Origin of the sequence: Bacteroides sp. (assembly GCF_030151085.1) — a bacterium.
GTDB lineage: Bacteria > Bacteroidota > Bacteroidia > Bacteroidales > Bacteroidaceae > Bacteroides.
On the sequence record NZ_JASLER010000085.1, the window covers coordinates 1 to 57,307 of the forward strand.

Below are 57,307 nucleotides of genomic sequence, written 5' to 3' on the forward strand. Positions count from 1 at the left end.
CCGAGACGCTTTAAGGTTACCATCTACAACGATGATTTCACCACGATGGAATTTGTAGTAAATATACTTACCACCATCTTTTATAAATCACCGGCGGAAGCCGAAGCATTGATGCTGAAAGTACACCAAAGCCAATCGGCCGTAGTGGGCATTTATTCGTTTGACATTGCCCGCTCTAAAGTTCAAAAAGCCACACGTATGGCACGAAACGAAGGTTTCCCGCTTCGACTTACCGTTACACCGGAAGAAGAATAAAATTCAAGAAAAAAAATGGATATACAAAATACAATAGCCGTAAACCAGGCTCTCGCTTCTGCACAACATAAGGCCATTCAGTATCGGCACGAGTTCATCACTCCCGAACATCTTCTAAGCGCGTTTATGGAACAAATTCCCTTTGTAAACGCTTTGGAAGAATTTTGCTTTGACGTTCACCAATTCTCTCTCGCCATAGAAAATTATCTTATAGAAGACATGGAAAGAGTCCCCAAAGAACTAGAATACGAATTGGAAATTTCATCCCAACTTAGCGACCTACTGCAACATGCCTATCTAGTGACCGACTTTTCGAGTGCTGAAAAATTGGATGTACCCCATCTCGTACAAGGCATGTACCAATTGGAAGACTCTCAAGCATGCTTCTTATTGAAAGACGTTATCAGCGAAGAAATACCAGAGTTTATAAGCTCGCTTATCTCCAATTATGAAGATACCGAACAAGACGAGACCGCTGAATCATCCATACAGGAAAAAAGCGAACCTTGGCGTAGCTATGTAACCTGCCTCAACGACCGTCTTCAAGACCATAACCCACTTATCGGACGCAAAGCCGAACTGGAACGAACCATACAAGTACTCTGCCGTAAAGAGAAAAACAACCCGCTCCATGTCGGAGAGCCAGGTGTGGGAAAGACCTCTCTAGCTTACGGACTGGCAGCCCGCATCGAAGCAGGCGACGTTCCTGAGCGACTTCTTGGTTGCCACATCTACGAACTGGATTTAGGCAATCTGATTGCCGGTACACAGTATCGGGGAGACTTTGAGAAACGCCTGAAAACCATTATGGAAGGTGTGTGCGGCGAAGGAAATGCCATTATCTATATCGACGAAATACACAACCTGATAGGTGCCGGACGTACCGGAGACGGTTCCATGGATGCCTCCAATATGCTCAAACCTTATCTGGAAGGAGGAGATATCCGTTTTATCGGTTCTACTACTTACGAAGAATTCAACCGTTACTTCTCCCGCAGTAAAGGTCTGGTACGCCGTTTTCAACAGATTGACATCCAAGAACCGAGCATCGAAGAAACCATAAACATTGTAGAAGGTCTGAAAGAGAAATACGAAGCCTTCCACGGAGTAACTTACGATCCCGACGTCATTTCATACGCCGTAAAAGCAAGCGCACGTTACATCAACGACCGCTTTCTGCCCGATAAAGCCATTGATCTGATAGATGAAGCAGGAGCCTATCGCGTTTTACATCCTTCTTCTACCCAGACACAGATCGTTGACAAAGCTCTGATTACCGATGTGCTTGCCCGGGTCTGCAAAGTAGATGCACTAGCCATGAAGGAAGAAGACACTGCTACATTGGAAACATTGTACGAACGTATCGGCTCTAAGATTTACGGACAAGAGGAAGCCGTTCGTCAAGTAGTGGAAGCCGTGCAAATGTCCAAAGCCGGACTGCTGGATGAAAACAAACCGTTGGCAAGCCTGCTCTTTGTAGGTCCCACCGGAGTTGGAAAGACCGAAGTAGCCAAAGTTTTGGCAACCGAACTAGGCATCGCCCTGCAACGTTTCGACATGAGCGAATATACCGAAAAGCATACGGTTGCCAAACTGATCGGTTCCCCCGCAGGCTATGTAGGCTATGAAGACGGTGGATTACTGACCGACGCCCTCCGTAAAACTCCCCACTGTGTACTATTATTGGATGAAATAGAGAAAGCGCATCCCGACGTCTTCAACATCTTGCTGCAAGTAATGGATTACGCCGTACTCACCGACAACAAAGGAAGAAAAGCCGATTGCCGTCACGTAGTGCTTATCATGACCTCCAATGCCGGAGCACAATTTGCCCGTCAAGCTTCTATCGGCTTCAGCAGCCAGATAACAGCGGGTGAAGCCATGCTGAAACAGGTAAAGAAAACCTTCAAACCGGAATTCATTAACCGCCTGTCCGCTACAGTAGTCTTCCATGATATGAATCGGGAAATGGCGACACTCATCCTCGACAAGAAGCTAGGTGAACTAAACAGTAAACTGGCAGCCCGCCAAGTAGAAATGCTACTGAGCAGTGAGGCACGTGACTGGTTATTACAAAAAGGATTCTTGCCCGAATATGGTGCCCGCGAAATGGATCGAGTAATAGCTTCGCACCTGAAACCATTGCTGATGCGTGAAATCTTATTCGGTACGCTCAAAGTCGGTGGAAAAGTTTGCGTAGAAGTTGAAAAGAATAATTTAATTCTGAGAAAAGAACGGTAACCGCATGGTTTATCAATTAACTAATAAACTCTCCTTCCCCGATCCCCACTACGGAGATCCTGATGGAATGCTTGCTGTAGGTGGTGACCTTTCGATAGACCGCCTCCTCCTGGCATATTCCAATGGGATATTTCCATGGTATGCTTTCAAGGAAGGTATGATACAGTGGTGGTGCCCCATGGAACGCTTTGTAATCTTTCCGAATGAAATTCATATCTCCCACTCCATGCGCACACTCATTAACAAAGGAATATATCAACTTACTGTCAACAAAGCCTTCCCAGAAGTAATACATGCCTGTGGCGAATCACGAATGGATATGGAAGGCGCCTGGCTGGGTCGCGAAATGATGGATGCCTACATCCGTTTGCACGAACAAGGTTTTGCAGCCAGTATAGAAGTGTGGGAAGAAGAACGACTGGTTGGTGGCCTTTACGGAGTGACCATAGGCAACTGTTTCTTCGGTGAAAGTATGTTTTCACTGGTACCCAGCGCATCAAAATTGGCTCTTATTCATTTGGCGCAGTTCTTACAAAAGCATGGCGGTACATTGATAGATTGCCAGTTCGAAACACCGCACTTGAAGTCAATGGGCGGTAGATTCATTAGTTACGAAGAATATATGGAGCTTTTACAAAAGTAATCACCTTAAGAAATATTTATCCCTAAAAACAAATAATATCTCACGAATATGAAAAATAGAATATTTTACACCCTCATCACCTTCCTATGTTTGTTCCCTGCTCTCCTCCAAGCGCAGTCTAGCAGCCTCACGATGCAATTAGAAAATGCCATCAAAGGCAAAAAAGCAGAAATTGGAATTGCGGTTATTCTGGATGGAAAAGATACCATAACTGTGAATAACAATGCCAGGTATCCACTAATGAGCGTATTCAAGTTTCATCAAGCGCTGGCACTGGCCGATTATATGAGTCAACGGAATATACCTTTGGATACCCGTTTACACATTAAGGCTTCCGATTTGAAGCCAAATACTTACAGTCCGCTACGAGATAAATATCCACAAGGAGGTATCGACCTAAGTATTGCCGAATTGTTGGAGTACACCCTGCAACAAAGTGACAATAATGCTTGCGACATTCTATTCCATTACCAAGGTAGTCCTGAATCAGCCAACAATTACATCCATTCTTTAGGAGTTGATTCCTGTTCCATCGCTTTCACCGAAAATGATATGCACGAAGATATAAACCGCTGCTACCAGAACTGGAGTACACCTCTAGCTGCTGCTCAAGTGCTGGAAATATTTCTTAATCAACCTCTTTTTGGTAAAACCTATAAAGACTTTATCTATCAAACCATGACAGAATGCAAAACCGGTGAAGACCGTTTGTTCGCCCCCCTATCCGGCAAGAATGTAATTATCGGTCACAAAACAGGTACCGGAGATAAAAATGCTAAAGGTCAACTGATTGCTATCAATGATATCGGTTTTGTTATTTTGCCTAATAAACACATGTATAGTATAGCTGTTTTCGTGAAGAACTCAGAAGAAAATCCCAAAGTAAGCACCGAGATCATTGCAAATATTTCACAGATAGTCTATGAATATGTCGACGGACTTCAGTAACTTTGTCTTCTATAATATAGAATAATCATGGCCGATAATTATCTTGAAAATCAATACGAGCAATACCAGGCACGCAAGGCGGCTTGGGAGAAAGCAAAGAAATCAGGTAAGATACAAACGCAGCAAAAGCCTACACCTCTCCAAAAACAATCGGGAAAGAAAGTTTTCATAACCGGAGGTGCCGAGGGTATTGGTAAAGCTATTGTAGAAGCTTTTTGTAATCTTAATTATCAGGTAGCTTTCTGTGACAAAAATGAGACTAAAGGACAACAAACAGCCCAAGCAACCGGAGCACAATTCTATCCCGTCGATATAAGTGACAAAGATGCATTAGAGCTTTGCCTGCAAACCTTATTCAAAGAATGGGGAGATATTGATATAATTATCAACAATGCCGGCATCAGTGAATTTTCTCCCATCACGGAAACGAGCGTAGAGACTTTCGATAAAATATTGTCCGTGAATCTACGCCCTGTATTCATTACTTCACACGCTCTGGCAGTACACCGGAAAAGCCAAAATAGCACGAATACCTACGGAAGAATCATTAATCTCTGTTCCACGCGCTATCTGATGAGTGAGCCGGGCAGTGAAGGATATGCAGCATCCAAAGGTGGGATTTATTCATTGACACATGCGTTGGCTTTATCGCTTGCAGAGCTACGTATCACAGTAAACTCCATCTCGCCGGGCTGGATTGAGACACACGATTATGAACAATTACGAGCTGAAGATCATTCACAACATCCTTCCGGTCGAGTTGGCAAACCGGAAGATGTTGCACGTATATGCATATTCCTTTGTCAAGACGAAAATGATTTCATCAATGGCGAAAATATTACTATTGACGGAGGCATGACAAAAAAGATGATCTATACAGAGTAACGAAAGGGCTCAAAAACAATTAGCATTATGAATACTGAAACCAATCGCATAGAATACAAACAGCACCTCACCGAAGATTTAGAAAAAGAGGCAGTTGCCTTTCTGAACAATCAAGAAGGAGGAGTTATTTATATAGGAGTCTATAAAACAGGAGACCCCATTGGAGTGGCCGATATAGACACCGATATGCTAAAAATAAAAGACCGCCTTAGAAATAACATCATGCCATCTTGTATGGGACTATTCGATGTTGCCGTTGAAAATATCAATTCGGTCGATGTCATCAAAGTCACATTTGCCAGTGGCACCGAAAAACCTTACTACATTAAGAAGTTAGGAATGTCCGAAAAGGGTACATTCATCCGTGTTGGTACGGCAGCAGAACCGATGCCTGTAAGAATGATTGAGTCTTTGTTTGCCAAACGTACCCGGAACTCAATAGGCAAGATAAAATCTCCCAAACAAAACCTAACTTTCGAACAACTCAAAATTTACTATGAAGGAGCAAACAAAACATTAAACCGCCAATTTGCCCCCAATCTCGAATTGCTGACCGAAGAAGGTGTTTACAATTACGTGGGTTACTTATTGTCCGACGTAAACAGCATGTCCATGAAAGTAGCAAAATACAATGGTCTCGACCGCGTAGACTTAACCGAGAACAATGAATATGGTTACTGCTCGCTAATAAAAGCTACAAAACAGATATTGGACAAGATTAATGTAGAAAACAAGACATTGGCCAAAATCACCCACAAAGAACGAGAGGAAAAGAAACTTTGGAATCCGGTTGCCTTACGTGAAGCCATCATCAACGCAATAGTTCATAACGACTACACTTCCGAAATACCTCCCAAGTTTGAATTCTTTAACAATAGAATTGAGATTACATCGTTCGGCAGTTTGCCTCAAGGAATCACCGAAAAGGAATTTTTTGAAGGATACTCCGTTCCTCGTAATAAAGAGTTGATGCGCGTATTCAGAGATTTAGATTTAGTAGAACACTTAGGTTCGGGAATTCCCCGCATATTGAGAAGCTATGGAAAAGAGTGTTTTGTCTTCACAGAGAACTTCTTGAGAATGATTTTTCCGTCTTCCGAGGAGGTTACCCCGCAAGTTACCCCGCAAGTCACCCCGCAAGTCACCCCGCAAGTCAATGAACTGACCAAGGTATTGAATTGTGATATGAATAGACAAGAAATACAAGCAAAACTCAACCTTTCCGACAGAGAATATTTCCGTCTAAACTACTTAAAGCCAGCATTAGAAATGGGAATAATAGAAATGACAATACCCAACAAGCCCAATAGCCGGATGCAAAAATATCGTCTGACTGAGAAAGGTAAACAAATGAAGTCATTCAAATAATTATAGAATTGATTGAATGAGCTTCTTCATCTTATATTCATCTTTGCAACATTATGCTACACCGTTTCACAACTTCCATTGCTGATATTCCATTGCCGGAAAGATTTACCTATCCTTTCTGCTATACCCCTCATCCGCTATGTATACTGGCGGCGGAAGAAGTTCAGAGTTATCTCAGCAGGCAAAAAGATTGGGAAGAAGAATTGAAACAAGGTAAAATGTTCGGAGTATTGGTAGTACAAACGGAAGAAGGAGAAATTGGTTATTTAGCTGCATTCTCCGGCATTCTGGCAGGCAAAAATAGACACTCGTTCTTTGTCCCACCAATATATGATTTGTTACAACCGCAAGGATTCTTCAAAATAGAAGAAGAGCAGATATCCCAAATCAATGTACGAATCATGCAGTTAGAGGAAGACGAAACTTATCAAAGTCTGATTACCCAATTATCAGCACTGCAGCAAGCCGCACAAGAAGCTTTAGATGAAGCAAAACAACAACTAAAAACAGCCAAAAAGTATCGGGAAGAATGTAGACAATCCAAAACTCTCACTCCCGAAGAAGAAGCTAAACTGATACGCGAAAGTCAATTCCAAAAAGCTGAGTACAAACGTATGGAACGTATCTGGAAAGAAGAAATATCTCCCCTACAAAATCTTATAGCCGCCCACGAAGACAAAATACAACAGTTAAAGTCTGAGCGGAAAACACGCTCCGCTAATCTGCAACAACAATTGTTTGAACAATTCAGAATGCTGAATCGTCGGGGAGAAATCAAAACACTCTGTGAAATTTTCGAGCAGACTGTTCAGAAGACCCCACCTGCCGGAGCAGGCGAATGCGCAGCTCCTAAGTTACTGCAAGAGGCTTATCTGAATGGCTGGAAACCAATTGCTATGGCAGAATTCTGGTGGGGCACCTCTCCAAAAACAGAAATACGCCGACATGGGCAGTACTATCCTGCATGCAAAGGAAAGTGTGAGCCCATCTTGAACCACATGCTGCAAGGGCTTGATATAGAAGAAAACCCAATGCTTAAGAGCATGCAGAATGCTTCCTTGGAACTTGATATTGTTTACGAAGACCCATGGCTGGTAGTTATCAATAAACCGACAGGTATGTTATCTGTTCCTGGGAAAGAAGATACAGTATCTGTGTATAGCTTGATGCATAAAAAATACCCCGATGCAGATGGACCAATGATAGTACATCGCCTCGATATGGCAACATCCGGTCTGCTGATTATAGCCAAGTCCAAGCGTGTACACCAGCATTTACAAGCACAATTCAAGAGCCGAACAGTGAAGAAGCGTTACATCGCCCTACTCGATGGGCTTGTTCCGCAAGACAAAGGAACCATTGAGTTACCTATCTGCCTGAATCCGCTCGACCGCCCCCGTCAAATGGTGCATGCAGAATATGGTAAACCTGCCATTACTGATTTCCAAGTTTTAGATCGTAAAGACAACTGTACCCGCATTGCCTTCTATCCATGTACTGGGCGTACTCATCAACTCCGTGTACATGCTGCCCATCTGCTTGGGTTGCATTGCCCCATTGTAGGTGACGAACTGTATGGAAAGAAAGCGGATCGTCTGTATCTGCATGCCGAAGCACTGGAGTTTGTACATCCTCTGACAGGAGAAATAATAAAGATTAGTAAAGAATCAGAATTCTAAAAACAACCGCATTGAATGTGTATTCAAGAGTGACCATGTGCAACCTTAACATCCGGCAAATTCAACAACTTCTCAACCGTCGACACAGAAAAGGTAAAACCGGCTTCAAGTAATCGTGAAGGACGTACATTCTGCCCTTCCAGCAACATGTTGCTTCGTTCGCCAAAAAGACAACTAAATACTATACCTGGTACGGGTAAAGTAACCCATGCCCTATATGCCTTAGCTAATGCATGAGCCAAATGCTTTTGAGTAATTTGCTGCGGTGAAACCAAATTATAAACGCCTTTCGCTTTTTCTTTCTCCATCAAGAAATGAATCGCTTTGCAGACATCCTGCAAAGCTATCCACGGAAAGGCTTGTTTGCCTGTACCTATTACAGCAGAAACCTTTGTCCGTATCAAAGGAGTTACCATCTCTTGCATAGCTCCACCATCAAGAGCCAAGACGACTCCGAAACGCGTGATAACTACCCGCATATCTGAAGGGCATTTCTTCGCTTCCGCTTCCCATTCTCTACAAAGTGATGCCAAGAAACCTTCGGCAACCACATCATCATGTTCGTCAAACTCTCCTTCTGAAGGATAATACCCCACGGCAGAGGCAGAAATCATAAGTCCCGGTTTTCGATTAGCAGACTTCAATGCACACACCAGGCGAGATGTCGTACCAATACGACTATTACATATAGCATCCTTATACTGAGGAGTCCAACGTCGGTTGATAGTAGCACCTGCCAAATTAATTAGTACATCACAATCTTCTAATATTTCAACCAATTGTTGAAAATATTCTTCACACAAAAGTCCTCTTCCTAAAGGAACGATTTGATAATCAAATGCTGCCAGATAATCCGACAGATGCTTCCCAATGAAACCGGACGCCCCGGTAATTGCTACCCTCATGATAATTATTTTCTCATAATAACAAAGAAGCAGAATTATTAGTTCGCACCCTTAATCACTTAGATTACTCCAAACTACGTAGCAATTGTATCTCTTCAGCCCAAAGTGATTCATCCGGTGTCTCCAGAATAATGGGCATATCGTCAAAACGAGAATCCTTCATAAAGCGTTTAAAAAAATCCATTCCAAGCAAGCCTTTTCCTATGCTGTCATGTCTATCCACATGGCTACCTAAAGCTTTCTTTGTATCATTTAAGTGGATGCCACGCAAATAGTTAAATCCCACTGTTGCATCGAATTCTTTGAATACATTATCATAATCAGCTACAATATCATAACCTGCAGAATAAGTATGGCAGGTATCCAAGCAAACTCCAACGCGGGTCTTATCTTCTACACGGTCAATGATATATCTCAACTGCCAGAACTCATTTCCTACATTACTACCTTGTCCGGCAGTGTTTTCAATAACAGCCGTAACTCCACGGGTCTTACTCAAAGTGATATTAATAGACTCAGCTACTTTATCCAAACAAGCTTCCACAGAAATCTTATTCAAATGGCTGCCCGGATGAAAGTTCAGTAACTTCAAACCGAGTTGTTCACAACGTTGCATCTCATCCAGAAAGGCAGCACGGCTTTTTTCCAACCCCTCAATCTCAGGATGCCCCAGATTTATCAAATAACTGTCATGGGGTAAAATGTAACGAGAATCAAAAGCATACTTTTCACAGTTCTCCTTAAAAAGTTCAATACTCTCCTCAGCCAAAGGTTTCGCCACCCACTGACGCTGATTCTTTGTAAACAAGGCAAAAGCATTTGCCCCTATTTCATGAGCATTGACGGGAGCTGCTTCTACTCCGCCACTAGCTGATACGTGTGCACCTATAAATTTCATAAATCTATAATGTTTAGTTATTAATGAAACTATTCTCTCATGAATTCCCACTGAGATGCTTTCATATCCACACATCCATTCCGCCTGAATTTCACACCCTCTTCCTCCAGCAAGACTCTCTGTTCAAGCCAGAAAGGTGCCAGTCTTCCCTGGCTGTTCACTACCCGATGGCAAGGTAAATGTAACTCCGGAGGAACGTTATGCATAGCCTGTCCTACCATACGCGAACATAAAGGTTTACCTATAAGATAGGCAATCTGCCCATACGTTACCACTCGTCCCGGAGGAATAGCAGAAACTACATTATACACTTCCTGCTGAAAAGTATCTTTATCCATGTGATATTGTTTTCAGGACAAAGATAAAACAAATTATTGCTATTCTCCAATCTTCACTTCATTCATATCCGTAATAATCCGGGCACGAATTGAACTTCTAAGAACAGTACCACCTAGGTTGATAGGGCTAAGAGGAGTTCCGATACCGTAGAATCGGTTGGCTACAATTGGGAAGCGGTAGATACCTTGCGGATCTATAACTCCCGTACCATTACCAGGCGACGAATTAGAATCATCCGTTCCGGCAAGAGTAACACGGTTTGAGCGTATAATTGTACCTGTAGGACTTATCAATTCCACTCTCAGCGTGTAGTCATTGGCGTTCACTGGGGCAGGAGCAGGAACAGGTAGTACATACGAGCCTTTCGACAACATCATCACTGGAAGTGTGCCGACCGGAACTGGTATTTCTGCTAAAACCTGCCCTCCGCTTGTAACCACCGGATTTAGTATATAATCTGCGAATACAGGCGTTTGACTGCGTTGGATAAGTGGTACACTCTTGTTCTGCGACGTATACAGACTGATGCGTATACTGCTAACAGTAGTACCGCTGATACTGGTCGGAACATTAGTGAACCATCCCATCACACCGGCTACCCGGCGCCATAGGTTAACATTACCTTGCGTACCGTAAGAACTGGCTGTCAGGGTAGTGGCACCGGCAAACAACTCGGCCTGACGCATATTCGTCCATGTGGCAGATTCGGTACCTGCCAACGTTGCGAAAGCGTTTCCCAGTTGAGTCATCCCGACTACAATAGCTCCCGGATATCCGTAAGTAACAGGTGACATATCATCCATCCCTACTGCCAGGAAAGTATATGAATTTCCGTTAACCAGCCCCTCATACTTCACGTGATAGTTCATTGACGAAGTAACTGTAGGCGGAATATTGCCGAAATGAGCCGACCAACCTACATTCTCGGATGCCACACAAATAGCAGTGGGACTCGTACCGTTGAAGATATAAAGCTGGATTGCCGTTACGTGTTGCACATTACCCGACCCCGGCAAGGTGGTGCGAGTACTTGGGCCCTGACTACGGGTAGCATCGGGAGTACTGCCCGTATTATCCGCATCGGCAACAGACAAGTCACCCGTCACGGTAAAGTTAAGCACTACATCCCCTGCCTTTCCGCCCGGAGTATCGGGAACAACCTCGTCCAATGCATCATCACCTTGGCAAGCTGTCATCAACAGTGCCGATAGGAACAATGCACCAAGTACATATCTTTTGAATCTAAAGCGTCTCATAAGAATTAAGAATTATCAGTTTCTAACTAAATAAAAGCGGCCTACATGCGAAGACATCGTACCTGCGTCCACTATAACTTCTGAACCCGAAAGCGGAGTACGTTTGTTCGTTTCCGTATCTAGCAACGACCAGTTTTTCCAAGTATCTCCATTGGCATGAGACAATTTCAGCTTTACCTGTCCGGGCGTACGCAGATTGAAACCTATAGGAATGCGTTCGGCATCGTTGAGTTGCTGTATATCCAGAGCTTTCTCATTTGCAATACTGTACACAGCGATAGTCGGAACTACCTCATTGTCAAGCAATATTTCCGAATCCTCCTTCGGATTGAAAGCAACACGTGCAGACGGATGGAGACGGATGATGCAACTGGAAGAAGTATTACCTACACTAGCTGTCAGAACCAGCGTCGGGCGTCCCGTACTGATAGCACGTGTCTGAGTTGCAGCAGTTGCACTACGCAATAGCCCACCGGAACCCGGAGCCTGTGTCAAAGCAGCAGTAGTAAAACGTATAGGGAGCGTCAGTGAAGGAGTCGCCACAGTAACAAAGACCGATTGCATCGGTGCAATATACTGGAAATTTGTTCCGTTGCTCACTAATTGTCCGTCGGCTTTGATAACAGAATTATTTGTATTACCGTCATACACCTTGACCGAAGTTATCAACGGATTGTCCGTCATAAACTGACTGATGCTGAGATGCGACATAAACGGATTGCCTACGATGAAAGTTGTACCTGCCACCTTGTTTGTAGCACCCACTGTTAGAGGGAAGGTGACAGAACCACTGCTATTCTCGTAGATAAAGCGTCCTGGAAGGGTACGTGTCAGCGTTTCACTATATGAAGAGCTGGAGCCCGACAGATTGAAATAGGTAAACTGTGTGTGCACCTTCGGAAAGCGGAACGTAAGCGTGCTAGCCGATGCAGATTCTTTGTCAGCAAGCATCGAGAATCCCATACCAAGGCCGTACGCCTGGCTCAAAGCATTGAACGGAGGTGTCCAGTTCGTATTGTCCGGAGTCACGGAGACTGGGGTCAGTGTACCACCGGTGAACTTCTGTCCGGGTGCGTCGTGGCTCCACAAACGTTGGTAGACGCGTGGACTGAAACGGTTTTCAGGTGAAGTCGAAGCATTCAGTACTGTGAAAGTTGGATTGTTCTGGGTACCGTTCATAGCACCAGGTATAAACATATCCCCCGTGAACATAGCCTTCAATGGGGCAGACAACATATAGTAACGTCCTGCTTGTAATGCCATCTCTACCCATGCCTGTGCATAATTAAGGTAGTGAGTATTCACAATCTCGGCATTCGGGGCGAAGTGAAGGTTATTACAATAGTTAGCTGCACTCTGCAATAGCACAGGATATTGCGAAGCATTGGATGGGATAACAACATCCGTACATTGCCACGGGCTACCATTCGTCCAGTTTGCCCAAGTATTCCAATCGGTAGAGGTCGGACTGGTCTTCCAGGTGGTGCTCAATGGGTGCACAGTTGCATGAATACCATTATAATAGAGATTTGTACCGGCAGCGTCGTAGATGGAAATATAATAATCTCCGGCAGGTACATTGCTCAAAGTAAACGTTTGGCTTGTCAGAGTAACCGTAGTATTGGTCACCGCATTACCGTTGGCTACATTGTACATGCGTAGCAGATAACTGTTACCGTTCGTACCACCATTCACAGTGATAACAATCGGTGTGCCTTGGCAGACGTGAGAGGTCACATTGACCAGGTCGATAGTCTCACCCGTGCTTGGAGGAGCATCGGCACAGTCGGGTATCCCGTCGCCATTACTGTCCGGACGGGTATAGATTCCTGCCAACTGAATTTGCTTCACAGCGTTGGCAACTCCTGTCAATGTAATGCGTGCTTCGTCGAAAGGCGCGCTCGACGGGGTCGTTTCGAGGTATTGATTTCCGTTGTTACTGATAACGTTGAGTCCCAATACACCGCCGTTTCCGGTACTTCCTACCAATACACCGCCATTATAAAGGCTTATAGTAGTCCATCCTATCACGTCTGCTCCCAGCACACCTGCCGGAGTAGCTACAATAAAACCTACGGGCTGTTTCTGATTTATTTTGTTGAATTTCACAGCCACAGTGACTGTTCCCAATACATTCGTTGTATTGATGGTTGAATAAGTGTTGACATCCGAATCGATCAGGTTGCCCAAGTCGAGGAAAGAAGTCGCCACATTAGCAACATCCGTAGTGCCTGTTGCGGCATAGTTAATGCTGGCTCCGTAACTTGCCGGAGTCATCAGTTGCATACAGGCTTCTGCCGGACTGCCACTATAACAAGAAGCGCTGGCATTTTCCCAGAAAGGGTAATAGATACGGAAAGCACTCAGGTTCAGGTTGAGCAAGCCAGCTGTCCAAAGTTCGATGGCATCAAACGTCTGGTTGGTATTGACCGATAGACGTACTTTGCCCCCATTGTCACCAATCAGTCCGGCAGAGATAGCACTATTGCCATCGGCAGTACTTTCAAATACCTTCACCCCGTTGCGATAAAGGCGGATGACAAAGAGCTTGAGCACATTGGCATTCAACAGTCCCGATGAAGTCTGTACAACGAACCCCGCCCGGATATTACTTTGAGTAGCATTAACGGGTTGGGTTGCGCTAGTCTGTATGCCCACTATAGAAGTGTTGGCAGCCAAGCTCAGTACATTATTATAGGTGATATAGTTATCCGGATTACTGTCTATCAGATTGTTCTTTCCTGTAAAGGAAGTACCTTCGCCGGCACAGAGCAGACATCCTCCTCCCGTAGGACCATAAACGGATGCACCGTTGCTGGCTATGGTAATCATATTGTTACATACCGACGTGTCACCTACGCCGCTGGCATTACGGGTAATGGTGGCGGTCTGCGTATAAGTTGTACCATCGGTACCGGTATAAGTCCCGGTCACAGTATAAGCACCATTAACAGTCATACCTGTTATCATGTTACTACTTATGGTTGGAGTAGATCCTGTAGGACCTGTGACGGTATAAGCAACACTTCCTGTGGTTGGAGTGAACAGTTGATAAGAATTACCGGTAATAGTGGCGTTACCTAGTGCAAAGTAACTGGAAGCATCAACTACTATCGGATCGCGCACAAAAGCATAATTGATAGTGGTAGCACTCAGGTTGACATTGATACCCGAGAACTGGATTTTGACTTGCGAGGCCGGTTTCTTCAGTATCATACTGATTTGCGTACCTCCGGTTTGTACTGCCGATAAACCTAGCAAGCTGCTGATGGTCACTTGTTCTTGCTGGTTACTTGAAGCATCATACGTGGTGAGTATGGTGCTACCCAACAAACCAATATTCGCCAGCCCAAGGCTTGAGAGATTGAAACCGACTTCGGCTCCAACGGGTATTGTTTGCCCGAAGTTAATAGTGGCGCGAGGTTGGAATAAGCCTCCTATTAAACCAAATGTAGGACCATTTGCTACATTAGCATCTATCAGTTGGCCACTGTTTGGTACAGTGGTCCACGTCAAATCGAGGAGAGTATTATCATGTACCGATACTCCACTCGTGAAGTAAGGGTTAGTTGTTATAGCAGGTTGTATGGGGTTATCACCTACGAAGGCGTAGTATAGGCTCAAGGCACTCAGTACAGTAGCCGAAACTCCGTACATGCCCAATTTTATTTCATCAAAGTCTTTTGTAAAGGTGGTTGTAAAGGAAAGTGCCTGCTGAGTACCATTGTTAGCGGCACCGGCAAGGTCTAGTTGTAAGGCCGACACCGCTTGTGTGTCGCTACCTTTCATTTCCTGGAAGACCCCTTTGAGATAGGTTTTCAAATAGAAACCTTTCAGTACATTGAGGTCGATTAAGGAAACGTTACTCAACGAGTAGACGAATCCTGCTACTTGTCCTCCTGCATACGTGCGGTTGACGTCGCGAACGGAGGCTATTTCGTTGCCTACAAGTTGGGCATTGGTTACACCGCCGAATGAGGCGGAGTTAGTGATGTCGGTATCGAGCATATTAGCGATACCTGAGTTACTGGATAGTACGGCTATCAGTGCGTTCGACATATCATCCACGATACGTCCTTGACCTACCAGGGGTATCCTTCGGTTGGCAGTCCACGTAGCACCTCCATCGGTGGTGGTAAGAGCAGAAGTGGATGCAGCGAAGGTAGTGGCACCTTTCGAAGAAATATCGGCTTCGGGAACTGTAAAAAGATCTTCGTCCTGACAAGCGGATAGTCCGAAGAAGAAGGCGTAAATGATGAAGATATGTTTCGTTTTCATTGCGATAGAGCTTGTTTAAAAAGAAGTTTGAGAAGGTGTGTTACCACACCTTCTTTTTAAATCACAAAGTTGTTATTCAATTCCCAGGTTGTAAATCATATCCCAAGCATCGTTGACTGTAAGGGTGATAACCGTTTCCTGTGACAAGTCAATCGGATTGTCATCGTCACTTGTCGGGCTACCCGGAGTACCACCATCAGTAGTACTTGCTTTGTATTTCTGACCCAGTGAGTAGAAGTAGTTACGGTTTACATCATATACTTTCGGATTGGTTGCAGCAGCGTTCACTACATCCCATTCTTTCAAAACAGTGCCCAGTGCATCTTCCAACTGTACAGTGAAAGTAGTGGTAGATGCTACCTGTGGGAAAGGAATAAGGAACTTACCGGACAATACACTGTTCGGTACCAATGCTACACCAGCACCGGTAGGAGCCGGAATATTAAATACAGCGGCAAGATTGGAAGCCGCGTTAGTAACCTGTGCTGCATAGTCGGTAAGCAATGTCACAAGATTGAATTCTAAAACTTTGGTTCTCGTATTGTTACCGGTACCGTTCATTAATCCTGTGTTAGGGAAGGTGAAAGAAGTACCATGATTGGAAGCATATACGCGTACGGATGCTACTACGTCTGGCAGACCACCTATCGGGTTAGGATACAGAACAGGGATATTCTTGAAGTAGCCAAGTAAACCTGCTACCTGGCGTCTCAAAACCACCTGGCTGTTAGTACCCGACTGGATGTTACCATTAACTACCATAAAGCTGTCCCTTCCGGCGAAAAACTCGGATTCGTTAGTCAATGCAGGAAGAGTAGCAGTAAATGCATTTGCAGCAGGACCACCATTTGTAATAGTGTAGTCCGGAGTAGTGTTATAACCGTAAGCTACAACCATATATTTACCGTCAGTTGCTAACTTATTCAGTTTTACTGTCTGGCTTGCCTCATGTGTAGTAGTTCCCGGAACTGCGGTATCCGTTGGACCTGCTGTCCATGCAAGTGGGTTCTGTATACCGGTTGCTAGTGCAGCAGTGGTAACATCTGTTCCATCTGGAGCGTAAATGTACAATTTCACAAAGTTCACATTATTTTCTGCTTCAGAACTGTTTACAGGACGTACTAAACGAGTACCAGGACCGTCGCCGCCACTGTTCAGGGTCAGGGTTAGTTGCTGTCCGGCTGCTACATCGTGATTTTCCAGAGGAACAGCGTCATCATTGCTACATGCTGCAAACATCATAGCTGTTACAGCGGAAAAGAACAAATAATTTTTCATTTTAGTTAAGTTTTAGAATTATACAATCAGTAAAAAAAGAAAATATTTAATTTATGTCTAGACCGTTAATTATTTCCCAACCATCTTCTGTCCACATATAAATGTTGAAGTCCCGTGCTTTATCATCATATACATATTTTAATGTAGTCAGTTGATTGCGCTTCATAGTTACATTTACGTCTTTCGGCGTAAGAGTTGGGGTTATAAGCGCCGGATTGTCATAGAAATCAAGATGTAACAGAGATTTGAAATCACCTGTAGACGGTGCTAGTTTGGTGTGCAGCACAACTTCTTCTTCAGGTGCCCAAGTATCGGACTTGTTTACAGTGATAGGATTGGTATAAGCAAATTGATAGTTTACCTGCTGATATATATTGCTTATGCTCTTGTTGGCATAGCGCACGGAAGCCGGAAGATTCGTTACGTCCAGAATAAGTTTTCCGGTGGCACGCTTCATTCCTAATGTATAGGTATAGTGATTGATGTCGTACACCAATGTGTCATGTACCAAATAAATATCACTTCCTTCCTGTGTACCTTTATGTATGATACTGCTCAGTGAGCGATCTGTAAGCGAAAAGTTGTCCGCCAGTCCGCCCCAAACAGTCAGCACATATTTACCAAAGGGTAAACTGTTAGCAAAGCTGAGGGGCAAAGCCTGTTCACTACCTGTCACGTTAAACACGCCCCGTTCTTCAACTATATTACCGGTGGCAGCATTGCGAAGGGCGTAGTAAAGCGTGGGGATGTATGCATCGAAAGCAAGAGTCTCGCTTTTTGGAGTTTCTTGTGGTACACTTCCCACGTTGGAATAGTTTTTATCTATCACGGTGAGTTGCACCTGCAAAGTGGGACACGAATCTAAATCGTCGTGGATACAAGAAGAAAGCAACAACGGAGCAAACAGGAGGCAATAACCTATTTGCTTCCGAAGAGACATACGTACGGATAAACCGTTTTTATTAATTGGATTCATAACAGTAGAGTATTCTTTTCTTGATTCTGGTACATCTAGTTTATATATTGCGGAATCAACGAAACGTATTCTCATTTGTTTTCAGAAACCCATTTTTGATAGAAAACAGAGCTGTATTTTAATGATTTTAAAGGACTATATCTATAAAAAAGTACTCGCACCCAGTATATTATACATATACGTCACATTCCGAACCCGTATCAAATCACCCTTTACAGTGAAAAGCAACTGATACTTAGTTTCCGAATTCGACATGCCTATCTCAACCGCAACCATAGACTGCCATTCGGGAAACTCCACGTAAGTGACATTCTGCACCTCCCCACCGGCATATTGACTCATCGAGAAAGTATTGAATACAGCAGCAGGGGCCTGATCCATCGTTTCCCAATCCGTCTGCTTCATTGCCCATTTGCCATCGGCGCTGAACCAAACCTTAGTATCAAAACCATTCAGCATAAAATTCGCTACATAATACTCGTAGTCGCGCAACCAAGCTACATCATTAGCCGTAGGATATAACTTCTTCAAAGACGCCTGAACATTGGCAGGCGCCCAATCGGCAAACACAGAAGCTGATGCAATCAACAGAAGCATCAGAAAAGAGATTCTCAACTTTTTCATAACTTATTCAGATTATAATTGTACAGTCAACAACAGCACCTTTCGAGTTTTGTTTGAAAAGGTTAAGCACAAAAGCTATTTCAACCAAAATAAAAAACTATATTTGCCAATCACTTAAAAAGGAATCAGTATGGAAGCAAAACTTTGCCAAAGTTGTGGAATGCCCCTGGCATCCGATGAAGTTCTCGGCACTAACGCCGATGGTAGCTTGAACCATGAATATTGTACTTATTGTTATCAGAATGGAAAGTATACACAAGACTGCACCATGGACCAAATGATAGAACATTGTGCAGAATTCACTGCTGAATTCAATAAAGATGCCGGCACTAATTTTACCAAAGAAGAAGCCATTGCCGGTATGAAGGAATTCTTCCCGACGCTAAAGCGGTGGCAAGCATAAGCTAAAAAAGAAGGGCATGACACGTATAGAAAAAGAGAAGCAGACTGTAGAGCAAATGATCCGCCTTTATTGCGTAAAGAAAGAAGGGAATAAAGAATTATGCCCGAGGTGTCGTGAATTGTTAGAGTTTGCACATACAAAATTAACCCGTTGTCCTTTCGGAGAGGGAAAGCCTACATGTAGGCTCTGCCCCATCCACTGTTACAAACAGGAAATGAAAGAACGAATGAGGGAAGTAATGAAATTCTCAGGTCCGCGAATGCTGCTATATCATCCTATCGCAGCATCCCGGCATCTGTGGAGGGAATACGGACATCAGTATTTGACCAAACTATTTGGCGAACCTTTCCAAGAGCAGCATAAACAGTAAACTATTTTCAAATCATAGCCTTCCAATGAAGCCTCCGGATCTTTTGGAACTACTTCTCCTTTGTCAGAAACATATACCGGCAAGCGATCTCCTTGCGTGTTCATCACACAAAATGCCCCCACTTTACATTGGGGGCAAACCATTTTACGCATAATCAGTTAAAATAATATAGGAAAATAGCTACTCCTTCGAGTGCTTTCTTCTTCTCACCTTGAATCTCGATAGCAAACTTAATTTCTGCTTTTGCCACTCCACGAAGATTCGCCAAAGAGTGCAGACTGGCTACCAGACGAACACTTTGTCCTGACAATACAGCCTGACCAAACTTCATCTTATCAATACCATAATTAATCATCATCTTAAGATTGTTCACCTCAATGATCTGATTCCACAGATAAGGTAACATAGACAATGTCAGATAACCATGTGCAATAGTGCTATTAAAAGGGCTTTCTACTTTCGCGCGCTCCGTATCGACATGAATCCACTGATGGTCTAACGTAGCATCGGCAAAGAGGTTGATACGCTCTTGCGGAAGATCTACATATTCCGAAACACCAATCTGCTGACCTACCAGCTTTTCAAAATCCTCATACGAATTAATAATCACTTTTTCCATTATTCTCTATTTATTTGGGAAACAAATATACTTCTAATTCCCGCAAGTACAAAAAGTAAAGTATCTTTTCACAAAAAAAAAAGATAACTAAGCCTTCTTTTTAAATATAACACCTTAATATATCTCTGAAAAAATGTATATTTGTTCTATGAAACATGCCATTATCATAGGTGCCACCTCGGGCATTGGACAAGAAGTAGCCAAGTTGCTAATACAGCAAGGTTGGCGAATCGGTATTGCGGGTAGAAGAGAAGACGCTTTGAAAGAAATGCAAACTACCGCCCCCACTCAGATAGAAATAGAACAACTAGACGTAACCAAGGAAGATGCCACAGTACATTTGCACCAACTGATAGAAAAGCTTGGAGGAATGGATTTATTTTTCCTTAGTTCAGGAATCGGTTATCAAAATAAGGATTTAAATCCGGAAGTGGAACTGAATACAGCTCGTACTAATGTAGAGGGCTTTATCCGTATGGTAACAGTAGCTTTCAGCTATTTCAAAGAAAATAAGGGAGGACATATTGCTGTTATCAGTTCCATTGCAGGTACTAAAGGATTAGGAGTTGCTCCTGCCTATTCTGCCACCAAACGATTTCAAAATACATACATTGATGCTTTGGCACAATTATCAAAAATGCAACGTCTGAATATCCTATTTACAGATATTCGTCCGGGATTTGTTGCCACCGATTTACTTAAAAATGAGAAATACCCTATGTTGATGCAAGCTGATCGTGTAGCACAGCAGATTATCAAAGCTTTAGACCAAAAGAAACGGGTGGTTGTGATAGATGTTCGTTATCGAATATTGGTCTTTTTTTGGCGGATGATTCCACGATGGATATGGGAAAGGTTGCCTATAAAAAATTGAATTCGTATCTTTACGCTAACAAACATAAACATATATCCAATATGAAAAGAAATTCTATATATATCCTGGCTACAGCTGCCATTGCCTTGTGTGTAGGTTCCACCCTGCCTTTCCTTGCCGGTAGCAGTACTCTGAACCCTGAACGTGACTCTGTTAAATCGGAAGTTCCTTATTGTGTCACCTCTCCCACCGTACCGGATAAAATAAACTTTGCCGGACAAGATATTGACTTGAAACGCTATGACCATCGCGAGCGCATGGATCGCGAATTGATGTCTTTTACTTATATGCATTCTACTACAATGCTTATCGTAAAACGGGCAAATCGTTATTTTCCGGTTATAGAACCTATATTAAAAGCGAATGGCATACCCGATGACTTCAAATATCTTGCTGTTATCGAAAGCAGCCTCAACCCTCTAGCCAAATCTCCCGCAGGTGCCGCCGGATTATGGCAGTTCATGCCTGTCACCGGAAAAGAATTCGGATTAGAAGTTAACAACAGTGTTGACGAGCGTTACTTTATAGAAGAGGAAACAAAAGCCGCCTGCAAATACCTGAAACAAGCCTATAATAAATATGGTAACTGGCTCTGTGTTGCTGCTGCATATAACGCCGGACAAGGTCGTATCTCTTCACAATTGGAGAAGCAAATGGTAGATCAGGCAGTCGATTTGTGGTTGGTTGAAGAAACTTCCCGCTATATGTTCCGCCTGTTAGCAGCCAAAGCAGTCATCAACAACCCGCAACAATATGGTTTTCTGTTAAAACGGGAACATCTTTATCCGCCTATTCCTTACACGGAAGTAACAGTCACCACAGGCATCAGCGACCTTGCAAAATATGCCAAAGAGAAAGGTATAACTTTTGCCCAACTGAAAGATGCCAACCCGTGGCTGCGCGACACCTCTTTAATGAATAAAAGCGGACGTACCTATGTCTTAAAAATACCGACACAAGCCGGCATGCATTATGATCCTAAGAAAACAGTACCTTATAATAAGAATTGGGTAATCAACTAAAAGAAAGTGAGGGTAGATTATGATGTTAAACTTCGACTTTGTACTCAGGCTACTGGTGGCAGGGATATTAGGAGCTATTATCGGACTGGACCGGGAATACCGCGCTAAAGAAGCAGGCTACCGGACTCATTTTTTGGTATCCTTGGGAAGTGCACTCATCATGATTGTATCTCAATATGGTTTCCAAGAGATAATCAAAGAAAGTAGTGTAACATTAGACCCTAGCCGTGTAGCTGCCCAAGTGGTTAGTGGCATCGGCTTCATCGGTGCAGGAACCATCATCTTCCAAAAACAGATTGTCAGGGGTCTAACAACCGCCGCCGGTATTTGGGCAACTGCCGGCATCGGGTTGGCTGTAGGTGCGGGTATGTACACCATCAGCATTGCGGCTACTTTGCTGACATTAGCCGGACTTGAACTTCTCAGCATTATATTCAAAAGCATCGGAATGAAAAGTTCTTCAGTAACATTTTCTACTCACAACGAAGCAACTCTCAAAGATATTTCGGAACGTTTTAATTCCCGGGATTACATGATTATATCTTATAATATGAAAAAACAGGGTCAAGGAGAACACCTAAATTATCAGGTAACGATGGTTATCAAATCTAAGAGAAGCCACGACGAAGGACATTTATTGCAGTTAATGCAAGAATTCCCGGAAGTCAGTGTAGAAAGGATTGAATAAAGTTTATTATTGCTTTTCCGTCATGTGTTTCCAATAACGCACCGGCATATCTTGCTTATGCTTTTTGGGATTGAGTCGTTCTTTAATACAGATTGCTTTGAAATAGGTTTTCCAAAGAGACTGGAAGAGTTTTTCATCTTTATCCATCAAACTCTCGTCCAACATACCGGTTACAAGATGGGACTCACGGCTGTTCTCATCAAAGTTTACTTGGCGTACTTCTTTTAAATCGTAGTAATATCCGTATGCCCGTTTAATATCATATATCAACCAACGCTGATCGGCATAGCGATCTTTAAAATGATCTATTGCCAAAGGGAGCGCATTCTTCTCCGGCTCTACCGCAGCAAAAAAAGTACCATCCGCTGCTTTCTGAAAACGGACGAATTGCAATAAACGCAACCGTTCCCAATCCACCCGTTTCCACATGCGTGAAAATTCCAGTACATCAGGATCGGCAAAGTTTGTTTCAATAGAACGGGGAGCATCTATAGCCTTGCGGATATACCGAAATAACAGCAAAGCCGTTTCAGGTTCCTCTGCCAACCAACATTGAACGAGGCAAGTCAAGGCTGAAGAAGAAATTTTCTTTTGTAATCCATGCCAGACACGGTCGGCTTTTTCTCTATCGGTTATTACAGTAAAGACTTCATCATAAAACAAGGGAAGCGGTTCTCCTTCCATAAGCAGTATATCAGGAAAAGTACGACGGGAGTATGCTTCGAAAACAGAAGTCAACAATCCCTCAAAGGTATTATCGAAAAGAAAAATATTCATTCGCCAAAGTCGAGCAGTAGTTGGCGCTCGTCCACTTTCTTTTTACTGGGTTTGGCTATCAGCAAACCACGTACTCCTTGCGGGGTTAATTCATTGACTGTACGCATAGGCAACTCATTACAGGTAATGAAGTATTGCGCTTTCTTCATCACGATACCTATCTTTTTCAGCTCATAAAAACCTAATTTAGAGAAACGGCGGGAAGCCACAATCAAACGGGCGGATTTCACACCGATACCTGGTATACGAAGTAAAGTTTCGTAATCTGCACGGTTTACATCTACCGGAAAACATTCGGGATGACGCAATGCCCACGATAACTTAGGATCAATCTCCAAATCAAGATCAGGATAAGCATCGTCCACTATCTCCTCCACCTTAAATTGGTAGAATCGCATCAGCCAATCTGCCTGATACAGGCGGTTTTCACGTACCAAAGGCGGTTGCTTTAATGCCGGAAGACGAGTATCGTAAGTATTCACTGAAATATAACCGGAATAATAGACGCGTCTCATAGAAGGTCCACGGTAAAGAGCGGATGAAAGATAAAGAATATCCTTGTCCGACTCTGATGTTGCACCTACAATCATCTGTGTACTTTGTCCGGCAGGAGCAAAACGAGGTGCATGACGATGTTTCTTTCGTTCTTCCGAACTTTCGAGCACCCCTTGCTGAATATATCGCATGGGGGCATACACACTCTTATGATCTTTCTCAGGAGCCAGTAACTTCAGATTTTCTTCTTTGGGAATTTCTACATTCACACTAAGACGGTCGGCATAAAGTCCGGCTTCGTTCACCAACTCACGACTTGCGCCGGGAATACTTTTCAGGTGAATATAGCCATTAAAACGATGAATGGTACGCAGGTCTTTGGCTACACGGACAAGGTGTTCCATGGTATAATCCGGATTACGTATTACTCCGCTACTAAGAAACAATCCTTCTATATAATTACGACGATAGAATTCCATTGTAAGATCTACCAATTCGCTCACCGAAAGAGTGGCTCGCGGCAAATCGTTTGAACGGCGGTTGATGCAATAGGCACAATCGTAAATGCAATAGTTGGTAAGCATTACTTTAAGCAATGAGATGCAACGTCCGTCTTCAGCAAAGCTGTGGCAAATCCCCCATCCACCTACAGTATTGCCCAGCATGCCCGCTTTATTCGAGCGCACTGTGCCACTGGAGGAACAAGAGACGTCATACTTTGCCGACTCTGCCAGTATCTTCAACTTATTAAGTACGTTTTCATCCATAATACTCGTGCCAAAAGTAGCAATAATCCTTGTTATAAACAAAAAAAGACCGCCAATCGTGGCAGTCTTTCACAGCATTGATTATGCTTTTTTTCTTACTTTGCAGCGTCCAAAGATGCTTTACGGAAAGCTTTCATTGCTTTTTCGATTTCCAAAGAAGCCTTACGAGCACGAGTTCCGGCTGCTTTGTTACCATTTTCTAACTGAGCATTTGCATCTTTTGCGAATGCAGCATACAATTCTGCTACTTTTTCAACTAATTCTTTCATAATCCTTTTAATTACTTCGTTAATAATGTCCGACAAAAATACACTCTTTCTCGAAATAAATGCAGAAAAACGATATTTTTTTTGAAATATTCCGCAAAATCGCTATAAAAAAGGATTCATACGCGTTTTTTCTATACTTTTGCAGGTATGAAACCGCTTACTGACACCGAATATATACACGCTCTCATAGCCGAAGGAGAGCACCAGCAGCAGGATTTCAAATTCGAAATTTCTGATGCCAGAAAAATTGCCAGAACTCTTTCAGCATTTGCCAATACAAAGGGAGGAAGATTACTTATCGGAGTGAAAGATAATGGAAAAATAGCTGGTGTACGTTCTGATGAAGAGCAATATATGATAGAAGCGGCAGCTCAACTTTATTGCCGACCGGAAATAAACTTCAGTATGCAAACTTACCAAGTAGAAGGGCGTAGCATTCTTGTTGTTCAGATTAACGAAAACGAACAAAAACCTGTATGTGCCAAAGATGAATCGGGCAAATATCTGGCTTACCTTCGCATCAAGGATGAAAATATTCTGGCTACTCCCGTCCATTTGCGAGTTTGGCAACAAAGCGGAAGTCCTAAAGGCGAATTGATAGAATATACAGAACGGGAACAGTTACTCCTCAACTTACTGGAGAAAAATGACCGTTTATCTTTGAACCGTTATTGTAAACTAGCTCATCTTTCACGCTCCGCAGCCGAACATCTGTTAGCTAAATTTGTTCGTTATGACATTGTGGAACCCGTGTTCGAAGAACATAAGTTTCATTTCAGGCTGACAAAATAGTAAGAATGAAAGGTTTATAAGATAATGGAATATGGGAATAATCAATCTGATCAATGATGTACTGTGGACATATATCCTGATTGCTTTATTGCTGGGATGCGCTGTATGGTTCACTATAAAAACCAAGTTCGTACAGTTCCGGATGATAAAGGAAATGGTACGCTTATTGGGAGATTCAAGTGGAAAAGGAGGAGCCGATGAAAAGCACATTTCTTCTTTCCAGGCATTCGCCATTTCTATTGCCAGCCGCGTAGGCACGGGTAACCTGGCAGGAGTAGCTACAGCAATTGCCGTAGGAGGTCCGGGAGCCATATTCTGGATGTGGGTTATCGCTTTATTCGGAGCAGCCAGTTCGTTTGTAGAATCTACATTAGCACAATTATATAAGATAAAAGGAAAAGACTCATTCATCGGCGGTCCTGCCTATTATATGCGCAATGGATTAAAACAACCGTGGATGGGCGCTTTATTTGCTGTGCTTATCACTATCACTTTTGGTTTTGCTTTCAATTCCGTACAGAGCAATACACTGTGCGCTGCTTTTAAGGGTGCTTTTGGATTCGACCATGTCATTGTGGGAAGCATCATTACCGTATTAACTTTAATCATTATTTTCGGTGGCGTGCAACGTATTGCCAAGGTAAGCAGCATCATTGTACCGGTGATGGCATTAGGATATATCGCTTTGGCACTTGTCATTGTTATCATAAGATTCAGAGAACTACCTGTTGTTATAGAATTGATTGTCAGTCATGCCTTCGGATGGGATGCAGCTTTGGGAGGCGGTGTAGGTATCGCTCTTATGCAGGGCATCAAACGTGGATTATTCAGTAACGAGGCCGGTATGGGTTCGGCACCGAATGTAGCGGCGACTGCCCATGTCAGTCATCCTGTAAAACAAGGACTGATTCAAACTTTGGGAGTATTTACCGACACGCTGATTATATGCACTTGCACAGCTTTCATCATTCTATTTAGCGGCGCTCCGCTGGATGGCTCCACAAATGGCGTGCAACTGACACAGTATGCACTGACTAATGAGATCGGCCCGGCAGGTAGCATCTTCGTTGCGGTTGCCCTGTTCTTCTTCGCATTCAGCAGTATTCTGGGAAACTATTATTACGGAGAAGCGAATGTTCGCTACCTGACACAGAAAAAATGGGTAGTAAGTGCTTATCGCATTCTGGTAGGTGGCATGGTGATGTTCGGCGCTCTTGCAGCTCTCGATGTAGCATGGAGCCTTGCAGATGTCACAATGGGACTTATGGCACTTTGTAACCTTATCGCTATCAGCCTACTGGGTAAATATGCTTTCAAACTCCTCGAGGATTACCGTGCACAGAAGCGAGCGGGCATCAAAGATCCTGTCTTCACAAAAGATAGGCTGAAAAACTTTGAAGGAGATATTGAATGTTGGTAAGAAGTTTTGTGATTTATAATTTATGATTTATACAATTGTTGGTGTAAATCAACTTATTTCGTACTTTTGCAACCGTAATTGCTTCAGCATTCTATAAATTATAAATTATAACTCATAAATCAAATGGGAATATTTAGCAAACTATTTAACAAGAATAGCGAAGGAATCCCTTCGAAAAACGTGGAAGACTTTGTTTCACTGACACGTGTTTACTTCCAATCCGTGATTGCTGCCAATCTGGGCATCACTAACATTCGCTATGTGCCGGATGTAGCCAACTTTAAGCGCCTGTTCAAAATCCCTACCCAAGGTGGGCGTTTAGGACAAGCTGAAAAAGCTGCTTCCCGCAAGATGCTGATGCAGGATTATGGAATCAGTGAAAACTTCTTCAAAGAAATTGACGCATCCATCAAGAAACATTGCCGTACCCAAAACGATGTGCAAGGTTACCTCTTCATGTACCAAGGTTTCTCTAGTGACTTAATGATGCTGATGGGAAATCTAATGCAATGGAAATTCCGTATGCCTGCTGTTTTCAAAGGCGCCCTACGCAGTATGACAGCAAAGACTGTGCACGATGTTTGCACCAAGACCGTATGGAAGAAAGATGATGTTCACAAAACAGCCATGACTGTACGCCAATACAAAGAAAGATTGGGCTATTCGGAAGAATGGATGGCAGAATATGTGTATAACGTAGTAATCTTAGCCAAAAAGGAACCTAGAAACAAGGACGCGGAGGCAACAAAAGCATAAATAACAAAAAGCAAGCAGGTAATTTATTCTGTTAGCAAAAGAAAAAGAATTCTAAAGAATTCCATAAGAAAGTAGGCGGGAAAGGGTTTTCTCGCCTTTTTTTGTTACTTTTATCAATTCGAATTTTCCCACACATGGAATTCTATGCGCAATTCAGCGCTTATTTGTATTATTATTAACTTCTAAAAAACAACTGCTTATGAAACAAAAGAAAATGCTTGCACTCACTCTTTCACAACTGGAACAACTCTATCGAAACGAACTCCCGGAACTGGTTGATATTGCCACTAACAGTAGCAATGCAGAGACTTTTAAAGCCAGTCTATCGGAGTATATTAGCGGACATCCGCAAGCAGAAAGTGAGGCTGGTAAGCAAATTCGACTCCTGATTGAATTTGACGGGCAAGACGTATACGAGCTCTCCACCGAAAAGCAACTGCCTATATCAACTTTATCAATGCTCTATTCTTTCCTGACCAGACAATGGGAAGAGGAGACAGAAACGGATTTGTATATTGACCTGTTCCAACAATTCAAACGCCTCCAACAATCTACAGCTGCCCTACCCTCGGGACAAAAAATTAAAGCGCTGACCGAAAGATGGGCCACAGGATTGGATGAGGATGTATTACTGATTCGTAACAAAAACAAAGAGCGTATGCTACATATTCTAGTCGAAAAGATTGAGCATCGCAAAAACCCCGCATCCCGCTTCTATTTTAAAGAAGGACTTAGCTACGAAGAAAAGCTAAATCTTGTCCGCGAATGGTGGGAAGACTTTCGTTTTCACCTTGCAATGGCTGTAAAGAGTCCTACGGAATTAAACCGTCTGCTCGGGAACTCTCTTTCTGCCGAAACCATGTATCTGCTCACAAAAGCTCGTAAAAAAGGAATGCCATTCTTCGCTACTCCCTATTATCTGTCATTGTTGAATTGTACCGGCAACGGATATGATGATGAAGCTTTGCGTAGCTACATCCTTTACTCCCCCCAACTGGTTGATACCTACGGGCAAATCCGTGCCTGGGAACGCGAAGATGTGGTTGAAGAAGGTAAGCCCAATGCTGCCGGTTGGTTACTGCCTGATGGGCATAACATCCACCGCCGCTATCCGGAAGTAGCCATCCTCATTCCCGATACCATGGGGCGTGCTTGTGGTGGACTATGTGCATCTTGCCAACGCATGTACGATTTCCAAAGCAAACGGCTTAATTTTGAATTTGAAGAGCTACGTCCCAAAGAGTCTTGGGAAAAGAAACTACGCCGTTTAATGACATACTTTGAAGAAGATACTCAACTCCGTGATATTCTCATCACAGGTGGCGATGCTTTGATGAGTCAAAACAAAACTTTACGTAATATTCTGGATGCCGTTTACCGAATGGCAGTACGTAAACGAAAAGCAAACTTGGAACGTCCTGAAGGTGAAAAGTATGCAGAACTACAACGAATACGCCTGGGTTCTCGTCTGCCCGCTTATCTACCCATGCGTATCAACGACGAATTAATAGAAATTTTGCAAGAGTTTAAGGAAAAAGCATCCACTATAGGTATTCGTCAGTTCATCATCCAAACTCATTTCCAGACACCACTTGAAGTAACTCCTGAAGCAGCAGAGGGAATACGCAAACTACTGTCAGCAGGCTGGCTCATTGATAACCAGCTGGTATATAATGTTGCAGCATCCCGACGCGGACATACTACCCGATTACGGCAAGTACTCAATCAGTTGGGTGTAGTTGGTTACTACACTTTCTCCGTAAAGGGATTCGAAGAGAATAATGCAGTATTCGCTCCGAACAGCCGTTCCGTACAAGAACAGTTGGAAGAAAAGCGTTTCGGAAAGCTATCTAAAGAAGATGCACACAATCTGTCTGTATTGTTACAAACAGCCTCTGACCCAGCTGCCTGCATCCGCCGTTTCTTGAAGACGAATCATTTACCATTCCTTGCTACCGACCGAAATGTATTAAATCTGCCTGCAATAGGTAAAAGCATGACCTTCAATATGGTAGGAATCACTAATGATGGCAAACGAATCTTGCGTTTCGACCATGACGGCACTCGACGTCACAGTCCCATCATTGACAGGTTAGGACAAGTGTATATCGTTGAAAACAAGTCTATCGCCTCTTACCTACGCCAATTACAAGCCATGGGTGAAGATGCGGAAGAATATGCTACTATCTGGAATTACACAGAAGGTAAAACCGAATCCCGGTTCAGCCTCTATGAATATCCCGATTTTCCGTTCAAGATGACTGAAAGAATGAGTAATCTGGAAATTGCCGAATAGCATATCCGAAATTATCCGTACTTTTGCAGATATAAAATGAATTAGTAAAGTATGGAAATAGAACAACATCCTTTAGAACCTTTCCTCCCCAGTAATGCTTGTCTGCTAATGTTGGGGAGTTTCCCTCCACAAAAGAAACGGTGGTCTATGGAATTTTATTATCCCAACTGGAACAACGATATGTGGAGGATCGTCGGGTTCTTATTTTTCAATGATAAGGACCACTTTGTAGATAAAGCAAAGAAAACTTTCCGCAAAGAGTCACTTATCAGTTTCTTGCAAGAGAAAGGTATTGCCATATTCGATACAGCTTCTTCTATACATCGTTTGCAGGACAATGCTTCGGATAAATTTCTGGAAGTAGTGCAGCCTACGGATATTCCTGCATTACTCCATCAAATACCGCAATGCAAAGCTATTGTTACTACAGGTGAGAAAGCAACCGATACTCTCTGCGCACAATTCTCGATAGAAAAGCCCAAAGTTGGTGATTTTACGGAATTTCTTTTCGAAAATCATCCGATGCGCCTATACCGGATGCCCTCTTCTTCAAGAGCCTATCCACTTGCTTTAGAAAAAAAAGCAGCAGCGTATCGTATTATGTATCAGGACTTACAAATGTTGTAAGCAACTTTCTATAGAAATAAATTTGCTGATTACTTGTATATTTGAAAGTTTGCATTACCTTTGCAGCCGCAAACACGGGAGTAGCTCAGTTGGTAGAGCACCGGTCTCCAAAACCGGGTGTCGGGAGTTCGAGCCTCTCCTCCCGTGCTAAATAAAACAGCTGTAAATAAATTATCTACAGCTGTTTTTCTTTTATAATTCAGATATTACAGTTCCACCTATTACACAAGTAGCTATAAACTTTACCGGATGTCTATCAATTTATGGGTTTGCAGGCTGAGTCGCCATCGGGGATGCTGCATCACACATGCCACTGTTTCACTAATATTGCTACAAGAGCACGGTTGCAGAAAGTAATGTTCGACAGCAAACTGTTCTTCATATACCGCTAAATCCTGTCCTTCATATATCACTTTCACTTCATTGATGCGAGTTATTTCTACTTTTGCTCCTTGCTTTGGGGAACAAGTCACCCAGTCTATATTTTCAGGCAACAGACGTGTGCCGTTGGTCTCAATGCAAACATATTTACCAGCCTGATGCAGAATATCCACAAAATTACGATCAATCCAAAGCGAAGGTTCTCCACCGGTCAATATTACTGTAGCAGCAGGATATTTCTTCACCTCTGCCAGTATTTCATCGTCAGACATCCATGTACCCTCTTCATGCTGTGTATCACAAAAAGAACACTTTAAATTACAACCGGAGAAACGGATAAATATAGCGGGAGTACCAGTGTGAAAGCCTTCCCCCTGCAAACTATAAAAGATCTCGTTAATCTTTCTCATATACAGCAAAATTTGATTCAGACTCCTGCACCTCTACTTTAAAACAGGTCGGAATTTGGTCGCAAATCCAACGGGCTATATTTTCGGCTGTAGGATTAAAAGAAAGCACCTCATTCAGGTTGCGATGATCCAATTGTTCTTTCACAACTTGTTTGATGTGGCTGAAATCAACCACCATCCCATCGGCATTGAGCTCTAGAGAACGGCAATAAACGGTGATAATCCAATTGTGACCATGTAGATTTTCACACTTGCTACGATAGGAAAGGTTCAGACTATGGGCTGCCGACACTTCCATTCGTTTAATGACTGTGTACATACTGTTAATACGCTAATTAATACTATTATATAAGTTACCACATCTAATGTCACCTCGATGCAGCCGCAAAAATACAAAAATCTTAGAATTTATCTATCTCATCTCCGACAGTTATTGGAATACACAAAGAGAATTTCCCACTTGTCGCTCAGCACTACCACAAGGAGTATTTGCAATACCTTTATTCGGTAAAGCGGCACTCCACAAGGTAGAAGACCCTCCTCCATCAAGATTTAAGGCATCTTTACCACCCAGTACTCGAATCATGTGGGTAAGTTCGGGTATATTAACACCTTCCGATTTTCCCTTTAAACGTCCATCCACAACTATAAGCAGTATTTTCTTATCTTTAGTAAGTGCCACAGCACTTCGAGGATGTTTAGTATTTACAAAACCTTGGTTACAAGCAGACAAGTCACGTACTTTTCCATTCAGCAGCATCAAAGGACCTGATGCTAGAACAGTACCTTTTTTCAGTGTACACAACTTTTCGTCTTGTTTACTCCAGGGAATAAGCCGGAGCTTTCCTTTTCGAATAAATACAGCACCATTTGAAACAGTTGCCAAAGTCCCTATCGAGGTCGTATCTATCACCGCACCATCTCTACGCAGATAGCAAACAGAGTTACCCAACTCCATATTAAAATAAGAACCATTGATAGCTGCCACAGCGCCTGCATGGCAAGCGGCCATACTTGTCTCTTCTTTAGGGTTATGTATAAGTACATCAAAATTATTCTGTTTGGGGGATATCTCGAAAATGGAAACTTCCTGAGGTACTCCATATAAAGATGCAAATACTGCTTTCCGGTAGAGAATGCCTTTTTGCAAAGTTTTCACCTGCCAATCGGCAGAAACAAGAGCAAGAGAGTCTGACGCAGTTTGCGCCAAAACAGTAAATAGGCTACTACAAAAGAGCAGCATTAAAATTACTTTCTTTCTCATAAAACTAGATTAGATAGACCGCAGAACATCTGCCGCCCGACTTTCATGCCACAAACATAACCATTTTTAATAAGTTATGAGTTATAAGCTAAAGAAAAATAGAAGCATACCCTTCATAAAAGTTCATAACTACATACTTGGATGGGCATATCGAGATTATGCAATACTTTTTCGAGTTGAATGCCTTCACGGTTATCGTACTCATAACCGAAAGTCGCACGAATGCCTTGCAGAATGAACTGCGTGGCACGGTCCAACGCAATGGGCAGACTATCGCCCTGCAATAAAGCTCCTGTTATTACACTGGTAAAGGTATCTCCCGTACCGGGATAATGGGCAGGCAGGTATGGACAGGTCACTTTCCAGTAACGGTCACCATTCCGGTTATAGGCATATACAGAAGTTTTGTGTTTATCTCCCAGCACCGGTACACTGGTGATAATCACTACCTCGGGACCACAATCGGAAAGCTGACTTAGATAAAATTTCAGTTCCTCATCCGTATTCTGTTCTTTATAAGGGGTATCCAGCAGGTAGAATAGTTCCGTCAGATTAGGCGTGATAACATCTGCTTTCGTGATAAGATGCTTCATTTCACGAATCATAGAATCGTTGAAATTAGCATACAGTCGCCCGTTATCTCCTAGTACAGGATCTACGACAACTAAACCGTCCGGTTGACGAAAGTCATCTATAAAATCAGAAACAATGTGTATCTGGCGGGGAGAACCCAGATAACCTGTATAAAAAGCATCAAAAGTTACTCCCAGTTTCTTCCATTCTGAAATAATCTTCGGCATTTCGTCCGTCAGATCAAGAAAAGAGAACTCAGGATATTGGGTATGGCTGGACAATACAGCCGTCGGTAACGGACATACTTGGAAGCCCATAGATGAGAGAATGGGAATGACTACCGTCAGAGATACCCGTCCTACCCCCGAAAGGTCGTGAACGGCAACAACTTTCTTTACTTTATTCGCATACATATTATCAATCTTATTTTTCTTACATTTGCGGCATGAAAACGATTTGTATCATTATAGGCACTATTTCCCTGGCACTCGGCATCATCGGCATTTTCGTACCTTTGCTGCCTACTACTCCTTTTCTGCTACTCACGGCAGCGCTCTATTTCAGAGGTTCGCCCCGATTATATCAATGGCTGTTAAACCATAAATACTTCGGTCCTTATATCCGTAACTTCCGTGAAAACAAAGCCATCCCGTTGCGTGCAAAGATAATCTCCCTGACGTTGATGTGGGGAACCATGCTTTACTGCATCTTCTGCTTGATTCCGTTGATTTGGGTCAAGGTGTTAATGTTCCTTATAGCAGCAGGGGTCACTTATCACATTCTTTCATTCAAGACTTTGAAGTAACAGCAGTCTGCTTTCATGCAAAAATAACCCCTAAAACCTTCTTTATGTTCTTGCTCGCAGTAAGAAAGTTCGAAAAATCGCTTTCATCAAAGAATAACTGCACCACCTGTTTTCTCAAAGAACTCACTAAGTCCTTTTCGTGCATCCGCCAGTTTGTCCCCGAGATGTTCCATCGCATTTTGTCCGATAATGTTCGTTACACACTTTACGGAGATAAACGGTACATTCTTGGCACGACATACCAGCGCCTGCGCGTATGCTTCCATATCTACCACATCGCCTTCAACATCCGATAACTCAGTCAAGAAAGTATCACCCGTATTACATACACCTTCGCCTTGCCAATGCAGACAATACCCTTTTTGTGCCAGCAAATCCGATGAATCTATTTTAAATTCCACCCCAAAAGGCACCAACTTTTGCATATCCCTGTCAATGAAATGACGGCATACAAAGATATCTCCAATTTGATGGCGAACGGTTCCCACCGTACCTACATTAATAACTAAATCGGGTTGACCGTGGTTAATTGCTTCCGAAACATAAAAGGCAGACTTCACTTTTCCTATTCCAGTGCGGAGATAACCAATTTGTACTTCATCCTCCCCTATCAGTCCGGGAAATTTCAATTCCGTAAATTCATTTTGTACGGCGTAAGTGACTAAAATTCTCATACACTTATATTGCTATTTAATAATGTAACTCTTCAATGCCTCTACGTACTCTTCGAAAGCATCGATCCCTTTCGGTGTGATCTTGCAAATAGTACATGGCATTTTTCCTTTAAATGTCTTTGTCACCTCCACATAGCCGGCTGTACTTAGCTTATCAATCTGCACACTAAGATTTCCTGCCGTAGCTCCGGTCTGCTGACGAATATAGACAAAGTCCGCTTCCTCAACACTGATAAGCAACGACATTACCGCAAGCCGCAGTTCGGAGTGGAGCAAAGGGTTCAGTTCTTTAAACATATCAACTCTTTTTCTTCTTTATACTAACCAACAACGCGTATAGAGACATCCCCACTAAAGGTAAATGATAAAGTCCCAAATAAAATCCTGCATCGCTAGCGAAATTCCCCATATTGTAACAACCGATAATGAATCCTACAACTGCCGTTACCCGCAACAAAGTTACATCAATATCTCGTTTGCTCAATATAAGCAGGGTAAGAAAAATCGGTGTCATCGGACAAAATGCCAAGGCGGAACCTCCGGTAAAAAGATGTATCACATTCCAGTCCGGAGTTGCTCCTTGTGTCATATCCATAGGCCACCACAAGCAAAAGAATGCCACAGGAATAGTCCAGCCCGTCTTCCAATTCAGATTACTGAAAGTAAAATGACAATTTCCAAGCAATGCTCCCCTGAACCATAAGAAAGCAACCAACATCATCATCAATACATTAATAGTAACGATGCTAAAACCATACTTTTCCGTTAAAGCTACATTCTGTATAATAGTATATAGCGTGAAGCAACAGCCGGCATAGAACATAAACCAACGGGACACCTTCTCCTTTCGAACCACAAGCAGCAATAGCATACCAATTGCCAATATTTGGAAAATCCAGGCATACGGATACATCTTTTGTATAAGAGCACTTGACAATGTGCCGATAATTATGCCTCCAATATTTTCCCATTGAAACCCCTTCGTTGCAATTGGGGGTAAAATGATTTGCATAACAATTATCAATGCAATAAATTTCCATGATAGCAGAAATTTATCCAACGTATTATTGATTGTTTTCATATGGTTCCTCACTTTCTGTTTGCAATCTCTTTTCGCGCCTTATAATTCAGAATATGTCCCGGAATAATCATTGCAAGAACAACAGCTAATGCAAATTCCAGCAAAATCAAGTGTGAAGGGACTTTATCCCAAACAGCAAACATCATATCCAATCCTAATATTGCTGCAAAACTAGGAAAACCGGAAAATACTGTATACCGAATAATACATCCCGTAAAAATACTACCTAAAGACATAAGAACAACACAAAACGGCAGAATCAAAGCAAAAGATTTAGTAAAAGTGGCACCAATAACGACCACCATACACAAGAATCCCAATATTTGCCACATTTCGCTCAGTACTTTATCACCATACATCTTTACCGGTTTCTTCTGTTTATGCAATAAGATAAGAGTCAATGGATAACCAATTACTGGGATTCCCCAAAAGCCCCACATCCATTCCGGATTCTTCATAAAATAAACTCCTGCCCACGTAACCAATGTTACCACCACAGCCACATAACCCCACACCAAAAACATATTTCCGCTACCAGTATCCAACCTCTGTCGCGTATTCTGTATCATTTGAGCGATAAGTTCCAAACTCTCTTTCTCATTCATTTTCTTGTCTTCCATAATCATAGAATTTTTAGTTTTCTTTTGCCACTCTGTTCAGATAGTGTCCCGGTATAATCATCATAAAGATGAAAGCAAACGCAAAAATCAGAATCTGTTCGAATTTATCCACATAAAGACATCCCAATGACGACAATGCTCCCAATGTTCCGCCTATTGTCACCACCTTCATGTTCACAATCAACCCTGTCAAAGCCGTACCCATTCCCATCATAAGCAATATGATAAAAAGGATGGGCAAACTCCAATAGAATATGGAAGTACACGAAATCAGAAATCCGCTTAACCCAAACACCGTCCATACGTATCCCAATATCCGGTCGATATAGGACTTCGCCATTTTCTGATTCTTCCTCTGACTCCACAAAGTAGCTGGAAAGGCTACAGCAGGCAGCAGGAACCACAAGAATTGCCAATTATAATTGCCGGTCTCCGTCAGAAGCAGCCAAACCAGTAAAGTTAGCCCCACAGTCATATACCCCCATACAAGAAAAGGCACTCCCGCATTTCTTGCCATCCGGAACTTGGTGTTCTGTATCATCTGAGTGATGAGTTCCAGACTTTCTTTCTCATTCATTTTCTTATTATCCATGTTATATCTGTTATTAATCAAAATCAAATACGTTCAGTATTAGTAAAAGCATCAATACCCAATCTCCCACAAACATATAAACAAGCCATGTTTCCATTTCCAACCTTATTAAATTAAACAAATCAAAAGAAACAGCAAAAGTAGTAAGCAGCCTACCAAAGACAACAACAGTTCTTTCGTTACCGCATATTGTTTACTTGCCAGCCTTTTTCCGAACAAGAATACCTCACCGAATGCCAGTACCACCAACCAAGCGTAGCCATAGAAAGTAGTAACATGCCATACATCCTTTGACTTCATGCATACCGCAAAGAAAAAATAATCTGAAATCAGAGAGATTCCAACAGCAACCAAGGATATATTCAGAGCCTTCTTCATCAAATTTTCATCGCCGTTTCTACAAGCCAAACAGGTGTATATGCCCACTCCCCAAAAAAGAGGATTTACCGTAAGCATCATCACAATACCCAACCGCGGACTATGGCTCCAAGGAACCCACAACACTACATTCGAAAGCCAATACAGACATACAATCATCAATGCCGTAACAGTCCACCAAAGCCGGTTCCTGCCTTGCACCATTGGGGCAACAGACCCCAAGTATTCTTTTGAATTCCAACTCTTCTCTTTCATAATCACACTTTACTTAAAGTTATACATACATATAAAAAATCACTCTTTGGGTTCGAACTGCGCTGCAAATATAAGTAGTTTATTTTATAAACCAAATTATCTTATAAATTATTTTATGATTCCAATGAATTACAACTTCTGCTTACTCAAAACTATTTCTCACCCTGCGAACAATAAATGATAACGCTACTAAGAACTAACATCAAGCTTACTAAGAATTATTCATTCGACATCCGTTATCTATTCATTCGACAAATGTCGAATGAATAGATAACGGATGTCGAATGAATAAACAATAATAGTCGAACGATTAATTCTTAGTAAGCCTGATATTAGTTTCTTTCAGTAAAAAGAATAAGGTATCGCATGAAAGGAAATAGTTCTCAGGCAAACCTTTTTCAGCACCTCTTGCCCAATGATACAGACACATTTAATGCTATTTCTACGCTTTTACAACATTTTCTTCCGAAAAGTTTTTGTAATATCCAAGTAAATCGTATTTTTGTGTACAATTTTGGTGTAGTAATGACAGACGAAGAAAAGAAGCTATTAAGTACCTTTGAAGCTAGACTGCGGCATTTAATCTATCTGCATGATGAATTAAAGCTCGAAAATGCTGAACTAAAGCAACTTCTCGAAGCCAAAGAAGAGGAATGCGAGAAGATACAAGCCGATTATAAAGAGCTGGAACTTAACTACACGAACCTAAAAACAGCTACGACAATCAGCCTTAACGGCAGTGACGTAAAAGAGACGAAACTGCGATTGTCTAAATTAGTGCGTGAAGTCGATAAATGCATCGCTTTGTTGAATGAATAAAGATGTATGAACGATAAAATAAAGATAAACCTGCAAATGGCAGGAGCCTCCTACCCTCTCACAATCAACCGTGAGGACGAGGAAATGGTAAGAGAAGCCGCCAAACAGGTAGATATCAGGCTCAATGCGTATAGGGAACATTATCAAAATGTGTCTCCGGAGAGAATTATAGCCATGGTAGCTTATCAATTCTCTTTAGAGAACCTTCAAATAAAGGATCGTAATGATACCGAACCTTATACCTATAAGATAAAAGAACTGACAGAAGTCTTGGAAAACTATTTTAAAGAAAAATAAGTGATCCATCTTCTACTCAGTAAACGAGAGAGATAATTCGCGCACTGTACAAAAGTCCGGTCTTTACAAGATCAGACTTTTATGCAGTGCTTTTTTTTATTTATATACTTAAACAAATTAATAGAATGACAGTAGTTACAATAGTAGTATCCATTGCCTGCTTCATCGTCGGAGGATTTGCTTCGTATATGTTCTTCAAGCACGGTTTGAAGTCCAAGTACGACGGTATTCTGAAAGATGCTGAATCCGAGGCAGAAGTGATTAAAAAGAATAAGTTGCTGGAAGTGAAGGAGAAATTCCTGAATAAGAAAGCAGACTTAGAGAAAGAAGTTGCGATCCGCAATCAGAAGATACAGCAAGCGGAAAACAAGTTGAAACAGCGCGAATTGGTGTTGAACCAACGTCAGGACGAAATTCAACGCAAGAAGATGGAAGCCGAAGCTGTAAAGGAAAATCTGGAAGCCCAGCTTGTAATCGTAGATAGAAAGAAAGAAGAACTGGACCACATGCAACGCCAGGAAGTTGAGAAACTGGAAGCTATCTCCGGCCTTTCTGCCGAAGAAGCAAAAGAGCGCATGGTAGAAACCCTGAAAGAAGAAGCTAAGACTCAAGCTCAGTCTTTCATCAACGATATTATGGACGATGCCAAACTGACTGCAAGTAAAGAAGCCAAGCGCATTGTGATACAGTCTATTCAACGTGTGGCCACTGAAACGGCTATCGAGAACTCAGTTACTGTATTCCATATCGAGTCAGACGAAATCAAAGGACGTATTATCGGTCGTGAAGGTCGTAACATCCGTGCCCTCGAAGCTGCCACCGGTGTGGAAATCGTTGTAGACGATACTCCGGAAGCTATCGTACTCTCAGCTTTCGACCCGGTTCGCCGTGAAGTTGCCCGCTTGGCATTGCACCAATTGGTAACAGACGGTCGTATCCACCCGGCACGTATCGAAGAGGTAGTTGCCAAAGTACGCAAGCAAGTTGAAGAAGAAATTATTGAAACCGGTAAACGTACTACCATCGACTTGGGTATCCACGGTCTGCATCCCGAACTGATCCGTATCATCGGTAAGATGAAATACCGTTCTTCATACGGTCAGAACTTATTGCAACATGCCCGTGAAACTGCCAACCTCTGTGCAGTGATGGCATCGGAACTCGGATTGAATCCAAAGAAAGCAAAACGTGCAGGTTTGCTGCATGATATTGGTAAAGTGCCCGATGAAGAACCAGAATTGCCACACGCACTCTATGGTATGAAGTTGGCTGAGAAGTTCAAAGAAAAACCGGATATTTGCAACGCTATCGGTGCTCACCACGATGAAGTGGAAATGACCAGTTTGCTGGCACCTATCGTACAGGTATGTGATGCCATCTCAGGTGCACGTCCGGGCGCACGCCGTGAAATTGTAGAAGCTTACATCAAACGTTTGAACGACCTCGAACAACTGGCAATGTCTTATCCTGGCGTAACGAAGACATACGCTATCCAGGCAGGACGCGAATTGCGTGTTATCGTAGGTGCTGACAAGATAGACGATAAGGCAACCGAAAACCTCTCCGGTGAAATTGCGAAGAAGATACAGGATGAGATGACTTATCCGGGACAGGTTAAGATTACCGTGATCCGTGAAACTCGTGCAGTGAGCTACGCTAAGTAAAATAACAGAAAATTAAATGAATAGAAGGGCGAATTTATATTCGCCCTTTTCTTATTTTTGCAGAAACACTCTATTATGAAAGAATACTTATTCGAAGTCTGTGCCAACTCTGTAGAGAGCTGCCTGGCAGCACAAGCAGGAGGTGCCAACCGTGTAGAATTATGCGCAAGTATCCCCGAAGGTGGCACCACTCCGTCGTATGGCGACATGATAATAGCACGCGAAATGCTGAAAGAAACCCGACTACACGTCATTATCCGCCCACGCGGAGGCGACTTTCTCTACTCCCCGCTCGAACAGCGCATTATGTTGAAAGACATTGAGATTGCCCGCCAACTGGGTGCCGACGGTGTAGTATTCGGCTGTCTGACGGCTGAAGGCGACATTGACCTGCTACTGATGCAGCAGCTAATGGAAGCCTCGCAAGGCATGTCCGTTACCTTCCACCGTGCATTCGATGTGTGCCGTGATCCACGCAAGGCATTGGAAGAGATTATCAACCTGGGCTGTCACCGTATCCTCACTTCCGGACAACAACCCACAGCCGAGCAAGGCATTCCGTTGCTGAAAGAACTCCAGGCACAAGCTGCCGGACGCATCATTCTGCTGGCAGGTTGCGGAGTAAACGAAAAGAACATCGCACAAATATCCGCAGAGACCGGTATCAACGAGTTCCACTTTTCGGCTAGGGAGAATGTGGCCAGCGGTATGAAATTCCGCAACGAAGCAGTATCCATGGAAGGCACGGTGCAGATCGAAGAATATTCGCACCCGGTCACCACGCAGAATAGGGTAAAAAAGACGATTGAAGTTTTGCAACCTATCAGCCATTTATAAATCAGCAACTTATGAGCAAGAGAATTAACCTATCAATCATCAGTCTTCTCATCAGCCTTACAGCCATTTCACAAATCAATCTGCGATTTGTAGATGCCGCCGAAGCCCGCAAACTGCTGCAAATAGAAGATGCTACCACTCATCAATGGAGTCGGTTCGATTACGAGTCACGTCTGGGACGCAACGGTGCTACCAAACAGGAACTTATAGAGTTTATTACCGAACAAGCATTAGACTGGACCGATGAAGATAAACAGAAGTTGCAAGAAGCCGCCTCGGAACTGAATGCTCTCATCAGCGAACAGCAACTCAACCTTCCGCTACCCAAAGAAGTAAAGATCTTGAAAACTACGCTGAAAGAAGAAGGAGGCGCCGGCGGATACACCCGGAAGGATTATATCGTGTTGGAAAGCAATATAGCCAACTATCGTTCCGTGACCATGAAACATCTGCTAGCCCACGAGCTTTTCCATATTCTGACCCGCAACCACCCTGCTTTTCGCGAGAAATTATACCAATGCATCGGCTTCAAAATTTCTCCCAAAGAGTTTGAATATCCGACCGACCTCATGGACCTACGTATCACTAATCCTGACGTAAACCGCTTCGATAGCTACGCCACCTTCTCCATCAAGGGCGAGAAAAGGGATTGCGGCATGGTGATTTATGCTTCATCTCCTTATAAAGGAGGGGTATTCTTCAACTACCTCACACTGAAGTTGGTGCCCATCAAAGACGGAAAAGCCGAACAGAAAGACGGAAAGACCGTGACCTACTCCATCGAAGAAGCAGAAGACTTTTTTGAAAAGATAGGGAAGAATACGGGATATATCATTGACCCGGAAGAGGCATTGGCCGACAACTTTGCAGACATACTCGTCAATAGAACAGAGGTACCCAACCCGGAAGTTCAAGAAAGAATACGGAAAGCCTTGAAGTAAAAAACAAACGGGGAGCAAATAAACAGTCATTTGCTCCCCGTCGAAATAAAAAGAGATACCTATTAAAGCCCATTAATTGTTTTCATCAACTGCTCACCCAAGCCGATAGTGTAACCTTGTGAAATAAATACCACACGGTTAAAGGTATCGGCAATGATAAAGATGGGCAATGTCTCTTTATGCTTCAGCTTCATTGCTTCGGCTATTTGATTGGAAATACCGTCCGTATCTATACCATAAACAATCGTTGAAGGCAATCCAGGGAAATCTTCGGGACGGAACTTCTTGGATTGTGCCTCATCCGGGAACAGCAATACCATCTTTCTTCCCCATTTTTCCATATCTGACTTCAATGCTGCAATATCGCGTAAAGCATGATTGGTAGGCTCTTGATTAGCTCCCAAAATGCCCACTACAAAATAGCCGCGGCCACAGATCTGTAGCAAAGTTTGCTTATCCAACAATGCGGTTTCTTTTCCTACACCTTGCAGCAGAGTGAACTGCGATTCGGAATTGAAGTTGCCAATCACCTGCACTTCATCCTTGCTCTCACGCATTATCAGGTCTATATTGGTTGTTTTCCCCGGCTCTATATGGAAAGATACTGCTTTAGAAAGCACTGCACCACTTGCCAGACGAGTACCTGTAACCAACATATAATCTCCGGCATATAGCATGGTACCCTCTTTTAGCAAATTACTCCAAGTAGTACCCTCCTCATCATAAGCCAGTAAATGCAAATTGCCTTGTGGTGTAATTTGAGAAATGGAGAAGTGAGAATAATATTTCGGGTCGTCTAGTGTCTTAGTCGGTGTATATTTAGCAATGAGTTTGCCTTTCTGAACATTAGTTTGCGTAGCTTCCTCAAAGTTCACATCTATAAGTTTCTCATTACCTATTAATTGCACTTTACCGGTCACCTCATCAATACGGGCGGGAATACCCAGACTGCGCGCCATGGCAACAAAGAAAATATCACGACTATGAGCATCCGCCCTGCGTGCCTTCCATACACCTTCCGGAGAAATAGGGGCTCCACCTAAATTACAGTCTCTATCCAACCGGATATTCTCCTTTACCCATGCTACGAGCTTCATCGGATCTACAATATATGCCTCAGTCTCTTCTTTCGGAACTACCTTACCGAAGAAGGCCTTATAAGGAGTCAGCATTTCATTACTTATACGTGGATTACGCACATATTTACGAAAATATTCGGCATTCGTATTTGCATTCAGACGGGATAACATGTGATCTAGCAATACGCCCAAGCTAACATCACGAAGATCCTTTGCCGAGATCTGCTGCAAAAGGTCTATTCCTCCTTTTTTTGATTTCTCAGAGCGCAAACGCGCCATAAAATTGCGAATGACTCCATGATTTCCACGAGAAGCTACCAGAATCTTAGCAACGGCATCTTCGTTCAGTTTATAGTCTCTCGCAAAATTACGTGCCGACTCTTCTGACATGAATGTACCTATGTATGCATTACGTATCGAATCTTCCTGTGCCAAGCGCTGATCGTTTCGGGCACGTTGTTCAGGAGTAACATTGGGGAGATTCGCACTTTCTACAGGGGGTACCATATCGAAGTCCACAGAATAGTCATCACCAGCTTTTTTGTCCAGTTTCACAGTCAGTTCATTGTCTTTACCAAAAGATAGTTTGGCAAAACCAAACTTTCCATCTTTAGATGCCCATACCAGCATATCGCCTTTTCCGGCAGTCAGGCTACAGATACCGGAAGTATCAGTCTGCATTTTAGCAACCGTATAAAATTCAGCATAATTGTAAAGTTTAAACTCTACATGGGCATCGGCAACCGGCTTTCCTTGTTCATCTTTTACTATTACAGAGGCCCGGGCAGCAGGTGCATAATTTTCTATTACATTGATTTCCGTATAATTAGGAGTCACAGACATTACTTCTTCCGCACCTTCATATCGACCGAAGACCTTGGTGTGCATCAACATTCCCCGACTGGCAGGTGCATTGAACCATCCTAAGTTTAACACAGGTTCCGGTTCACAAGCTCCAAAAAAATACCATTTTCCATCCGCCCAAGCTTCCACCCACGCATGATTATCATCGGTATGAGCCCAACGGGGTGTATATACTTGCCTTGCCGGGATACCTACCGAACGAAGTGCAGCAACCAACAAAGTAGATTCTTCACCACATCTTCCGTAAGCCGTACGCACCGTTGCCATAGGTGAACTGGTACGGGAATCGGAAGGCATATAAACAGCTTTCTCGTGACACCAATGGTTTACTTCAAGAATTGCATCATAAAGAGAGAGCGATTTTACACGATCCTTCAACTCCTCGTAAAATACAACTCGTGCGCTATCCAGCTGTTCATTGTTCACTCGCTCCGGAAGTACAAAATGCCGAAATACTTCTTCGGGTATTTTACTTCCCCAAGGCATTTCAGCCGCCGCCCGCTGCGAAGCCCGTATATTCATTAAATGAAACTCCCCGGAATAATCGGTAATATCAGTCAAAGGCATATAGGCATACAAAAACTCCAATGCCTCTCGTTCATACGAAGTTAGTTCCGTATTGAATATAGCAAATAAATCACCATTTGGCATCAATGCCTTTTTCTGCTGGAAATCTTGCTCTACGCGTTCGCGATAAGAAGCATCTGTCATGAAATGGGATTCACCGCAAGCGGTCAGTAAAAACAGTAAAATGGTTCCTAAAAGTAATACAAATTGTTTCATAATGTCGTCTATCTAAGGTACAGACTACAAAATTAAAGATTTTTTTAAGAATCTATTTCAAATGTATCACCAAAGTCATGTCTTCAGTAAAAGAAAAGCAGCATTTGTCGAAAGAAGGTGCTCCCATTACACCTTCGGCATCATTACTAAAGCCGAATTTCTCTGTGGGAATACCGAAAGCCCCAGTGTCCAGTTTTCCATTTCCATTCTCATCCTGATAGAGAGAAATAGCGTATGTACCGGCAGGCAATCCCTTACAAGGTATAGAAAGTACTTTGTCCTTTACGTCGACCCGGAAACCTGCCAATGGCTTCTTCATAAATGTCTCTTGAGAGTTGTAGATGGCTACGTAGAGATAACCTTCCGTTTTCTCTATATCACGCACTTCAATAGTTAAGTTCTGTGCAAACAGCAGCTGAGCTACACCTTGCAATACAAATACTAAAAAGATAATCATTGCTTTCATTTTCGTTGAGTTTAAAAAGTTAATATTAAGGGTATTCTCCATCCCCTTCAGGGGTACGAGGGGTTAGAAATTAGATACATCGTAAGCAGCCTTCTTACCAAGGGTGATATATACTCCTATGTAGAAGAAATGGTCGCTGGACGCCAATATGGCTTTATTGTCTACCTTCCCGAATTCATTCTTCCGGCACAAGATATTGGTTGCGGAAGCATGGATAATCACCTTCTTGTTAACCAAATAAGTTAGTCCCAAATCCAAACTGTTATAGGGTTTCACCTCATCGTTCATCAAGCCTGGTAAAGTAGGGTTATGGTAAGGACGACCACTACTGAAACGATTGGTTACACCGATAATGGTATGTAAACTCGGTAAAGAGTATTTTACTACCAAGGCTGCATTATGTCGGGTAGCATACTGAGGTGTGGTCACTTCGGTATACTCTTGGTATTTACGTTTGGATATATTATAGGTATAAGAAAGCTGGTATTCCAGATTTTTAAGCAAAGCCTGGTCACGGAAGAAAAGATCGATACCCTTGCTATGTCCATATCCATTAGATGTCAAGAAGATAGCTTCAGGGGAAGCATTTACTTCAGTCAATGCCAAGCGATCATAATTTTTATAATAGAATTCGGCTTTGTAAAAGCGTCCACCGTTACCATACTGGATACCCAGATTATATTGCAAACACTCTTCAGACTTCAAATCAGGCTGGCGAACCAAATATTCATTCTCCGGTAATTGTGTATAGCACCCTATGGTTCCTGAAAACATGACATCTCCCCAATGATAGTTCAATGCTAACCGTGGAGAGAAATTCACTTTTCGGTTTAGTGAAGTATACTCCGTACGAAAAGAAAGTTCGGCTTTAAGTTGTTCTACAGGATAATAAGTAGCCGAGAAGAATCCTGCACTAACCGTGGGCGACATACTATTACTATCATCAATTTCGGAAAGCAGATAATGATTCTTATAAGAACGGATATAGCTCTCCAATCCCATATCCAAGCGAAAAGTCGATGACAAACGTTTAAAAACTTTAGTTTTCAGATGCAATTCTTGTTGACGCTCCAACCAATCGTCACTTGTCATAACAGCACCATTTATCTTCTGCTCATTGAACGAATAGGCTGCACCCGCAAACCAATTCCATCCACCCGACATGCGACGGCGGAAAGTTGCATTGATATAAACATTATCCTCGCCCAATCCAAATAATCTACGTTCTTCTCCTTCGTATGTAGAAAGGTCGGTACGGTCATACTGGGCATAAATCTTCAAAGCAGTAGCCTCATCAGGAGTATACCGGAACTGAGCGGCCCCTGAAAACATCCGATAGGGTTTTGAGAACTTTTTACGACCGGAATAAATCTTATCATATAATCCCAAGTTCTGATAGTTCAAATCCACCGACAAAGAGCCTTTATCAAAAACGTGTGTACCTCCGCCTCCTACCCCGACAACCGAAGCATTCACTCCCACTTTATTAACCCGGCTATAATCTTTTGTCTCCAAAGGCAGTACGGCAGAGAGCGCTTCTCCATATTCTTGTGAAGCACCACCGGAAGCAAGGTTCACCCCGCTAAACATAAAAGTGGAATAACGGCTTCGAGCCGGTGTATTGATACCATTTGAAGTATAAGGATTCAATACATGCATACCATCTATATAGGTTTGTGTCTCACTGCTACTGCCGCCGCGTACCAGCAGTTCGCCGGTTTCACCTTGCACCTGCGTACCGGGCAATGTTTGCAATGCTTTGTATAAATCACCGTTGGCACCGCCCACCGTAACCAGTTCTACCGGATGCATATCACTCCAACGACTATTAGCAGCAGGAGTTTTACGTCCTTTCACTACGACTTCCTCCAATCCGACACTATCGATATTGAATTTAAGTTGTATCGTATCTGTTATCGCCTTTTGTGCTATGGATGGATGCACAAAGAATAAAATACTTAAAGCTAAAAGGATAATTTTCCGTTTCATATCTCTATGTTTATTTTCGATTACCAACATGCAATTTGCTTTCGCTGTTGCAAACATAGAGGAAGATTTCAGAGCAAAAAAATATCCGGGACAGACAGCCCGGATATGTGACTAATGGCAATCATCCTGTGATGAATGACGTATTTCTGTGACGAATGACTAGCTTGCTACCTCATTCTCTATCAACATTTTCACCTCTTTGGCGTATGCTCTTGAAACAGGAACTTCTTCTTCACATCCTTCCAATCGTAAGCGATATCCTTGTGAGTTTCCTTCTACTTTTACTACCTTTCGGACATTCACCAGAAAAGCACGGTGACAACGAATTACATAAGAGTAACTGGCTATCGTTTCTTCCGCCTGCTTCATCGTAACTCGCAATAATTTCTGAACTGCCTTTCCATCTTTAATAGAATAGCAAGTCACCTTCACATAATTTCCTTCAGCTTCGGCATAAAGAAAATTATCAGCATTTACTTCTAGCACTTCTTTTGTTCCTCCTGAAAAGATTAAAACTTTCGGGCAATCTCCTTTTTCTTCTGTAGATGATTTTTTATCTTCGGATACTATCTTCCTTGAAAGATAGAAATTCATCTCCGTCGCCTCTTTCAGGTTACGGGCTAAAAGCAAATTCCGATTCCACATCAAAAAGATAGTGGTAGGAAAAGGAGCTAATATGGCAACCCATAACATACAAACCAAAAACAAATACCAACTTGGTTCCAGACCATATAGCCAAGAAGTATATAGCCAATTACCCACTGCTATCAACACACAATTCATTAATATATTAAGTAATTGTTTGCCTAAGGTCCACCTTTGTTCCTTATAATAATTCGGAAAAAAAGCAGGCAATACATAAACAAAGACTCCCAATGCCATACCGGTAACTACTCCATACCCTAATAAAATAAAAAGCTTGTGTGCGTTATGCATTTGAGCAATACCAAATGGTTGCAGCAAATAAATAATCAGAAAAACGATCACCGAGGGTATTAATACCGTCTTCCATCGTTGACAAAGTGCAGGATAAGGACTATGCAAAAGTTCTGTCAGTTTATTCATTCCGTTATATGTATTATATAGTAGGGTATTGCAAAGATATGTAATATATTTGTAATATAGAGATTACAAAATTACGTATTTTCAATAAAAGCGCAATGAATTATGCATCTTTTTATGCTATAAAACATATTTCTCGAAAACATTTCATATCTTTGCAGCGTTGATAAGAGAAAACAATAAATGATGTATAATCGCTTTCCGAAACGCGGAAGGCACAAAAAGAAGATGATTATGAAAAAGAATGAAAATGAAATTATGATGTTACAGTACCGTATCAAACGCTATCAAGCAATGGGAAACGGAACTATGTGCCAGACTTTGAATGGCAAACTGCAAAAACTGCTTGCAAAGCAGTCACATATTACCATGTAAACAACACCTTTAAATAAAATGAATGAGGGCGGAAGACTGAAAAGTCTCCCGCCCTTTTCTTTATATTCATTCTCCTATCTTCTGACATTGCGGGCAATAATAAACCGATCCTCCCAAATATGCTTCTTTCACAACCATTCCTCCACAACAGGGACAAGGATTCTTCCATGTTTTGGCAGAAAGAATCGTTTTATATCCACCATAATTGCCATAAAGGTCGGGTTGTGTATCACGACCACCTTCAAAAACCATATCCATTAAAGTGTCTTTCAAAGAACGGAACAGAATTTCTTTTTGGGCATCCGACAGTTTCAGTACTTTCTGCTTCGGATGAATGCTAGCATTGAACAGAATATCTTGAGTTACTCCATTGCCTACTCCCGGAATACGTTGCTCAGTAGCAAGCAGGGCTTTGGCGGTCAGGGTATTTTTAGCTTCGGCAAAGAGCTTGTCGAATTGCTCTTCCGTATAGTCTCCACTCAGAGGGGAGATACTATCACGACTTATTTTATAATACTTATTATCAATAACATCATTTAGATAAACATTGATAAAGCCATACATAGCAACTGTAAAAACAAGAAACGATTCATCAGCGAAAGTAAGCAATAGTTGATAGTTAGCAGGAATTTTATCATCTGGTTTATAATAGCGCACAATAACTCCGTCACCAATATTCATCGTCACATTATCCGAAAGATTAAAGTCGACAAACATTCCAAATCCTTTAGATGACAAGATAGTCTTACCAACTAATAACTTGCCATACTGCAACGGATCACTATTATAAAACGTAAACTTATGTGGCTTGGTAGCATTGAACACTTGTGTAATCGTCTTGCCAGCCAAAACATGATTAATTTGCTTACTCAGCGTGAGAACTTCGGGTAACTCCAACATATTATTCTTTCATTTTTGATTATCAATCGGGATATAGATTTCTGTTAATAACTCATCAAGAGCTGTTTCATTCGGAGTATTACAATAAACTTCAAAGATCAACGGTTGCTTTTGATAGTATCCACTTTTAGGAAACCATTCCTCATATATCGTTTTATAAAAATAGGGCAAATCAGCATAATTCCCTTTGTACTTAAAAACTGCATACGTACCGCCAGGTACTTCTTGTATCGAAAATTTGCCTCTATGGCTAATTTCTTCAACCGGCATTATCCCGATATAAAACCGACATTGCTCTTTTGGTGTAACAATCGGATTATCCAAGCTAATACTTATGTAACGATTCTTTATATCAAACTTCAGATACTTTTTTTTATAAGATACCAATTCCTTCCAAATACTGGTATAGGCACGTTTACTATAAAAAGTATCCCCTACTTCCAGACAAACCGCCCTTTGTGTATTGATTCGTTTTATCTCAGGCTCAGGCAAGCTATCAGATACGAACTGATTGCCCACGGATTGGTATTTCGCACGATAATCTGACATAGAGAGCCCAAAATGCTTCTTAAATGCTTTCGCCAAACTGAATTTTGTTTGGTAATTAGTCTGTTCTCGTATCTTCTCAATAGATTGGATAGTAGCAATCAATAAATGGGCTATATATTCCAGACGTAGACGCTGAATATAGGTACCAACGTTTTCTCCGGTAATACTCTTGAATACTCTTCTAAAATGATAGAACGACAAATTAACCATTTCGGCTAATTGTTCAGGAGTAAGATCGCAAAAAAGATTTTGATTAATATAAGTTCTCACCCGATTAATAGCTGCATGATGCACACATTGCGTATTCTCCTTCTGACACCAACGCTTGAGAGTCGGCAAGCGTTTATTCAAGAGCACCTTTAATTCCTGCGGAGTATAATTCGTACCCGAATACCAATTATATTTATCCGTGTACTTCACCCAGATATCAACCATTTCACCCATAGAAATATCGACTATATACTCTCCATCTTTCAAGCAATAGTAACAATACTCATCACTACGGGAGTGATCGGCATTCGTCCCCAGATATTCCTCAATGTCGAAACGAAGAGGCATTCCACAACTTTGGCAATATTGTTTATCTGCTATTTGATCCATACTACAAAAATACAATGCCTATCTCAAATTTAGTTATCCGAAATAGGCATCTTTATAATTTCCTCCATAAAAATATGAATTAGACACAACTTTTTCACAAGAAAAGACATACCTTCGTTGTATGAAACCTACTACCCCTACCAGAGAACAAATGTGGGCAAAGCAGAAATTATCCGCCAATCACATTGATTATGCATTATGGGAGCGTAACAAGACTGCTCTCCATCAACTTTCCACTATTAGCCGCAGTTGCACATTCGTGGTTGATGTTTATAAATGCAGATACGCTTTTGCCTCTACCAACTTTGTAGATTTATTAGGTTATGAAAGTCATAAAATCGCCACAGTGGAGAAGCAGGGAGATTATTTGGAATCCCGGATTCATCTTGATGATAGGCAGCAGTTGGAAAAATTACAAGTACAGTTAGCTCAATTCATCTACAATCAACCTTTAAAGCAGCGCAATGATTATTGCAATATCTATAGTTTCCGGGTACTAAACGCCAGACAACAATACATTCGCGTCATTAGTAAGCAACGTGTACTGGAACAAGACCGCACTGGAAAAGCATGGCTTATCTTGGGAGATATGGATATTGCTCCCAATCAGAAGGAATCAGAACAGGTAGATTGCACCGTTCTGAATCTTAAGGATGGAAAAATGTTTTCCCCTCAAACCCTCTTACAACCACAAATCAATCTCACCCAACGAGAAATTGAGATACTGCGCCTTATCCAAAATGGTTTTCTAAGTAAAGAGATTGCCAATAAACTATCTATCAGCATACATACTGTCAATATCCATCGGCAAAATCTTTTGCATAAGTTAGGGGTACAAAACTCTATTGAAGCTATCAACAGAGGTCTGGAGCTTGGTGCACTGAATTAATTACACAATCTTCTTCCGCCAATTAAAACGCCACAAGTAGAAAGCCGAAAATAGAAAAATAGAGAGAGCGTAAGCATGTTCTGATGCCCATAACCCAAGAAGATCTGGTCTGCAATTCCCAATCAGCACAATATATATACAGTAAACTGAAAGTGATAAAAGACCTATTACTAATGAAGAGAATGTATTCCCCGTTCCGGAAACTGCATAGTACAATACAAAAGCAGGTACAGTGATAACGTACGATGAAAACATAACATATAGTGGATTTATAGCCATGCCGACAAGCAGTTGATTATCCGTATATATCTGTAAAAGCCAAGTTGGCAACAATACTCCAATGCACACAATAGGCAAACAAGTTGTATAGCAAAGCAACGTTATCTTCTTACAAATATTGCTTATCGGATTTCTTCTATCCGTACCCAATATATTACTGATAAACGCACTTCCAGTAGAGGCAAACGCCATTACAAATATAAATGGTATCGCCGAAATGCTTCTGACAACATTGGAAACAGCCAACGATTGTTCTCCAAGATGTTCTATCGTAATAAAGAACATGAACCATGATACAAACGAAAGTAACGATTGCAACATCGTCCAAGTAGATAAATTCAGAATACGTTTCATATATTGCCAACGTATTCTTAACTTGCTTATATTCATGATATTCCTCTCACCTTTGGCTATGTAAACAGTAAGTATCAACGCCGCTACTCCTTCTGCAATAGTCGAACCGATAGCCGCCCCACTTATCCCCCAAGCAGGAAAACCTAACTTTCCGAAGATCAGTACATAGTTAAAAACTATATTTACAAGTACCATAACCGACGAACTTACCGCCAGGATTTTCGTATGAGTAACTCCAACAAAATAGGCTCTGAAAGCCACTATCAGAAAGGAGAAAGGTAGCCCGTACAATCGCCAATCCATATAAGCAATCACATTCTGATAGATAGTATCAGAATGGATAAAATAATTCAGAAGAAAAGGAAAACAGACTTTAGATAATCCAATAATCAAGAAAGACAATACCAAAAGGAAATATATTCCCGTACCGAATATATTTCGAATTTCATTTTGGTCTTTTTTTCCGTTTAACCGTGCAATCAATATTTGTAAGCCAACTCCAAAGCCTGAGCCTATAACATAGAGTATTAGATAGCACACTCCTGCCAAAGCAGAAGCAGCAAGCTCGACTTCCCCCAGATGTCCAAGGAAAGCAGTATCGGTAATACCAATTAATTGCTCTACCAAAAGGCTGAGAAGTATAGGATAAGTAGTTTGCCAGATCGTTCTATATGTGACCTGCATATTAAGGTAGCCACTCAATAATACCTGTAACCGGATGTTGCCGCTTCCATTCTTTCAATTCCTCATAACTCCGCACACCATCCCTAATCACAGCCTGATAATATTCCACTCCCATAAATTTATCCGTTTCAGGAGTATCGTATTTCAGTTTCATAATCGCATTTCTCGTCTCGTCCGTCAATACTGCAGAAATCCATTCTGCCATTTTTTCAAAGTATCCGTCATAACGAGAACCTTTCAGAATATGAATCATATCCAACTGCCAAAGTTCATGTTCTTCGTTCTGATACCAAGCGTGCCACTCCAAGCATGCCTCTTCTGTATCCAGCAGATTATTATACTCTACCCTCTTAATCGAATTATTTGCTGCCACTTTCTCCATTGCCCGGAAACTATCAACTGGAGTAATAGTTGATGAATAGACATGAAAATCAATATCTCGATGTTTCACCAACAACCCCATTTTCAAGGAACCGACCAAATTTATTTCCGCCCCTATCGACTTCCAGATATCAATAATGTCCGTTTTACGAACCACTTCCCATGCTTTCTGCTGATTTTTTGCAGCTAATTCTAGTATTTCTTTCATTGTTTGTTGATTTTGGGGCAAAGGTAGAGAGAAAGGTAAAGTCAGGAAATAGTTATTTATAGCTATTAGAGGCTAATCAAAAAAAGTACTCCAATCAAAGCATTTTTATCATTTCAAAATGCTTTCCTTTTACTGCGATCTTCTTTACTTCCAGAAAACGAGTGATAGCATCACATGACAGTTCTGTATTTATAATCTTTATCTGATTACTATTTATTAACTTGGTTACCTCTTCAAACAGTAATGTTCCTATACCTTTTCTTCTGCAACCTTTATCAACAGCTATTTGGGTAATATCCCCGGACTGAGATTCAAATATGCAATATCCCAATAAAATATCTTCAGCAAATATTCCCAAAGTAATAAAAACGTCAGGTACTCTGCTTATGGCCTCAAAACTATTTTGCCATGAAGGGCAGAAATCCCAAAAATCAGAAACTAGATAGTCAGCAATATTAATTTCCTTTATTATATAAGGAGAAACGGAGTTCTGCACTTGAAGACGAGTACAGACTTTTCGTATCATAAGCGGTCCGAACACCATAATAATTTCCAATACCGTTCAAAGTAAAAGCTACTATCTTATCACCTTCGAAAGCAGCGAATGAAAGATTAGGATTGAAGCCTCGCCTTTTTAACATTCGCTGGAGTTGTACTTTGTCCTGCTGAACTTCATATTCAGCAAAAGCCTGTTCAAATGCGGTGAATAAAACATCGAAACCGATATTGGCAAAGGATTTTATTTCTATCATACTATATTTCTTGTTATGCTTGCATTTTTTCCAAATATAAAGCATTTTCCCAATTTTTTCCAGATTCCCTTCTCATCTTTGCAATATAGAAACCAATAAAGTATTAATCATTAAAAATAAAGAAGTATGAAAAAGTTAGTAATGTTATTAATCTGTATGTTCACGATGCACACAATGGTAATGGCAGGTAACGATAAACCTATTGAAGTAAATCAACTTCCAGCAAAGGCACAGACGTTTATCAACACCTATTTCAAAAATAATAAAGTTGCATTGGCTAAGCAAGAAACAGAACTTTTCTATAAGAGCTATGATGTAGTATTCACTAATGGCGAAAAACTGGAATTTGACAAGTCTGGCGAATGGACGGAAATACAATGCCGTCAGAGTGAAGTTCCGGCACAAATCATTCCAGAAGCTATTAAAACTTATGTAAAGACGAATTATCCCGATGCTAAGATTTTGCAAATAGAACGAGACCAAAAAGAATATGAAATCAAGTTATCCAATCGTTGGGAAATCAAGTTTGACTCCAAAATGAGAGTTATTGATATTGACGACTAATTAAAAATAAAGATTTCAACCCATCATAGATTCCTGGAAGAGCGATAGTACCATGCGTTTCTTCCGGGAATTTTCTTGAAATAACCCGTAAATGCTGCTTTTCCATGCAGGGAGCTATCTTCGTCAAAAAGCTATCCACCAATGGGAAATGTATCAATTTCTTTCCCGGACGTGGCTGAGTGGCAAACCCTATATACAACTGCTTACCGGAGAAATCACTCATCGCAATTTCTTCCTCTGCCTGTTTCATAAAATATCCCTGATCCCACCACAAACTGGGATCCAACGCCATATAAGTATCAAAAGCCTCCGGATGAGTCAACAAAACATGAAGAGTAAACAGTCCGGCATACGAATGCCCCACCAGATAATTTGTCCCGTCAATAGGTAACTGCTTCTCAATCTCCGGTCGCAATTCCTCTACCAAAAAACGATAAAACAGTTCCGCTCCACCACCTTCCGGCTTATCTCCAGCTTGAACAGTTCCATCACGACGAGCAGCAGAACTTGTTGGTGTCAAGTCCCTCGTCCTATCTGTATTCAATACAGCTACCACTATACACGGAGGCAATGAAGACACTTTGGAAGCTGAAAACATTTGTGTAAAACCTACAACCGAATGAAAAAAAGAATCACCATCCAACAAATAAAGAACCGGATAACTCCTCTCAGGCTCTCCCGACCGAGTTTCCGGCTTATAAACCCAATAAATTCTTTCTTCATTCAGCAATTGGGAAAACATACGATGACATGTACCCACAGATATTGTCTCCTGAGCTTTCACTGGAAAGAGAAACACGCCACCAAATAACATCACAAACAGTATATGCAAATTTTTCATTCTACTCATTTTTTCGAGTTTGCAAAGGTCGGAGAAAATATCCTATCCGCCTATCCCCATTTTTAGGTATATTGTTACTTCATACAAGAAAATGCTACTAATATAGTAAGTAAGTATAGGGAGTATAAAATTAATCATATTCGTATGTTCCAAATCAAAAGTGAAAAGAGCTAAATGGATACTTTATCAAATACTAAATTCAAAAATAGATATATACATTTTTGTATATATACAAAAATGTATATATTTGCATTATTATTAAAAGAAGATTGATTATGATTGAAAATAAAACCGGAGCTTCTGTAGAAAAAGGGAATTTTTTTGGAAGAGAAAAAGAATTAAAAATTGCATGGAGAAAGATATGTGATGGAAATTCACTTATACTAGCAGCTCCTAGAAGAGTTGGGAAAACTTCTTTTGCAAAAAAGTTACAAGAGATGGCTGAACAAGAAGAATGGGATACTCTATTCTTGGATTTAGAAGGAGTTCACAGTGAAAAAGAATTTGTTGCTACTTTTATTGATAAGTTGAATGCTAAGAAGGGCATAGTAGCGAGAGGAGGTCAACAAATCATTGATATAATCAAGCAAGTTCAAACTACAATTTCTGCAGGAGGTGTAGATATTGGACTAGGATGGAAAGACCAAAGGGCAGATGTATTCAGAAACTTAGCTCACCTTATAGAAGAGATGGGAAAACGACAAATCCTAATCGTTTTGGATGAACTGGCTATTTTCTTAGATTATCTAATCGGAAAAGACAAAGAGAATATTGAAAATGTGCAGTTTTTCTTAAATTGGTTAAGAAGCTTCAGACAAAATAGAGAGTGTGCCCATTTATGGATATTTTGCAGCTCTGTCAGCATTGAGAACTTTTTATCCATACATAAACTGAGTCATACTGTAAATGATATAGAACCTTTCAAACTCGGAGCATTAAGTGACCAAGAAGCGATTGAATTATTAACTGCACTTAGTGACTCATACCAAATTAGTATGCCAGACGAATGTAAAAAATATATATTACAAAAGATTGGATGGGCTCTTCCATTCTATATACAAATCATATTCTCGGAAATTAGAGACCTTTCTTGTTATAATGACTTGATCAAGATAACAATTGAAAATGTCAATGAGGCTTATGAAAAATTACTCAGCAAACAGTATTTTAACACTTGGGAGGAGCGACTGAAAGAATACACTCCTCTCAACAAACCCATGAAACTAATTTTAGACAATTTGTCTAAAGTACCTGAAGGAGAATCTAGGGATATGATCAAGAATAAGATGTTGACCTTATATAATGATATTGATGAGGTTGATGAAATCTTAGGTTCTATCTTGGAAATT

The 57,307-nt window shown here is 41.8% G+C and carries 61 protein-coding genes and 1 tRNA gene (1 of these 62 cut by a window edge); 28 read left to right on the forward strand and 34 right to left on the reverse strand.

Features of this window, described 5'->3' with window-relative positions; genetic code table 11:
* From Q1W14_RS17695 to Q1W14_RS17725, 7 genes are all read left to right on the forward strand, one after another.
* The coding region (locus Q1W14_RS17695; protein WP_300703792.1) for an ATP-dependent Clp protease adaptor ClpS at positions 1–255 on the forward strand (255 nt) is incomplete at its 5' end.
* 15 nt (positions 256–270) lie between these two features.
* Positions 271–2,496: an AAA family ATPase gene (locus Q1W14_RS17700; protein WP_300703794.1), complete on the forward strand. Its 2,226-nt coding sequence runs from the start codon at positions 271–273 to the stop codon at positions 2,494–2,496.
* Positions 2,497–2,500: 4 nt separating this feature from the next.
* Positions 2,501–3,139 carry a leucyl/phenylalanyl-tRNA--protein transferase gene (gene aat / locus Q1W14_RS17705; protein WP_300703795.1) on the forward strand — a complete coding sequence of 213 codons (639 nt, stop codon included), beginning with the start codon at positions 2,501–2,503 and terminating at the stop codon, positions 3,137–3,139.
* Positions 3,140–3,187: 48 nt separating this feature from the next.
* The gene (gene bla / locus Q1W14_RS17710; RefSeq protein WP_300703798.1) at positions 3,188–4,087 is read left to right on the forward strand and encodes a class A beta-lactamase, subclass A2; all 900 of its coding nucleotides are present in this window, start codon (positions 3,188–3,190) and stop codon (positions 4,085–4,087) included.
* Between the two features lie 27 nt (positions 4,088–4,114).
* Positions 4,115–4,972, forward strand: coding sequence for an SDR family oxidoreductase (locus Q1W14_RS17715; RefSeq protein ID WP_300703800.1), 858 nt, complete (start codon positions 4,115–4,117; stop codon positions 4,970–4,972).
* A gap of 27 nt (positions 4,973–4,999) precedes the next feature.
* Positions 5,000–6,340 (forward strand): Fic family protein, encoded by a 1,341-nt coding sequence (locus Q1W14_RS17720; protein WP_300703802.1) that lies wholly within the window; start codon positions 5,000–5,002, stop codon positions 6,338–6,340.
* Between the two features lie 53 nt (positions 6,341–6,393).
* Positions 6,394–8,019, forward strand: a complete 1,626-nt coding sequence (locus Q1W14_RS17725; RefSeq protein ID WP_300703805.1) for an RluA family pseudouridine synthase — start codon at positions 6,394–6,396, stop codon at positions 8,017–8,019.
* 23 nt (positions 8,020–8,042) lie between these two features.
* On the opposite strand, the gene Q1W14_RS17730 is transcribed toward Q1W14_RS17725, so the two are convergent.
* From Q1W14_RS17730 to Q1W14_RS17765, 8 genes are all read right to left on the reverse strand, one after another.
* Positions 8,043–8,924 (reverse strand): TIGR01777 family oxidoreductase, encoded by an 882-nt coding sequence (locus Q1W14_RS17730; protein WP_300703807.1) that lies wholly within the window; start codon positions 8,922–8,924, stop codon positions 8,043–8,045.
* 64 nt (positions 8,925–8,988) lie between these two features.
* Complete coding sequence (nfo, locus tag Q1W14_RS17735; RefSeq protein WP_300703810.1) at positions 8,989–9,822, reverse strand: deoxyribonuclease IV; 834 nt, start codon at positions 9,820–9,822, stop codon at positions 8,989–8,991.
* Between the two features lie 29 nt (positions 9,823–9,851).
* Positions 9,852–10,160: an MGMT family protein gene (locus tag Q1W14_RS17740; RefSeq protein WP_300703813.1), complete on the reverse strand. Its 309-nt coding sequence runs from the start codon at positions 10,158–10,160 to the stop codon at positions 9,852–9,854.
* 39 nt (positions 10,161–10,199) lie between these two features.
* Entirely contained in the window at positions 10,200–11,417 is a 1,218-nt protein-coding gene (locus Q1W14_RS17745; protein WP_300703816.1) for a FimB/Mfa2 family fimbrial subunit, read from the reverse strand.
* Positions 11,418–11,432: 15 nt separating this feature from the next.
* The gene (locus Q1W14_RS17750; RefSeq protein WP_300703819.1) at positions 11,433–15,695 is read right to left on the reverse strand and encodes a hypothetical protein; all 4,263 of its coding nucleotides are present in this window, start codon (positions 15,693–15,695) and stop codon (positions 11,433–11,435) included.
* A gap of 72 nt (positions 15,696–15,767) precedes the next feature.
* The gene (locus tag Q1W14_RS17755; RefSeq protein WP_300703822.1) at positions 15,768–16,973 is read right to left on the reverse strand and encodes a hypothetical protein; all 1,206 of its coding nucleotides are present in this window, start codon (positions 16,971–16,973) and stop codon (positions 15,768–15,770) included.
* Positions 16,974–17,019: 46 nt separating this feature from the next.
* Positions 17,020–17,949 carry a hypothetical protein gene (locus Q1W14_RS17760; RefSeq protein WP_300703823.1) on the reverse strand — a complete coding sequence of 310 codons (930 nt, stop codon included), beginning with the start codon at positions 17,947–17,949 and terminating at the stop codon, positions 17,020–17,022.
* A gap of 141 nt (positions 17,950–18,090) precedes the next feature.
* Positions 18,091–18,573 (reverse strand): PepSY-like domain-containing protein, encoded by a 483-nt coding sequence (locus Q1W14_RS17765; protein WP_300703826.1) that lies wholly within the window; start codon positions 18,571–18,573, stop codon positions 18,091–18,093.
* A 130-nt stretch (positions 18,574–18,703) separates the two neighbouring features.
* On the opposite strand from Q1W14_RS17765, the gene Q1W14_RS17770 reads away from it, so the two are divergent.
* Positions 18,704–18,976 (forward strand): zinc ribbon domain-containing protein, encoded by a 273-nt coding sequence (locus Q1W14_RS17770; RefSeq protein ID WP_300703828.1) that lies wholly within the window; start codon positions 18,704–18,706, stop codon positions 18,974–18,976.
* Positions 18,977–18,992: 16 nt separating this feature from the next.
* On the forward strand, positions 18,993–19,346 hold the full coding sequence (locus Q1W14_RS17775; RefSeq protein WP_300703831.1) for a nitrous oxide-stimulated promoter family protein: 354 nt from the start codon (positions 18,993–18,995) through the stop codon (positions 19,344–19,346).
* Here Q1W14_RS17775 and Q1W14_RS17780 read toward each other — a convergent pair.
* Complete coding sequence (locus tag Q1W14_RS17780) at positions 19,292–19,498, reverse strand: hypothetical protein (protein ID WP_300703833.1); 207 nt, start codon at positions 19,496–19,498, stop codon at positions 19,292–19,294. The two genes, Q1W14_RS17775 and Q1W14_RS17780, sit on opposite strands and share 55 nt — an antisense overlap.
* Before the next feature lie 2 nt (positions 19,499–19,500).
* Entirely contained in the window at positions 19,501–19,965 is a 465-nt protein-coding gene (locus Q1W14_RS17785; RefSeq protein ID WP_300703835.1) for a MaoC family dehydratase, read from the reverse strand.
* Positions 19,966–20,113: 148 nt separating this feature from the next.
* On the opposite strand from Q1W14_RS17785, the gene Q1W14_RS17790 reads away from it, so the two are divergent.
* Genes Q1W14_RS17790 through Q1W14_RS17800 form a run of 3 tightly spaced genes read left to right on the forward strand, consistent with a single transcriptional unit; the run spans position 20,114 to position 22,549 of the window.
* Positions 20,114–20,839, forward strand: coding sequence for an SDR family NAD(P)-dependent oxidoreductase (locus tag Q1W14_RS17790; RefSeq protein ID WP_300703838.1), 726 nt, complete (start codon positions 20,114–20,116; stop codon positions 20,837–20,839).
* 41 nt (positions 20,840–20,880) lie between these two features.
* Positions 20,881–21,861: a lytic transglycosylase domain-containing protein gene (locus Q1W14_RS17795; RefSeq protein WP_300703840.1), complete on the forward strand. Its 981-nt coding sequence runs from the start codon at positions 20,881–20,883 to the stop codon at positions 21,859–21,861.
* A 19-nt stretch (positions 21,862–21,880) separates the two neighbouring features.
* A complete protein-coding gene (locus Q1W14_RS17800; RefSeq protein ID WP_300703843.1) occupies positions 21,881–22,549 on the forward strand; it encodes an MgtC/SapB family protein in 669 nt (222 codons plus the stop codon).
* A 6-nt stretch (positions 22,550–22,555) separates the two neighbouring features.
* On the opposite strand, the gene Q1W14_RS17805 is transcribed toward Q1W14_RS17800, so the two are convergent.
* The 3 genes from Q1W14_RS17805 to Q1W14_RS17815 all read right to left on the reverse strand — a co-directional run bounded on the left by Q1W14_RS17805 (position 22,556) and on the right by Q1W14_RS17815 (position 24,857).
* On the reverse strand, positions 22,556–23,326 hold the full coding sequence (locus Q1W14_RS17805; RefSeq protein ID WP_300703846.1) for a TIGR03915 family putative DNA repair protein: 771 nt from the start codon (positions 23,324–23,326) through the stop codon (positions 22,556–22,558).
* On the reverse strand, positions 23,323–24,588 hold the full coding sequence (locus Q1W14_RS17810; RefSeq protein ID WP_300703848.1) for a putative DNA modification/repair radical SAM protein: 1,266 nt from the start codon (positions 24,586–24,588) through the stop codon (positions 23,323–23,325). The genes Q1W14_RS17805 and Q1W14_RS17810 overlap by 4 nt, the downstream gene beginning before the upstream one ends.
* Before the next feature lie 95 nt (positions 24,589–24,683).
* The gene (locus tag Q1W14_RS17815; RefSeq protein ID WP_300703849.1) at positions 24,684–24,857 is read right to left on the reverse strand and encodes a histone H1; all 174 of its coding nucleotides are present in this window, start codon (positions 24,855–24,857) and stop codon (positions 24,684–24,686) included.
* A 147-nt stretch (positions 24,858–25,004) separates the two neighbouring features.
* Between Q1W14_RS17815 and Q1W14_RS17820 the strand changes: the two genes are divergently transcribed.
* The 6 genes from Q1W14_RS17820 (at position 25,005) to Q1W14_RS17845 (ending at position 30,895) form a co-directional block, all read left to right on the forward strand.
* A complete protein-coding gene (locus Q1W14_RS17820; RefSeq protein ID WP_300703852.1) occupies positions 25,005–25,649 on the forward strand; it encodes a helix-turn-helix domain-containing protein in 645 nt (214 codons plus the stop codon).
* 31 nt (positions 25,650–25,680) lie between these two features.
* Positions 25,681–27,069 (forward strand): sodium:alanine symporter family protein, encoded by a 1,389-nt coding sequence (locus Q1W14_RS17825; RefSeq protein WP_300703854.1) that lies wholly within the window; start codon positions 25,681–25,683, stop codon positions 27,067–27,069.
* 123 nt (positions 27,070–27,192) lie between these two features.
* Positions 27,193–27,825 (forward strand): hypothetical protein, encoded by a 633-nt coding sequence (locus Q1W14_RS17830; protein WP_300703856.1) that lies wholly within the window; start codon positions 27,193–27,195, stop codon positions 27,823–27,825.
* A gap of 199 nt (positions 27,826–28,024) precedes the next feature.
* Positions 28,025–30,121, forward strand: coding sequence for a KamA family protein (locus Q1W14_RS17835; protein WP_300703857.1), 2,097 nt, complete (start codon positions 28,025–28,027; stop codon positions 30,119–30,121).
* A gap of 51 nt (positions 30,122–30,172) precedes the next feature.
* Complete coding sequence (locus tag Q1W14_RS17840) at positions 30,173–30,748, forward strand: uracil-DNA glycosylase family protein (protein ID WP_300703860.1); 576 nt, start codon at positions 30,173–30,175, stop codon at positions 30,746–30,748.
* Positions 30,749–30,822: 74 nt separating this feature from the next.
* Positions 30,823–30,895: transfer RNA gene (locus Q1W14_RS17845), tRNA-Trp, on the forward strand.
* Positions 30,896–30,990: 95 nt separating this feature from the next.
* Here Q1W14_RS17845 and Q1W14_RS17850 read toward each other — a convergent pair.
* The 4 genes from Q1W14_RS17850 to Q1W14_RS17865 form a co-directional block, all read right to left on the reverse strand.
* A complete protein-coding gene (locus tag Q1W14_RS17850; RefSeq protein ID WP_300703862.1) occupies positions 30,991–31,539 on the reverse strand; it encodes a radical SAM protein in 549 nt (182 codons plus the stop codon).
* Positions 31,526–31,858, reverse strand: coding sequence for a 6-carboxytetrahydropterin synthase QueD (gene queD / locus Q1W14_RS17855; protein WP_300703865.1), 333 nt, complete (start codon positions 31,856–31,858; stop codon positions 31,526–31,528). The genes Q1W14_RS17850 and queD overlap by 14 nt, the downstream gene beginning before the upstream one ends.
* A 111-nt stretch (positions 31,859–31,969) precedes the next feature.
* On the reverse strand, positions 31,970–32,803 hold the full coding sequence (locus Q1W14_RS17860; RefSeq protein WP_300703867.1) for a phosphodiester glycosidase family protein: 834 nt from the start codon (positions 32,801–32,803) through the stop codon (positions 31,970–31,972).
* A 113-nt stretch (positions 32,804–32,916) separates the two neighbouring features.
* Positions 32,917–33,789: a pyridoxamine kinase gene (locus Q1W14_RS17865; RefSeq protein WP_300703870.1), complete on the reverse strand. Its 873-nt coding sequence runs from the start codon at positions 33,787–33,789 to the stop codon at positions 32,917–32,919.
* 32 nt (positions 33,790–33,821) lie between these two features.
* Here Q1W14_RS17865 and Q1W14_RS17870 point away from each other — a divergent pair, with 32 nt between their 5' ends.
* A complete protein-coding gene (locus Q1W14_RS17870) occupies positions 33,822–34,181 on the forward strand; it encodes a YbaN family protein (protein WP_300703872.1) in 360 nt (119 codons plus the stop codon).
* 86 nt (positions 34,182–34,267) lie between these two features.
* Here Q1W14_RS17870 and Q1W14_RS17875 read toward each other — a convergent pair whose 3' ends face one another.
* The 6 genes from Q1W14_RS17875 to Q1W14_RS17900 form a co-directional block, all read right to left on the reverse strand.
* Positions 34,268–34,855 carry a nucleosidase gene (locus Q1W14_RS17875; protein WP_300703875.1) on the reverse strand — a complete coding sequence of 196 codons (588 nt, stop codon included), beginning with the start codon at positions 34,853–34,855 and terminating at the stop codon, positions 34,268–34,270.
* A gap of 12 nt (positions 34,856–34,867) precedes the next feature.
* Positions 34,868–35,152, reverse strand: a complete 285-nt coding sequence (locus Q1W14_RS17880; protein ID WP_013547169.1) for a transcriptional regulator — start codon at positions 35,150–35,152, stop codon at positions 34,868–34,870.
* Position 35,153: 1 nt separating this feature from the next.
* Complete coding sequence (locus Q1W14_RS17885; RefSeq protein ID WP_300703881.1) at positions 35,154–35,936, reverse strand: hypothetical protein; 783 nt, start codon at positions 35,934–35,936, stop codon at positions 35,154–35,156.
* A gap of 8 nt (positions 35,937–35,944) precedes the next feature.
* Positions 35,945–36,556 carry a hypothetical protein gene (locus Q1W14_RS17890; RefSeq protein ID WP_300703883.1) on the reverse strand — a complete coding sequence of 204 codons (612 nt, stop codon included), beginning with the start codon at positions 36,554–36,556 and terminating at the stop codon, positions 35,945–35,947.
* Positions 36,557–36,569: 13 nt separating this feature from the next.
* Entirely contained in the window at positions 36,570–37,148 is a 579-nt protein-coding gene (locus Q1W14_RS17895) for a hypothetical protein (RefSeq protein ID WP_300703885.1), read from the reverse strand.
* Between the two features lie 108 nt (positions 37,149–37,256).
* Entirely contained in the window at positions 37,257–37,781 is a 525-nt protein-coding gene (locus Q1W14_RS17900) for a hypothetical protein (RefSeq protein WP_300703888.1), read from the reverse strand.
* A gap of 525 nt (positions 37,782–38,306) precedes the next feature.
* Here Q1W14_RS17900 and Q1W14_RS17905 point away from each other — a divergent pair.
* The 5 genes from Q1W14_RS17905 (at position 38,307) to Q1W14_RS17925 (ending at position 42,339) form a co-directional block, all read left to right on the forward strand.
* Positions 38,307–38,600 (forward strand): hypothetical protein, encoded by a 294-nt coding sequence (locus Q1W14_RS17905; protein WP_300704031.1) that lies wholly within the window; start codon positions 38,307–38,309, stop codon positions 38,598–38,600.
* 6 nt (positions 38,601–38,606) lie between these two features.
* A complete protein-coding gene (locus Q1W14_RS17910) occupies positions 38,607–38,897 on the forward strand; it encodes a cell division protein ZapA (protein ID WP_300703890.1) in 291 nt (96 codons plus the stop codon).
* A gap of 125 nt (positions 38,898–39,022) precedes the next feature.
* On the forward strand, positions 39,023–40,561 hold the full coding sequence (rny, locus tag Q1W14_RS17915) for a ribonuclease Y (RefSeq protein ID WP_300703893.1): 1,539 nt from the start codon (positions 39,023–39,025) through the stop codon (positions 40,559–40,561).
* A 75-nt stretch (positions 40,562–40,636) separates the two neighbouring features.
* Complete coding sequence (locus tag Q1W14_RS17920; protein WP_300703895.1) at positions 40,637–41,398, forward strand: copper homeostasis protein CutC; 762 nt, start codon at positions 40,637–40,639, stop codon at positions 41,396–41,398.
* 11 nt (positions 41,399–41,409) lie between these two features.
* A complete protein-coding gene (locus Q1W14_RS17925) occupies positions 41,410–42,339 on the forward strand; it encodes a hypothetical protein (RefSeq protein ID WP_300703897.1) in 930 nt (309 codons plus the stop codon).
* 62 nt (positions 42,340–42,401) lie between these two features.
* Here Q1W14_RS17925 and Q1W14_RS17930 read toward each other — a convergent pair whose 3' ends face one another.
* The 4 genes from Q1W14_RS17930 to Q1W14_RS17945 form a co-directional block, all read right to left on the reverse strand.
* Positions 42,402–45,065, reverse strand: a complete 2,664-nt coding sequence (locus tag Q1W14_RS17930; RefSeq protein ID WP_300703899.1) for a transglutaminase domain-containing protein — start codon at positions 45,063–45,065, stop codon at positions 42,402–42,404.
* 52 nt (positions 45,066–45,117) lie between these two features.
* Positions 45,118–45,531 (reverse strand): DUF2141 domain-containing protein, encoded by a 414-nt coding sequence (locus Q1W14_RS17935; protein ID WP_300703901.1) that lies wholly within the window; start codon positions 45,529–45,531, stop codon positions 45,118–45,120.
* A gap of 63 nt (positions 45,532–45,594) precedes the next feature.
* Entirely contained in the window at positions 45,595–47,520 is a 1,926-nt protein-coding gene (locus Q1W14_RS17940) for a TonB-dependent siderophore receptor (protein WP_300703903.1), read from the reverse strand.
* 159 nt (positions 47,521–47,679) lie between these two features.
* Positions 47,680–48,585 (reverse strand): LytTR family DNA-binding domain-containing protein, encoded by a 906-nt coding sequence (locus Q1W14_RS17945; protein WP_300703905.1) that lies wholly within the window; start codon positions 48,583–48,585, stop codon positions 47,680–47,682.
* A 231-nt stretch (positions 48,586–48,816) separates the two neighbouring features.
* On the opposite strand from Q1W14_RS17945, the gene Q1W14_RS17950 reads away from it, so the two are divergent.
* Complete coding sequence (locus Q1W14_RS17950; RefSeq protein ID WP_300703908.1) at positions 48,817–48,957, forward strand: hypothetical protein; 141 nt, start codon at positions 48,817–48,819, stop codon at positions 48,955–48,957.
* Between the two features lie 66 nt (positions 48,958–49,023).
* Here the strand turns inward: Q1W14_RS17950 and Q1W14_RS17955 are convergent, their stop codons facing one another.
* Both Q1W14_RS17955 and Q1W14_RS17960 read right to left on the reverse strand, forming a co-directional pair.
* On the reverse strand, positions 49,024–49,857 hold the full coding sequence (locus Q1W14_RS17955; RefSeq protein WP_300703909.1) for an endonuclease VIII: 834 nt from the start codon (positions 49,855–49,857) through the stop codon (positions 49,024–49,026).
* A gap of 9 nt (positions 49,858–49,866) precedes the next feature.
* A complete protein-coding gene (locus Q1W14_RS17960; protein WP_300703910.1) occupies positions 49,867–51,006 on the reverse strand; it encodes a GyrI-like domain-containing protein in 1,140 nt (379 codons plus the stop codon).
* A gap of 121 nt (positions 51,007–51,127) precedes the next feature.
* Between Q1W14_RS17960 and Q1W14_RS17965 the strand changes: the two genes are divergently transcribed.
* Positions 51,128–51,895, forward strand: a complete 768-nt coding sequence (locus Q1W14_RS17965; RefSeq protein ID WP_300703912.1) for a LuxR C-terminal-related transcriptional regulator — start codon at positions 51,128–51,130, stop codon at positions 51,893–51,895.
* Here the strand turns inward: Q1W14_RS17965 and Q1W14_RS17970 are convergent, their stop codons facing one another.
* The 4 genes from Q1W14_RS17970 to Q1W14_RS17985 form a co-directional block, all read right to left on the reverse strand.
* Positions 51,896–53,212, reverse strand: a complete 1,317-nt coding sequence (locus tag Q1W14_RS17970) for an MATE family efflux transporter (protein ID WP_300703915.1) — start codon at positions 53,210–53,212, stop codon at positions 51,896–51,898. It abuts the gene before it with no gap.
* A gap of 1 nt (position 53,213) precedes the next feature.
* On the reverse strand, positions 53,214–53,801 hold the full coding sequence (locus tag Q1W14_RS17975) for a phosphoglycerate mutase family protein (protein ID WP_300703917.1): 588 nt from the start codon (positions 53,799–53,801) through the stop codon (positions 53,214–53,216).
* Positions 53,802–53,895: 94 nt separating this feature from the next.
* Positions 53,896–54,297 (reverse strand): GNAT family N-acetyltransferase, encoded by a 402-nt coding sequence (locus tag Q1W14_RS17980; protein WP_300703919.1) that lies wholly within the window; start codon positions 54,295–54,297, stop codon positions 53,896–53,898.
* Entirely contained in the window at positions 54,257–54,553 is a 297-nt protein-coding gene (locus tag Q1W14_RS17985; protein WP_300703922.1) for a hypothetical protein, read from the reverse strand. The genes Q1W14_RS17980 and Q1W14_RS17985 overlap by 41 nt, the downstream gene beginning before the upstream one ends.
* Positions 54,554–54,679: 126 nt before the next feature.
* Here Q1W14_RS17985 and Q1W14_RS17990 point away from each other — a divergent pair, with 126 nt between their 5' ends.
* The gene (locus tag Q1W14_RS17990; protein WP_300703925.1) at positions 54,680–55,117 is read left to right on the forward strand and encodes a PepSY-like domain-containing protein; all 438 of its coding nucleotides are present in this window, start codon (positions 54,680–54,682) and stop codon (positions 55,115–55,117) included.
* Here the strand turns inward: Q1W14_RS17990 and Q1W14_RS17995 are convergent.
* Positions 55,098–55,958 (reverse strand): alpha/beta fold hydrolase, encoded by an 861-nt coding sequence (locus Q1W14_RS17995; RefSeq protein WP_300703927.1) that lies wholly within the window; start codon positions 55,956–55,958, stop codon positions 55,098–55,100. The two genes, Q1W14_RS17990 and Q1W14_RS17995, sit on opposite strands and share 20 nt — an antisense overlap.
* Before the next feature lie 275 nt (positions 55,959–56,233).
* Here Q1W14_RS17995 and Q1W14_RS18000 point away from each other — a divergent pair, with 275 nt between their 5' ends.
* Positions 56,234–57,307 carry the 5' portion of an ATP-binding protein gene (locus tag Q1W14_RS18000; protein WP_300703929.1) on the forward strand. Its footprint extends 102 nt past the window's final position, so 1,074 of the gene's 1,176 nt are visible here — the first part of the coding sequence; its start codon is at positions 56,234–56,236; its stop codon lies beyond the right edge, outside the window.

Bases quoted from the DNA above. Each gene is read 5' to 3' on its own strand.
- Q1W14_RS17700 (WP_300703794.1), top strand. From the start codon at position 271: ATGGATATACAAAATACAATAGCCGTAAACCAGGCTCTCGCTTCTGCA.
- aat (WP_300703795.1), top strand. From the start codon at position 2,501: ATGGTTTATCAATTAACTAATAAACTCTCCTTCCCCGATCCCCACTAC.
- bla (WP_300703798.1), top strand. From the start codon at position 3,188: ATGAAAAATAGAATATTTTACACCCTCATCACCTTCCTATGTTTGTTC.
- Q1W14_RS17715 (WP_300703800.1), top strand. From the start codon at position 4,115: ATGGCCGATAATTATCTTGAAAATCAATACGAGCAATACCAGGCACGC.
- Q1W14_RS17720 (WP_300703802.1), top strand. From the start codon at position 5,000: ATGAATACTGAAACCAATCGCATAGAATACAAACAGCACCTCACCGAA.
- Q1W14_RS17725 (WP_300703805.1), top strand. From the start codon at position 6,394: ATGCTACACCGTTTCACAACTTCCATTGCTGATATTCCATTGCCGGAA.
- Q1W14_RS17730 (WP_300703807.1), bottom strand. From the start codon at position 8,924: ATGAGGGTAGCAATTACCGGGGCGTCCGGTTTCATTGGGAAGCATCTG.
- nfo (WP_300703810.1), bottom strand. From the start codon at position 9,822: ATGAAATTTATAGGTGCACACGTATCAGCTAGTGGCGGAGTAGAAGCA.
- Q1W14_RS17740 (WP_300703813.1), bottom strand. From the start codon at position 10,160: ATGGATAAAGATACTTTTCAGCAGGAAGTGTATAATGTAGTTTCTGCT.
- Q1W14_RS17745 (WP_300703816.1), bottom strand. From the start codon at position 11,417: ATGAGACGCTTTAGATTCAAAAGATATGTACTTGGTGCATTGTTCCTA.
- Q1W14_RS17750 (WP_300703819.1), bottom strand. From the start codon at position 15,695: ATGAAAACGAAACATATCTTCATCATTTACGCCTTCTTCTTCGGACTA.
- Q1W14_RS17755 (WP_300703822.1), bottom strand. From the start codon at position 16,973: ATGAAAAATTATTTGTTCTTTTCCGCTGTAACAGCTATGATGTTTGCA.
- Q1W14_RS17760 (WP_300703823.1), bottom strand. From the start codon at position 17,949: ATGAATCCAATTAATAAAAACGGTTTATCCGTACGTATGTCTCTTCGG.
- Q1W14_RS17765 (WP_300703826.1), bottom strand. From the start codon at position 18,573: ATGAAAAAGTTGAGAATCTCTTTTCTGATGCTTCTGTTGATTGCATCA.
- Q1W14_RS17770 (WP_300703828.1), top strand. From the start codon at position 18,704: ATGGAAGCAAAACTTTGCCAAAGTTGTGGAATGCCCCTGGCATCCGAT.
- Q1W14_RS17775 (WP_300703831.1), top strand. From the start codon at position 18,993: ATGACACGTATAGAAAAAGAGAAGCAGACTGTAGAGCAAATGATCCGC.
- Q1W14_RS17780 (WP_300703833.1), bottom strand. From the start codon at position 19,498: ATGCGTAAAATGGTTTGCCCCCAATGTAAAGTGGGGGCATTTTGTGTG.
- Q1W14_RS17785 (WP_300703835.1), bottom strand. From the start codon at position 19,965: ATGGAAAAAGTGATTATTAATTCGTATGAGGATTTTGAAAAGCTGGTA.
- Q1W14_RS17790 (WP_300703838.1), top strand. From the start codon at position 20,114: ATGAAACATGCCATTATCATAGGTGCCACCTCGGGCATTGGACAAGAA.
- Q1W14_RS17795 (WP_300703840.1), top strand. From the start codon at position 20,881: ATGAAAAGAAATTCTATATATATCCTGGCTACAGCTGCCATTGCCTTG.
- Q1W14_RS17800 (WP_300703843.1), top strand. From the start codon at position 21,881: ATGATGTTAAACTTCGACTTTGTACTCAGGCTACTGGTGGCAGGGATA.
- Q1W14_RS17805 (WP_300703846.1), bottom strand. From the start codon at position 23,326: ATGAATATTTTTCTTTTCGATAATACCTTTGAGGGATTGTTGACTTCT.
- Q1W14_RS17810 (WP_300703848.1), bottom strand. From the start codon at position 24,588: ATGGATGAAAACGTACTTAATAAGTTGAAGATACTGGCAGAGTCGGCA.
- Q1W14_RS17815 (WP_300703849.1), bottom strand. From the start codon at position 24,857: ATGAAAGAATTAGTTGAAAAAGTAGCAGAATTGTATGCTGCATTCGCA.
- Q1W14_RS17820 (WP_300703852.1), top strand. From the start codon at position 25,005: ATGAAACCGCTTACTGACACCGAATATATACACGCTCTCATAGCCGAA.
- Q1W14_RS17825 (WP_300703854.1), top strand. From the start codon at position 25,681: ATGGGAATAATCAATCTGATCAATGATGTACTGTGGACATATATCCTG.
- Q1W14_RS17830 (WP_300703856.1), top strand. From the start codon at position 27,193: ATGGGAATATTTAGCAAACTATTTAACAAGAATAGCGAAGGAATCCCT.
- Q1W14_RS17835 (WP_300703857.1), top strand. From the start codon at position 28,025: ATGAAACAAAAGAAAATGCTTGCACTCACTCTTTCACAACTGGAACAA.
- Q1W14_RS17840 (WP_300703860.1), top strand. From the start codon at position 30,173: ATGGAAATAGAACAACATCCTTTAGAACCTTTCCTCCCCAGTAATGCT.
- Q1W14_RS17850 (WP_300703862.1), bottom strand. From the start codon at position 31,539: ATGAGAAAGATTAACGAGATCTTTTATAGTTTGCAGGGGGAAGGCTTT.
- queD (WP_300703865.1), bottom strand. From the start codon at position 31,858: ATGTACACAGTCATTAAACGAATGGAAGTGTCGGCAGCCCATAGTCTG.
- Q1W14_RS17860 (WP_300703867.1), bottom strand. From the start codon at position 32,803: ATGAGAAAGAAAGTAATTTTAATGCTGCTCTTTTGTAGTAGCCTATTT.
- Q1W14_RS17865 (WP_300703870.1), bottom strand. From the start codon at position 33,789: ATGTATGCGAATAAAGTAAAGAAAGTTGTTGCCGTTCACGACCTTTCG.
- Q1W14_RS17870 (WP_300703872.1), top strand. From the start codon at position 33,822: ATGAAAACGATTTGTATCATTATAGGCACTATTTCCCTGGCACTCGGC.
- Q1W14_RS17875 (WP_300703875.1), bottom strand. From the start codon at position 34,855: ATGAGAATTTTAGTCACTTACGCCGTACAAAATGAATTTACGGAATTG.
- Q1W14_RS17880 (WP_013547169.1), bottom strand. From the start codon at position 35,152: ATGTTTAAAGAACTGAACCCTTTGCTCCACTCCGAACTGCGGCTTGCG.
- Q1W14_RS17885 (WP_300703881.1), bottom strand. From the start codon at position 35,936: ATGAAAACAATCAATAATACGTTGGATAAATTTCTGCTATCATGGAAA.
- Q1W14_RS17890 (WP_300703883.1), bottom strand. From the start codon at position 36,556: ATGGAAGACAAGAAAATGAATGAGAAAGAGAGTTTGGAACTTATCGCT.
- Q1W14_RS17895 (WP_300703885.1), bottom strand. From the start codon at position 37,148: ATGGATAATAAGAAAATGAATGAGAAAGAAAGTCTGGAACTCATCACT.
- Q1W14_RS17900 (WP_300703888.1), bottom strand. From the start codon at position 37,781: ATGAAAGAGAAGAGTTGGAATTCAAAAGAATACTTGGGGTCTGTTGCC.
- Q1W14_RS17905 (WP_300704031.1), top strand. From the start codon at position 38,307: ATGACAGACGAAGAAAAGAAGCTATTAAGTACCTTTGAAGCTAGACTG.
- Q1W14_RS17910 (WP_300703890.1), top strand. From the start codon at position 38,607: ATGAACGATAAAATAAAGATAAACCTGCAAATGGCAGGAGCCTCCTAC.
- rny (WP_300703893.1), top strand. From the start codon at position 39,023: ATGACAGTAGTTACAATAGTAGTATCCATTGCCTGCTTCATCGTCGGA.
- Q1W14_RS17920 (WP_300703895.1), top strand. From the start codon at position 40,637: ATGAAAGAATACTTATTCGAAGTCTGTGCCAACTCTGTAGAGAGCTGC.
- Q1W14_RS17925 (WP_300703897.1), top strand. From the start codon at position 41,410: ATGAGCAAGAGAATTAACCTATCAATCATCAGTCTTCTCATCAGCCTT.
- Q1W14_RS17930 (WP_300703899.1), bottom strand. From the start codon at position 45,065: ATGAAACAATTTGTATTACTTTTAGGAACCATTTTACTGTTTTTACTG.
- Q1W14_RS17935 (WP_300703901.1), bottom strand. From the start codon at position 45,531: ATGAAAGCAATGATTATCTTTTTAGTATTTGTATTGCAAGGTGTAGCT.
- Q1W14_RS17940 (WP_300703903.1), bottom strand. From the start codon at position 47,520: ATGAAACGGAAAATTATCCTTTTAGCTTTAAGTATTTTATTCTTTGTG.
- Q1W14_RS17945 (WP_300703905.1), bottom strand. From the start codon at position 48,585: ATGAATAAACTGACAGAACTTTTGCATAGTCCTTATCCTGCACTTTGT.
- Q1W14_RS17950 (WP_300703908.1), top strand. From the start codon at position 48,817: ATGAAAAAGAATGAAAATGAAATTATGATGTTACAGTACCGTATCAAA.
- Q1W14_RS17955 (WP_300703909.1), bottom strand. From the start codon at position 49,857: ATGTTGGAGTTACCCGAAGTTCTCACGCTGAGTAAGCAAATTAATCAT.
- Q1W14_RS17960 (WP_300703910.1), bottom strand. From the start codon at position 51,006: ATGGATCAAATAGCAGATAAACAATATTGCCAAAGTTGTGGAATGCCT.
- Q1W14_RS17965 (WP_300703912.1), top strand. From the start codon at position 51,128: ATGAAACCTACTACCCCTACCAGAGAACAAATGTGGGCAAAGCAGAAA.
- Q1W14_RS17970 (WP_300703915.1), bottom strand. From the start codon at position 53,212: ATGCAGGTCACATATAGAACGATCTGGCAAACTACTTATCCTATACTT.
- Q1W14_RS17975 (WP_300703917.1), bottom strand. From the start codon at position 53,801: ATGAAAGAAATACTAGAATTAGCTGCAAAAAATCAGCAGAAAGCATGG.
- Q1W14_RS17985 (WP_300703922.1), bottom strand. From the start codon at position 54,553: ATGATAGAAATAAAATCCTTTGCCAATATCGGTTTCGATGTTTTATTC.
- Q1W14_RS17990 (WP_300703925.1), top strand. From the start codon at position 54,680: ATGAAAAAGTTAGTAATGTTATTAATCTGTATGTTCACGATGCACACA.
- Q1W14_RS17995 (WP_300703927.1), bottom strand. From the start codon at position 55,958: ATGAAAAATTTGCATATACTGTTTGTGATGTTATTTGGTGGCGTGTTT.